The following is a 55,754-nucleotide window of genomic DNA, read 5'->3' as shown; positions in this document are numbered from 1 at the left end:
TGCGCTATATCGGCTCGCTGCCGATCGAACCCGGGCCGATCGGCCTTGGCTCCACGGTAAAGACACCGACCCTGGTGCTCACCGGTGCAGCGGACGTAGTGGTCCCGGCCTGGGCCTGGCCAAGGCTGTGGCAGGGCGGGCTGATCAAGGCCGTGCCGGGCTGGAGCGCAACCGCCCATAACGCCACCCATTTCAGCCCGGTCAGAAGCGTCAGGGAAGATGAGTTTGCCGGTATTACCACGGCCTGGATCTTATATATCGGCAAGAATGACCCGGCCGCCAAAGAATACTTTGTCGGTGAAGATTACAAACTGGCCCGAGATCCGCAGTTCATTCGCCTGCTATTCAACCCGCTGCGGGTCCAGCGCAATGAAGTAGCCGATAGCCTTCAATAGCACTGTGCTTTCTCCGGTAAAACGGATACAGCCCAGGGAGTGTGCGAAGCCTGTTTTCTGGCCCATTCAATAGTGCATTTCGCCAGCGCAAAGTTAAGGCGCCGGCGAAATGTACCGGGCGTTTCTTGAACTCGGGTGTTTTATTCATGAAATATTCTTCCTGCGTTACCTGGCAATGCGTTATTGCCGAACTGGCAAGGTAGGGCAGTGGCGGGTAGTTGTACGCTTCATGAACCAACTGCAATGGCAATGTCACTGCATTGTTATTTGCGCCCAATACCTTGGGGGCAGCGTTATATATCGCGCTGCAACCATAAGGACTCAATAACCCATGCCCAGTCTTACACGCAGGAAGCTCTTGCAAGCGGCCGCCATCGGTACTTTCTTTTCCTCATTGCCGGCATCCATCCGCCAGGCCCTGGCGATACCGGCGAACAACCGGACCGGGACCATCAAGGACGTCGAGCACGTGGTGATCCTGATGCAGGAAAACCGTTCGTTCGACCACTACTTCGGCACCTTTCCCGGGGTACGCGGCTTCAGTGACCGCTTCACCATCCCCCAGACCGGTCAACGGGAAGTGTGGGAGCAACAGGGCAAGGGCCGGCTGGTGATGCCTTATCACCTGGACAGCAGCAAGGGCAACGCCCAGCGCGTCAGCGGCACCCCGCATTCCTGGGCGGACGCCCACTCGGCCTGGGGCGAGGGGCGTATCAGCGCCTGGCCGACCTATAAGACCAATACCTCCATGGGCTACTACCGCGAGCAGGAACTGCCTTTCCAGTTCGCCCTGGCCAACACCTTCACCCTGTGTGACGCCTACCACTGTTCGGTGCACGCCGGCACCAACCCCAACCGGCTGTTCCTCTGGACTGGCAGCAATGGCGCGAGCGCAGCCAAGGTGGCGGCGGTGGTCAACGAATGGGACGGCCCGGGGCCGGTGAATGTCGGCTACAGCTGGAAGACCTACCCCGAGCGCCTGGAAGAGCAGGGCGTGAGCTGGAAGGTGTACCAGCACCTGCCGGACAACTTCGGCGACAACCCGCTGGCGGGGTTCCGGCAGTACCGGGCCGCCAGCGTGCAGGTCGGCAACCCGGCCCAGCCGCCGAAGGATTTCAATGCCTTCGTGCCCTACAGCGACGGGCTCAACGCCGTGGCGCCGCTGTACAAGGGCAATGGCAACACCCTGCCGGCCAGCAGCGGCAGCAACCTGGAGACCATCATTGGCGGGTTTCGCAACGACGTGCAGGCCGGCAAGCTGCCCCAGGTCAGCTGGATTGTCGCGCCGGCAGCCTATTCCGAGCATCCCGGGCCTTCGAGCCCGGTGCAGGGCGGCTGGTTCACCCAGGAAATTCTCCTGGCCTTGACCAGCAACCCCGAGGTCTGGAGCAAGACGGTACTGCTGGTGACCTACGATGAAAACGACGGCTTCTTCGACCATATGCCGTCGCCCTCGGCGCCTTCGCGGCGCAAGGACGGCAGCTTTGCCGGCAAGTCCACCCTGGGTTTCGACAGCGAACTGTTCACCCACCCGGCCCCGGCGGGCTCGACCCAGCAACCCTTGCCCGATGGCGGCGTATACGGGCCGGGGCCGCGGGTGCCGATGCTGGTGCTGTCGCCCTGGAGCCGTGGTGGCTGGGTCAACTCGCAAGTGTTCGACCATACCTCGGTGCTGCAATTTCTCGAGAAACGCTTTGGCGTGCGAGAGCCGAACATCAGCGCCTGGCGGCGGGCAGTCTGCGGCGACCTGACCTCGGCGTTCAACTTTGCCGACCCCAACCATGAAACCCTTCCCGCGCTGCAGACCACTACCCGCCAGGCCGCCGACAGCCTGCGCCAGCGCCAGGAGAAACTGCTGCCGGTACCGCTGCCCTCGGCCGGCCAGCAACTGGCGCCGCAGCAGCAGCGCCTGGCCCGGCCTTCCCGGGCCTTGCCCTATCGGCTGCATGTGGACAGCCAGGCCGATCCCAAGGCTCGCACCTTGTCGCTGAGCCTGCAGAACACTGGGGAGCAAGGGGCGGTATTGCATGTCTACGATGGCCTGCACCTGAGCGAGATTCCCCGCCGCTATACCGTGGAAGCCGGCAAGGCCCTGCAGGACAGCTGGCCGGTGGTGGAGCGCTATCAGCTCTGGGTCCTGGGCCCCAACGGGTTTCACCGCAGTTTCCACGGCGACCTGAAAACCCTGCAGCCCGAACTGCTGGTGACCACCAGCAACAGCCAGTTGCAACTGACCCTGAGCAATCCGGGGGAACACGGGGTGGTCATCAGTATCGATCGCTGCCCCTACACCCAGCAGGGCCCATGGACCTTGGCGGTACCGGCCCGGGGCGAGGTGCGCCAGGTGTTTGCCTGCGAGGGTAGTGGCGGCTGGTACGACCTGACGCTGCGCAGCGACGGCGGCTGGCTGCGCCGGATCGCCGGGCGCCTGGAAACCGGAGCACACAGCATCAGCGACCCCTTGATGGGCCGGGCATGAAGACCTTGGCAAAAACGGGGGCGCTTTCGAAGTGAAACCGGAAGCCGGGCTGGATAACGACAAGAGCAACTAATACCCGGAAGGTAGAAGTTGTAGAGGAGGGCAGGATAGATAGGGTGCTTAGTTGTTTGCTTTAAATAACGGATCACCCCTTCGGGTGATCCGTTAACAGCATCGCTTACTTGGGCATGGCCCAGGACTGCAAGGTATAACCGTCCTGGCTCAGTTCGGCGCGGGCCTGTTTGAGCAGGTCTTCCAGCTGGGCTGGATCGGAGTAGGCACTGCTGGGAATCTGGGTGTGGCCAATACGGGTGCTGGTGCGGTCGATGACGGTCAGGCTGAGTTCGCCATTACCGTCCTGTGGAGCCCAGGCCACGCATTGAAAAGGCTGGAATGCGCGGTCGGCGATCAAAAGTGCTTCGTTGATACGGAGCGGGGCGTTCATGGGGTCTTCTCTCTGTGTGCCCAATCAAATGATGTGCCGTCGGTTGGGCTTACCGTTCGGCTGGTCATTTGTACTGATGCACCGAGGTAGCACTCGGGTCACACTGAAAAACAAGTTTTTACAACTTTCGTGCATAGGCCTTGTGGCCGGGCCCTTAGTTGCGGGGGCTGGATAAAACAACTGCGACAATCAGTCGCTCGTGAACAGCTTGGAGTCCCACGTTAGTTCCTTTGGTAATCAGCGCTATAAGCAATTGATACATTCCACCGTCAAATTCTTGCTAATGTTACAGCCAGGTTTTCCAAATCACTGTTTCTAATAACTTTTCCATACCCTGGCGCCAAGGAACAGTCATGCTCGAAGCCCCTGTGCAGCGCCGTTTGCTGGTGGTCGATCCCTGTGACGATTGCCATCGCCTGTTACCCGGTTTGCGCACCATTGGCTGGGATGTCGACAGCTGTGACCTGGAGTCCGCTCGCGAACGTTCCTGCGATGTCGGCCTGCTGCGCCTGCAGCCTTTTCACCTGGAGCGCCCGGAGGCGGTCAAGGACCTGATCAGCCGCAGCGGCACCGAGTGGATCGCAGTATTGAGCCAGGAAGTGCTGCGCCTGCAGAAGGTCGGGGATTTCGTCTGCGAGTGGTTTTTCGACTTCCACACCCTGCCGTTCGACGTGTCGCGGGTCCAGGTGACCCTCGGCCGGGCGTTCGGCATGGCGCGCCTGCGGGGCCAGGGCTCGATCCATGTGGACCAGCCCGAGCATGAGTTGTTGGGCGATAGCCGGCCGATCCGCGACTTGCGCAAGCTGCTGGGCAAGCTGGCGCCCACCGAGTCGCCCGTGCTGATCCGAGGCGAAAGCGGCACCGGCAAGGAGCTGGTGGCGCGTACCCTGCATCGTCAGTCCCAGCGCCACGACAAGCCCTTTGTCGCCATCAATTGCGGGGCGATTCCCGAACACCTGATCCAGTCCGAACTGTTCGGGCACGAGAAGGGCGCCTTTACCGGCGCCCATCAACGCAAGGTCGGGCGCATCGAGGCGGCCCATGGCGGCACCTTGTTTCTTGACGAGATCGGCGACCTGCCGCTGGAGCTGCAGGCCAATCTGCTGCGCTTCCTGCAGGAAAAGCACATCGAACGGGTAGGGGGCAGCCAGCCGATTCCGGTGGATGTTCGGGTTCTGGCGGCCACCCACGTCGACCTGGAAGCGGCCATTACCAGCGGGCGCTTCCGTGAGGACCTCTACTACCGCCTGAATGTGCTGCAAGTGATCACCGCGCCGTTGCGCGAGCGCCATGGCGACCTGGGCATGCTGGCCAGCCATTTTGCCCACTTCTATAGCCAGGAAACCGGGCGCCGGCCCCGCAGTTTCAGCGAGGATGCCCTGGTGGCCATGGGCAAGCATGATTGGCCGGGCAATGTCCGCGAACTGGCCAACCGGGTGCGGCGCGGCCTGGTGCTGGCCGAGGGGCGGCAGATCCAGGCCAGCGACCTGGGCCTGCTCAGCCTGCAGGCCCAAGACCTGCCCATGGGCACCCTCGAAGACTACAAGCACCGCGCCGAGCGCCAGGCCCTGTGCGACGTGTTGAACCGGCACAGCGACAACCTCAGCGTGGCGGCGCGGGTCCTGGGGATCTCGCGCCCGACCTTCTACCGTTTGCTGCACAAGCACCAGATCCGCTAGGGCGGGGAGAAACGCCAAGGCCCGCTGCGATTGGGGAATCGCAGCGGGCCTTGGCGTTTTTGCCGGTGGGTCAGAAGTAGTAGGGGAATTTCAGGCTGAAGGTGAAGGCCGGAGCATCCTCGGTCATGCCGATGGACAGGTTGGGTACGATGGTCAGGTTGTCGGAGGCGGCAATCGTCATGCCGACGTTGAAGTAGCCGGCGTTGGCATCGCTGGAGACCACCGACTGCCAGTCGCCACCGTCCTGCTTGAGCTTGCTTTTACGCTGCACCAGGTCGGAAACCGAGAAGGACATACTCATCTTCTCGTTGAGCGCAAAGGCGACACCGGCGCCGATCTGGAAGCTGTCGCCCAGGCGCACCTTGCCGGGGGTCTTGCTGCCCACTGTCGAGCTGATGTCATCGAAGGACTCTTCCAGGTTGTGGGTATAGGCCAGAGTCCCGAACAGCACGGCCGGATCGAAGGTCTTGACCAGGGAGATCCCGGGGGTGACCGACCAGACGCCGTTACCGGTGGGCAGGCTTTCAGGCACGTAGAGGTTGTTGTTGGCAGAGGACTGCACCAGCTTGATGCCGAATGGGTCCTTGCCGGTAGGGGCTTTGACGCGCAAGGTTGCCACCGCGTCGGGCCAGAACTCGGACTCGTCGAGGAACTTGTAGGCCACCCCGAAGTTCACGTCACCCAGGGTCGGGTCGCGGGTGACCGACTCTTCGGTGGTCTGGGTGCCTGAGCCGCCGCCACCGCCGGATTGGAAGGTGGATTCGCGATAGACCACGGGTGCGTTGATATCGAATTGCCAGCGATTGTTGAGGTTGTAGCGCGCGGTCAGGTCGAGGGTCCAGGTATCGGACTTGATCCGGTCCAGGTTGATGTTGCCGAGAAAGATCGAATCCAGCGCCAGGAAGCCGTTGACTGTCAGTTGGCGGGCATCGTAGCGGGCATAGGTCAAGCCGGTCTCGACGCTGAACTTGCCGCCGCCAAAGAAACCACTGGCCTCGTCGTAGAGGTTGCTGACGCTTTGTGCCGGTTCCGAATCATCCTTGAGGGACTGGCCATAGGAAGCGCCTCCTGCAGCGCCTCCGGAAGCGGCACCGGCCCCAGTACCGGCGACCTGTTGATTGCCCTTCAGGTCAGCAGGTGATTTGGCCAGGCGCTTGGGGGGCGGAGCCGCCGGTTGATCCTCCACTTGGCGAACCCGTTGTTCCAGCACCGCGAGGGCCTTCTGCTGTACTTCGTAACGTTGCTTGAGTTCCAGAAGCTCTCGTTTCAGGGTCTCTACATCGGCGTCCGGCGCCGCTTGTACCAGCGCCGCCGGGAATAGAGTGCTTAAACAGACTATTGCGCGCAGTGAAACCGATCGATACATGAAATAAACCGTCCCTTGTGAACCCCAATGGTCGAGAATCAGCGTAGTTCAAGATCAGAATTTGCGTAGAGCGTTGAGCGTACTCAAATTACAGTCCAAAGCACCGGTGCTGGGACCGTTGTTCCTGAGCACCACATTGAGCTGTGTCATGTTGTTCACCAGGTTGCTGTTACCCATCAACTGGGTGTTCTGCAGCAAATTGCCCTGGGCCACTTGCTGCAAGGCACTGCCCTGGTTGCCACTGGCCTGAATGGCCATCTGGATACCACCGTTGAGGGCCGACACCGCCACACTGCCGGCGGCGTTGCTGCCGGTGATGGTCTGGCCGCTGATCAATGCCTGCCCCACGCCGGCCGCCAGTGCCGGCGCCTGATTGGCTTCTGTGACATTGATATTGATGTTGTTGTAGGCCGAGTTGCCGTCGCCGGCGGCCCTTACGCTCTGGGTTACGCCCTGGCCGCTGGCCAGCCCTGCGCCGCCGATCACGTTGCCGGTCCCGGGCGGGGGCGTAGTGCCGTTGCCGGTCTGGGTGATGGTGGAGACGTAGAATTCCGGTTTGATGGTGGCTTGCTGGATCTGCAGCGAGGTGGTCGCACCGATCAGGTCACCGCTGGCGTTGCGCCAGGTACTGCTCATGACAATGCCGAAGCTGATAATCCGCCCCGGCATCACGTAACGGCCCCGTAACTGCGATAACTCCTGATCCTGGATGAGTTCGGGCTTGAAACCAGCATGGGCTGGAAGAGCTGCTGCCAGGCAGGCGGCTGCCAGCCAGTATGAAGTCTTCATCTGCTTGCTGCTCCCGGAGCGTCCTGCCCCTTTATGGTGTTTGCGCTTCTAGAAGAAGTCGCTCTGGATGAAACCGAAGTCCATCAAGTCCGCGTCCCTGACCGGGTAGAAGTTATCGAGCTTGTTCTTCGCGGTCAGTGGGGCTGGCGGGTCGAGCAAGGCGTTGGCCTTGTCGTAGCCAGGGCCGATGATGGCGAACACGATACCGTTCCAGCCTTTGACGAAGTCATCATGGGTGTAGCGCTTGTGGCCCAGCACCGGATCACCGATATAGACCCAGCCTTTCTGCGCCCGCTGCATTACCACGAAGTGCTTGTAGCCGCGAATCTCCATCAGTACCACCACCGGGATGGTCACCGCCTCGAGCTTGTCTGGCGGAATCCGGTAGCCCCGGGCGCGCATGCCGATGCTTTCCACGTAGCGCTTCATGTCGAGCATGGAGAACCCCTGGGTACGCACCAGGTTCTGGTCCGAGTTCACCAGCATGCCCTTGATGACGTGCTCTTCATCGACATCGAGCCAGTAGGCCTGGCGCAGAATGGTCGCCAGCGCGGCAGCGCCGCAGCTGAAGTCGGTTTTCTGCTCGACGATGTCGCTGAACTTGCGCTCGCGCACGCTCTGCACCTGTTTGAAGATCAGGTTGCCACCGGGCAGGCCGGCCACCGCCATCTGTGCGGCCTGGACGGGGGCGCAGAGGCACAGCAGGAGAGAGAGGATCGCAGTACGCATGATCGTTACGCCTTGGTCGGACTGTGGAAAAGCCCCGTTTCCGGGGCTTTCGTTACGATCGCGATTACATGCAGGCTTTGCAGCCAGCGGCGATGGACAGCGAGTTGCTTTGTTGGTTGCCCACACCGGCCGAGACGTTGGCGCCGCCGTTGCCGGAGAAGCCGTTCATCGAGTTGGTCATGCTGGCGTTGTTGACCACTGGGTTTTTCCAGCCGTCTTTGGTCAGCACTTGCTGGGTCCAGTAGCCAGCCAGTTCGATAGTGCCTTGTTCTTTGAAGGTGAGTTTCTGATCGTCGTTGCCGTGGCCTTTGTTGTCGCCATAGCCATGGCCGCTGCCATGATCGTCGCCACCTTCGATTTTGCCGCTGCCGGTGCCTTTGTAGGTGCCAGAGGCTACGAAGCCGCCAGTGAGGGTGTCTTTTTTGTAGGCCTGGACACCTTTGTTGTCTACGACCAGGTTGGTCGATTGCTGGTTGGCCGAAGCAGCGGCAGTGGCTACGCGGCCACCGGAAACGGCAATGGCCAGGTTGTTTTTCTGTTGGTTGAAGTCGCCGGCGGTCACGTTGATGCCGATGTTGCCGGAACCGTTGTTGCCGGAGTTGTTGAGCACGGCGTTGTTCTGAGTCGAGGAGTTTTTCACGTAGTTGTTGTTGTTGACCTGGGTGGCGCTGGAAGCGGCCACGGCACTGCCGAAGATGAAGCTTTCGTCAGCGGTTGCCAGGGCAGCGGCATTGTCTTGTTGGTTGCCGTCGCCGGCGGCGACGTTGGCACCCATGTTGCCGTTGGAGTTGTTCAGGGAGTTGTCGGCCTTGGCGTTGTTGTTGGTGCCCTGGTTTTTCACTACGTTGGTGTTGCTGTTCTGCACGTCGATGACTGCGGCACCGGCTCCAGCGGTGATTTGCAGCAGAGTGCTGAGGTCCGGACCTTGATCGTGATCGCCATGGCCGTTGCCATGACCGCCGTTGTTACCATGATCGTTACCACCTGCCTGAGCAGCCATTGCCATGACGGCGGCCAGTGCGAAAACCAGTGGTTTGAGAGCCATTGTAGGTTTCATGGTGTTTCTCCGGTGCTTATTAGTTGGTTAAGTGTTGGTACTTTCTAATTGCACTACGAGGGGTCAATCTGCGACCCGGATGCTCAGGGTGTTAGCCATTCGGTTCCCCACCCCGGCACTCTGGTTCACCTGAATCACTCCACGGCTGCCGGTGAAGGCCTGGTCGCTGGTAACGACCTGGCGGCTGCCTTGTTGAGTGCCAGTTGCTCCTGAGTCTGGTAACAGCGCCACGTTCTGTTGCGACAGGGCGCTGTCGTCAATGCTTTGCGGATTGGCACTGATGCTGATCCGCAGGGCATTGGCCATCTGGTTGTTGGCCCCGGCCGACTGGTTCACGCCCAGTGCGCCGTTGCCGTTGCTGAAAGAGTTACCGCCGATGGTGCTGCTGGCGTTGACCGCGCGGCTGGCGGCGGTGGTGATCTTCTGGGTCACGCTGGTGGTTGCCGTGGCGTTGGTGCCGATGGCAATGGCCCGTACGTTGGTCTGTTGCTGCTGGTCGCCGGCGGCCTGGTTGACGTTGAAGTTGCCGGTATAGCCTGCGCCGGAGTTCTGGATGTTCGAGGTAGCGGTGACTGGGCTGGCCGAGTCGGCCATGGCCCCGGTGCAGGTCAGCAAGGCGAGGAACAGCAGGGAGCGACTCATGTTATTGCCCTCCAATGTTGCTCAAGGGAGCCATGCCGGAGCTGATGCTGCGGTTGATCGAGTTGGAGATGCTGGCGCCCGCACCGCCGCCATGGCCGGCGGACATGCCGGGCAGGCCGTTGTTGTTGGTCAGTACATTCATGCCGGGTACACCGGCGCTGCCGGACAGCACCGTGCCGCGGACCAGCGCTCCGGTCTTGATTCCGGCAAAGTCGCCATCGCTCATTTCATTACTGGTCATCTGATTGACCAGGACCGACGGGTTGGTGTTGACCTCGACGGGGTTGGGGTCTTTTTGCAAAGGTGCGCGGCCGATGGGCTGCGCCTGGACGGTGCGCTGGATAATGATTTCGCCATTCCCCGCAGCCATCACCGGAAGGCTGTACACCGCGCTGACGGCGCAGCCGATCAGCAGTAGGCGGGTGAAACTTTTATTCAGCGTCCCCACGGCGGTATTCCTTCTTCTCAGTGCTGGCCCTAGCCGGCGTTGCGAGGAAGAGAGCAGAAGCCGTGCCGCTTTTTGTTTCCTTTTAAGATTCAACGGCTTGCGAACGCTGCGGGGCGTCGGCTTTCGGGACTGTTTCAGGGATGAGACACCTACCCCCGACGGCCATTGGCCATAACCGGGGCAACGCTCTGGAACAGGGGTTGCTGCGGGGGTGTATCAGGGGCTTAACAGTTTGCCCGGCCGTGGGCGCCACCGCGGAAAATGGCGGCCTGATGGCCAGGCAGGTGTTTCAGGGATGGACACTTGTGGTCCTGCGGCACTGCACCTATCACGCTTGCAGCAGTTGCCGGACCTGCTCGAAGGCCTGTTGCCGGCGGGCTTGCCAGTCGCCGCCAATGATGCGGTACGGCTGGCGGTGTTGCTCCAGCCAATGGCGGGTAGCCTCGAAGAAGGCCAGGCGTTCTGCCAGTTGTGGCTGGCAGCGCTGGCCATCGTCGCTCCAGGCCACATCTTCCGGCGACAGCAGCAGGTGCAGGTCGTAGTGGCGGGCCAGCAGTTGGGGTTCCAGCCACGGCGGGCAGTCGCCGAACAGGGTCTGGCTCCAGAGTTGGTTGCTTAACAGGTGGGTATCGAGAATCAGCAGTCCAGGTTGCTCGGCGCGGGCCTGATCTTCCCAGGCGAGCTGGCCCCGGGCGATCTCGGGAATGTCCGCCAGGCAGGTGTCGCGGCCCTGCTGCTCGATGAAGTGGCGCACGTATTCGCCCACCTGGATGCCACCGAAGTGGGCTTGCAGCTCGCTCGCCAGCCAGCTCTTGCCGCTGGATTCGGGGCCGGTCAGTACCAGGACCTTCACGACTGCAGGGCCGGGTCGGCGCGCCAGGCTCGCCAGCCCTGGACGGCCAGCAGGGTGAACAGGGCATACAGCGCCGCCGTCAGGTAGAGCTCCTTGTAGACGAACAGCCCGACGAAAATCACGTCCACGGCAATCCACAGCGGCCAGCATTGCACGCGCTTCTGCGCCATCCACCACTGCGCCACCAGGCTGAAGGCGGTCAAGGCGGCGTCCAGCCAGGGCTGCGCGGCGTCGGTCCAGTGGGCCATGGCAGCCCCCAGCAGCAGGCTGCCCATTGCGCCCAGGGCCAGCCCCTGTAGCAGTCCGCTGGACTGCAACTGGCTGACCGGCCGCCCCTGGTGCTGTTCGCCGCCCCGGGTCCACTGCCACCAGCCATAGAGCTGCAGCACCGCGTAGACCACCTGCAGGAGCATGTCGGAATAGAGCTTGACCTCGTAGAAGATCCAGCTGTACAGCAGCACCATGACCAGGCCGATGGGCCAGCACCAGGGGTTCTGTTTGACCGTCAGCCAGACGGCGATCACGCCGAGGGCGGCGGCAAACAGTTCAAGCCCGGACATGGCGGTTCCTTGGGGAAATGGAGGAGGGGGGCGATTGTACCCAGAGTCGGCCCCGGGCGTCAGTCCGGGGCCTTGGGTTCAGCGAGGGGTCAGACGCGGAACTGGCGCAACAGGCCGTTGAGTTGCTCCGACAGCTCCTTGAGGTGGCGGCTGGCGGCGCTGGAGTGCTGGGCCGCCAGGGCCGTGCCCTGGGACAGGCCGGCTGCCTGGCCGACGTTGTGGTTGATGTCTTCCACCACATGGGCCTGTTCCAGGGTGGCGCTGGCAATCGTCGCGTTCAGGCCGTTGAGGTTGCGCAGTGCCTGGCCGATGGCGTTGAGGCTGGCGCCGGCCAGCCCGGCCTGCTCGATGGTCAGTTGCGAGGCCCGGCTGCTATCGCCGATGACCTTGACCGCCGCTTCGGAGTGGTTTTGCAGGCGCTCGATCATGCCCTGGATTTCCGCGGTGGACTGCTGGGTACGCTGGGCCAGCAGGCGCACTTCGTCGGCCACCACGGCAAAGCCGCGCCCTTGCTCCCCAGCCCGGGCCGCCTCGATGGCAGCGTTCAGGGCCAGCAGGTTGGTCTGTTCGGCAATCGAACGGATCACCTCCAGCACCGTGCCGATCTGGGTGCTTTCCGCCGCCAGGGTGCGGATCACTTCCACCGCCTGGTCGATGGTCACCGAAAGCTGGTCGATCTGCTGCAAGCTGCCGTCGATGTTGACCTGGCCCTGCTGGGCCTGGGCCTCGGCCTCGCGCACCTCGGTGGCGGCGTGCTCGGCGTTGCGCGCCACATCCTGGACTGCGCTGGTGACCTGGCTGATGGCGGCCGCCACCTGTTCCATCTGCTGGGATTGCTGCTGGCTGCGCTCCTGGGCGTCGTTGGCGTTGCTACCCAGTTCGCTGGAGGACTGTTCCAGGGCTGCGGCGCTGGATTGCAGCTGCATCACCACACCGCGCAACTTGGCGGTAAAGCCGTTGAAGTGCCGGGCCAGTTCGGTGACCTCGTCCTGGCCGTGGGTGTCGAGGCTGCGGGTCAGGTCGCTTTCGCCGCTGGCGATGTTGGCCATGGCGTGCACCGTTTCGCGCAGCGGGCTGACAATGCTGCGCACGATCAGCACCACCAGGGCGGCCATCAGCAGGGCAATCACCAGGCCGATGGAGGAGGCGCGCAGTACCTGGGCGTAGAACTCGTCCTGCAGGTCGTCGATATAGACTCCGGAGCCGATGATCCAGCCCCAGGGCTGGAACAGCTGGATGTAGGAGGTCTTCTGGACCGGTTGTTCGGCGCCGGGCTTGGGCCAGCGGTAGTCCACCATGCCGCCGCCCTTGGCCTTGGCCAGGGTCACCATCTCGTTGAACACCTCGAAACCGTCCGGGTCCTTGACCGCGGCCAGGTTCTGCCCGTCGAGCTTGGGGTTGGCCGGGTGCATGATCATCACCGGCGTCAGGTCGTTGATCCAGAAGTAGTCATTCTGGTTGTAGCGCAGCCCGCGAATCACCTGCAGCGCCTGCTTCTGCGCCTGGTCGCGGGTCAGGCTGCCGGCGGCTTCCAGGCCCTGGTAGTAATTCAGTACGCCGGCGGCGGTCTGCACCACGTGCTGGGTCTTCTGCGCCTTGGCCAGGTACAGGTCCCCATGAATCTGCTTGAGCATCATCACGCCCAGGGTCACCAGGGTCAGCACCGCCACGATCAGGATCAGCCACAGGCGCTGACTGATGGACATCTTGCGTAAGCTATTCATCATCCGGTCACTCCAGATTCTTGTTCTTGTCATAAAAGGCCCGGAGCATCCAAGCACGCTGGTCTTCCAACGCCAACCCTACGGAAGTCCAATAACATCGCGGCGTGTTTTGCGCCTGTCTGTTAGGATTTCGGCGCCTTTGCCGAAAACCTGAACCTTTCTGAACTTTTCACATAATTTTCATGGGCTTGTGTTGATCTTACGAGCGCCGATTTCTCGGCTACGCTCGACGCAGCAAATGCTTTGACCAATTAAAAAGAGGCATGCCACGAGCATCGCCTCATGGGGGAATTGATGGATCTTTGGACCGCCGCACAGGCATTGATACTCGGGATTGTCGAAGGCCTGACCGAGTTTTTACCCATCAGCAGCACCGGGCACCAGATCATTGTGGCCGACTTGCTCGACTTTGGCGGCGAGCGGGCGATGGCCTTCAACATCATTATCCAGTTGGGGGCGATCCTTGCGGTTGTCTGGGAATTTCGCCGCAAGATCCTCGATGTGGTGATCGGCCTGCCGACCCAGCCCAAGGCCCAGCGCTTCACGATCAACCTGTTGATCGCCTTCCTGCCGGCGGTGGTGCTGGGGGTGATCTTCGCCGACCTGATCCATGCCTACCTGTTCAACCCCATTACCGTGGCCACGGCCCTGGTGGTCGGCGGCCTGATCATGCTGTGGGCCGAGCGCCGGCAGCACCAGGTGCATGCCGAGACAGTGGACGACATCACCTGGAAGGACGCGCTCAAGGTCGGCTGCGCCCAGTGCCTGGCGATGATCCCGGGCACCTCGCGCTCGGGCTCCACCATCATCGGCGGCCTGCTGTTCGGCCTGTCGCGCAAGACCGCCACCGAGTTTTCGTTCTTCCTGGCCATGCCCACCATGGTCGGCGCCGCGGTGTATTCAGGCTACAAGTACCGCCATCTGTTCCAGCCCGATGACTTCCCGGTGTTCGCCATCGGTTTCGTCACCGCCTTTGTCTTCGCCATGATCGCGGTCAAGGGCCTGCTGAAGTTCATCGCCAGCCACAGCTACGCGGCCTTCGCCTGGTATCGCATTGCCTTCGGCCTGTTGATCCTGGCGACCTGGCAGTTCGGCTGGGTCGACTGGACGGCGGCCAAGCCATGAGTACGGCCCGGCGCCCGGCGCCCTCGGCCAGTGCTGCGCGGCTCCAGCACCCCAGGGCCAAGCTGCTGGCGTTCGTACTGCTGTGCGGGTTGCCGCTGTTCGGTTCGCTGTCGCTGTGGTGGAAGGGGATTTCGCTCATTCCCCTGATTGCCTATGGCGCGCTCAGCCTGCTGGCCTTCCTGGTCTACTGGCACGACAAGCGCCGGGCCCAGGCCGAGGGCCGGCGCACCCCGGAGAACGTCCTGCATGCCCTGGAACTGGCCGGTGGCTGGCCCGGGGCCTTGCTGGCCCAGCAGCTGTTGCGCCACAAGACCCGCAAGGTCTCCTACCAGTTGGTGTTCTGGCTGATCGTGGCCTTGCACCAGGTGTTCTGGATCGACCGGCTGTTTCTGGAAAGCAGCCTGCTGAGCCTGTTCTAGAGCAGCAAACCCACCTGAACCCGCTTGGGCAGCTTGCTCACTACCAACTGGTGAGAGCGCTGCAGCAGCGCCTCGAGCTCCGAGGCGCCCAGGGGGTAGGGGGTGTTCATGATGATCCAGTGCGCCCGGGCCAGGTAGGGCGCCGGCGCAATGCCCGGGCGGTCGACATGGCCGAGAAACAGCTCCTGATCGACCTTGAAGGCCAGCGAGTCGCCCCGCAGGTGCTGCACGGCAAACATCTTGTTGCCGGCAATCGAGAACACCCGCACACCGCCCCACTTGTAGTCTTCCCGCGCACCCGGCAGGCCCAGGCAGAATTGCGCCACTTGCTCTTCATTCAAGGTTCGAGCTTTCACAGCAGTCGTTCTCCGCAGCGTTCGAAGGATTCACTCAGGTGCTCGATCCAGGCGCGCACGGCCGGCATCACACCCCGGCGGTGAGGATACACGGCCTGCAGCCAGCCGCCGGGCAATGACCATTGCGGCAGCATCTGCACCAACTGGCCGCTGGCCAGTTCCTCCTCGCAATACAGCATGGGCAGCACGGTACAGCCCTGGCCGGCGAGGGCACAGGCACGGCGCACGATGAAGTCGTCGATGCCCAGGCGTGCCTCCAGGGCCAGGTCGCAGGCCTGGCCTTGCTGGTCCAGCAGGCGCAGGTGCACCAGGCGGTCGGCCTCCAGGGCGCCGAGAATCGGCACGCGCCGCAGGTCTTCCGGATGCTCCACCGGGTACTGCCGGAGGAAGTCTGGGGTCGCCACGATCGCCGTCTGGGCCCGGCGCAGGCGCCGGGTCACCAGCAGCGGGTCTTCGTCGCCCAGCTCACGCACTCGCAGGGCGACGTCCACACCCTCGTTGATCAGGTCGACACGGCGGTTGAGCAGGAGCATTTCCAGCTGCACCTGGGGGTACTTCTCCAGAAAGCTGCTGACCAGCGGTGTCAGCAGTTCGTGGGCCAGGCCCACCGGGCTCGACACCCGCAGGCGCCCCCGGGGTTCGCTGGCCATGCTGGCCACGGCTTCGTCGGCCATCTCCGCTTCCAGCAGCATGGCCTGGCAGTGACGCAGGTAACGCTCGCCCACGGCAGTCAGGCTCAGTTGCCGGGTGGTGCGTTGCAGCAGCCGGGCGTTGAGGCGTTCTTCAAGCTCGGCGATACGCCGTGACAGCCGCGATTTGGGAATGCCCAGCAGGCGTCCGGCGGCGGCGAAGCCACCGGCTTCCACCACCTTGGCGAAGTAATAGAGGTCGTTGAGGTCTTGCATGATGATTTTTCGCTCGATTGTCCTGCTGATGGGACGAACTATCGCATTTATGCCGGCTAATCAGCTATTGGTTTCATCTGTAGGATTGCCCACATCCGATCGCCCAGTGGCGGTCCTCACTTGGAGATCCCAGATGAAACTCTTGCATATCGATTCCAGCATTCTTGGTGACAACTCGGCCTCCCGTCAGCTCAGCCACAGCGTGGTCGAGGCCTGGAAAGCCGCTCATCCGGCCACCGTGGTGACCTACCGCGACCTGGCCAATGACGCCATCAGCCACTTCTCCGCCGCCACCCTGGTGGCTGCCGGAACCGCCGCGGAGCTGCGTGACGCCGCGCAGAAGCATGAGGCCCTGCTCAGCGCTCAGGCCCTGGCCGAATTCAAGGCTGCCGATACCGTGGTAGTCGCCGCGCCGATGTACAACTTCACCATTCCCACCCAACTCAAGGCCTGGATCGACCGCATCGCCGTGGCTGGCGAGACCTTTCGCTACACCGAAGCCGGCCCGCAAGGCCTGTGCGGCGGCAAGAAAGTGATTGTGGTCTCCACTTCCGGCGGCCTGCACGTGGGCCAGGCCACTGGGGTGGCTCACGAGGACTACCTGAAAGTGCTGTTCGGCTTCTTCGGCATCACCGATGTCGAATTCGTTCGCGCCCATGGCCTGGCCTACGGCGAGGAAGTACGCAGCAAAGCCATGAGCGACGCCCAGGCGCAGATCAGCCAGCAACTCTTCGCTGCCGCGTAAGGCTTGTGTAAAGAGCCTTTGCTGCACGGCAAGGGCCACTAAACTCTGTATTCTGCTCACCGCATGAAGTGGGCAGGGTGCGGAGTTTTTTTATTGTGGTGTTCAGGGTTTCTGGCCCGGGTTATGCAAGACACGGAGCAAGGCTCCCGGCTTGTGCATCCCTGGCTACGGCGTGGTACAGCTGCAAGGCCTTGGCGGCAAGGGATGGCAGGGGAGAACGGCTTTCTCGATCCGGCGGCAAAGGTGGGCGTGCGATGAAACGTCTTTGTGCAATGTTACTGATCTGCCTGCTCAGCAGCCTGTTTTCGGTGCAGGCCGCCCCTGGGCCGCATCCGCACTGGAGCGTGGGCTTTCACGAGATGAGTTTTCTCGACCCCCTGGACCGGCAACCGATGCGCGCCATCGCCTTCTACCCATCCACCGGTATCGAGCACGGCAGCCAGCTTGAGGGCTATCAGATCGCGGCTTCGCGGGATGCCAAGATCGCCATCGGCCGCTTCCCGATGCTGATGCTGTCCCACGGTAACACCGGCACCCCTCTGGCCCTGCATGACCTGGCCACCTCTCTGGCACGCAAGGGCTTTGTCGTGGTGGCGGTGATTCACCCCGGCGACAACTCCAAGGACCACAGCCGTCTGGGTACCCTGAGCAATCTGTACGGACGGCCGATCCAGATTTCCGAAGCCATCACCGCAACCCTCGGCGACCCGATGCTGTCGCCCTTCGTCAATGCCGACCAGGTGGGGGTGATCGGCTATTCCGCCGGTGGCGAGACTGCGTTGATTCTCTCCGGCGCCACGCCGGACCTGGACCGCTTGCGGCGCTACTGCCAGGAGCGCCCCAATGACCGGGATGCCTGCAACACCCAGGGCGAACTGATCGTCGACCGCGACGACCTGCAACCGGTGGCCGACCCCCGGGTGCATGCCTTGATGCTGCTGGCCCCCCTGAGCCTCAAGTTCGGCCGCCAGACCCTGGCCGGGGTGCATGTGCCGGTGCTGCTCTACAGTGGTGATGGCGACCAGTTGGTGGCGCTGGACAAGAACGCCGCGGCCCTGGCGCGCAAACTGCCGGTGGCCCCGGACTTCAAGCTGCTGGCCGGCGCCGGGCATTTCGTGTTCATGGCGCCTTGTTCCGCACAGCAGATGGCCGCGATGCCGGCGCTGTGCACCGATGCCGACGGCGTCGACCGTGAAGACATCCACCGCAACCTGATTCTCGAAGCCGGCAACTTCTTCGCCCATACCCTGGGCCGGCCAAGCCGGGCCGGGATGCAGACCGCCGATCAATGACTCAGGCGCCGGCCCGGCGCTTGAGCATCAGGGTCAGGCCCAGGCCGGTCAGCGAGAGCAGGGCGGCGCAGAAGAAAATCCACGAATACCCCAGGTTCAACGCCACCGCGCCCATCAACGGCCCGGCGATGGCCAGTGCCAGGTCGAAAAACACCGCATAGGCGCTCAAGCCTGCGCCACGGCTGCTGTTGGGCACTTGCTTGATGGCCTCCACTCCCAGGGCCGGGTACACCAGCGACAGGCCGAAGCCGGTCAACCCGGCCCCCACCAGGGCCCAGCCGGTGGAGGGCGCCAGCCACAGCAGGGCCAGGCCCAGGGTTTCGACGCACATGCAGGCGATGGCCGAACGAAAGCCGCCGAAACGGCTGATGCAGGAGATGAACAGCAGCCGCGAAAATATAAAGCACACGCCGAACACCGTCAGGCAATAGGCCGCGCCGGTCCAGCCGCGGCTAAGGTAGAACAAGGTGATGAAGGTGGTCAGGGTGCCGTAGCCGATGGAGGCCAGGCTCAGGCTGGCGCCAAAGGGCGCAATGCGCCCGAACACGGCCCAGAACGGCAGGCGCTCGCCGCGAATCACCGGCACCGAAGGCTTGTTGCGGATCAGCAGCAACGCCAGGATCGCCAGGATCGACAAGGCGATGCCGAGGCTGACGAAACCGTATTGCTGGACCATCACCACCCCCAACGGTGCACCAATGGCGATAGCGCCGTAGGAGGCAATGCCATTCCAGGAGATAGACCGCGCGGTGTGCTCCGCGCCGACCTGGCCCATGCACCAACTGATGGTGCCGACCCCGATCAGGCCCTGGGCCACCCCCAGCAGCAGGCGCCCGCCCAGCAGCACGGCGAGGCTCAGCAGCGGCCAATGGACGAGCAGCACCGAAACCAGGGTCAGCACCCCGCTGAGCAGAATCCCCAGCAAGCCGTAGATGATCGAACGCTTGGTGCCCACGGTGTCCGACATGCGCCCGGCCATGGGCCGGCTGAGCAGGGTGGCCAGGTATTGCGCGCCAATGGTCAGCCCGGCGACCACCGCGCTGAAGCCCAGCTGTTCGTGGACATAACCTGGCAACACCGCGATCGGCAGGCCGATGCAAAGGAAGGCGATAAAGGTATAGAAGACGATGGAGACGATCTGCAGGGTGATCGCCATGGAGCTTTGAGCGGGCGTTTGTGGCTCGGGCATGAAGGCTCGTTCGCGGGCGGCGGTTAGAGGCCTGCATCATCGCGTGCCGTGAACATAAAAGAAAGCAGGCTAACTATCTATTCCCCGCACCCGGTAGGCGCTGGCAGGAGCGGTGCAAGTCTTGCTGGTCTCTTCGCCGGCAAGCCGGCTCCTACAGAGGCCTGTGGGTTCGTGCAGGAACTGGCTTGCCAGCGAAGGCGCCCGCTGGGCGATGCAAGGCTGGCGGGCCTTTTCGTCGGCAAGCCGGCTCCTGCGAGCGAGGGGGCATACAAAAAAGCCCCGTCACACTGGACGGGGCTTTTTTGTTGTCGCTTACCGCTTGCCGCTGTCTTTAGAACATCACGCCCTGGCTGCGCAGGTAGTCGTCGTAGGTGCCGCTGAAGTCGGTCACGCCGCTTGGGCTCAACTCGATGATGCGGGTGGCCAGGGACGATACGAACTCACGGTCGTGGCTGACGAAGATCAGGGTGCCCGGGTAGTTTTCCAGGGCCAGGTTCAGCGCCTCGATGGATTCCATGTCCAGGTGGTTGGTCGGTTCGTCCATCACCAGCACGTTGGGCTTTTGCAGGATCAGCTTGCCGAACAGCATGCGGCCTTGCTCACCACCGGAAATCACCTTCACCGACTTGAGGATCTCGTCGTTGGAGAACAGCATCCGGCCCAGGGTGCCGCGGATCATCTGTTCGCCCTGGGTCCACTGGCCCATCCAGTCGAACAGGCTGACGTCGTCTTCGAAGTCATGGGCGTGGTCCTGGGCGTAGTAGCCCAGCTCCGCGCTTTCGGTCCACTTCACTGTGCCGGCGTCCGGGGTCAGCTCGCCCACCAGGGTGCGCAGCAGAGTGGTCTTGCCGATGCCGTTGGGGCCGATGATCGCTACGCGCTCGCCGGCCTCGACGGTGAAGCTGAAGTTCTGGAACAGGGTCTTGCCGTCGAAACCCTTGGACATGCGCTCCAGGGTCACCGCCTGGCGGTGCAGTTTCTTGGTCTGTTCGAAGCGGATGAACGGGCTGACGCGGCTCGACGGCTTGACTTCGGCCAGCTGGATCTTGTCGATCTGCTTGGCCCGGGACGTGGCCTGCTTGGCTTTCGAGGCGTTGGCCGAGAAGCGGCTGACGAAGGTCTGCAGTTCGGCGATCTGCGCTTTCTTCTTGGCGTTGTCCGACAGCAGCTGCTCGCGGGACTGGGTCGCGGCTATCATGTATTCGTCGTAGTTGCCCGGGAACAGGCGCAGCTCGCCGTAGTCCAGGTCGGCCATGTGGGTGCAGACACTGTTGAGGAAGTGCCGGTCGTGGGAAATGATGATCATGGTGCTGTTACGCGCCGTGAGGATGTTTTCCAGCCAGCGGATGGTGTTGATGTCCAGGTGGTTGGTCGGTTCATCCAGCAGCAGCACTTCCGGATCGGAGAACAGCGCCTGGGCCAGCAGAACTCGCAGTTTCCAGCCTGGCGCGACTTCGGTCATCGGGCCGAAATGCTGTTCCAGGGGAATGCCCAGGCCCAGCAGCAGCTCACCGGCGCGGGACTCGGCGGTGTAGCCGTCCATCTCGGCGAATTCGGTTTCCAGCTCGGCCACGGCCATGCCGTCTTCTTCGGTCATTTCCGGCAGCGAGTAGATGCGATCGCGCTCGGCCTTGACCTTCCACAGCTCCTCGTGGCCCATGATCACGGTGTCGATCACGGTGAATTCTTCGTAGGCGAACTGGTCCTGGCGCAGCTTGCCCAGGCGCACGTTCGGTTCCAGCATGACCTGGCCGCCGGACGGCTCGAGGTCGCCACCGAGGATTTTCATGAAGGTCGACTTGCCGCAACCGTTGGCGCCGATCAGACCGTAGCGGTTGCCGCCGTTGAACTTGACCGAAACGTTCTCGAACAGCGGCTTGGCGCCGAACTGCATGGTGATGTTAGCTGTGGAGATCAATTACTTACCTACCAATGTTTTAGCGCCGACCTTAAATCCACAGGGCGCGATCTGGAGCCTTCCAGGTCGGACCGGTATGGGTGTGGAACTGAGCCAGCGGGCGTACGTCGAGCGCAACATTCCGGCCAAGAGGCCAGGTTGCTGAGCGAAGAGTGCGGGGTGCATGTTGAAATTTGTGCGCATTGTCGCATATGTAAACGAGCAGTTGTATGACACAGGGGCAGGGATTTTAGCGTGGGCAGACGATGCTCAACCCCTGCCGGGCATGGCAGCCGCTTCCAGCAGGTCGTTCAGGAAGTGCTGCAATTGCGCCGCTGCCGCGGCCGGCGCGGCCTGGAGCAGGCAATGGGGCGCCTCGATCTCCACCAGCCGGGCGTCGCTGCGCAGCTGCCGGACCAGGGCCGAAGCCGATGGGGGCACCAAGCGATCCTGGCGGGCTCGCAGGTACAGCAGCGGCACCCGGCTGGCAGCCAGGGCCTGGCGCACATCCACGGCGAGCACCGCCTGCAACCGGGCCTGCAGTACCTGCGGCGCCACCTGGGCGATCGCCGCCGCCAGTGCCTGACGCAGTGCCGGGGTGGAAAAGCCGCCCAGCAGCAGGGCATCCATGGGCCAGAACGGCAGGCGCTGCACCGGCAGAACCTTGAGCAGGGGCTGCAAAGGCGCAAGGCGCGGGCGCGGATTGCGTACAAAGCTGCTGCACAGCACCAGGCCCATCAGCCCTTCGGGATTGCGGGCGGCCACACTCACCGCCACCGGGCCGGAAAAGGACTCGCCCAACAGGATGAATCGCCGGTTCGTCGGCAGTTGCGCCGTCACCCGCTCCACCAGGGCCGGGTAGCCCAGGGGCTGATCGCCGGGATAATGCAAGACCTGTACCGGCCAATGCTGGTCCAGGGCCTGGAGCAGCGGTTCGAACAGGGTGCCGGTGCCATCCATGCCCGGCAGCAGCACCAGGGTTGGAGGGAGATTGGGGTCGATCAAGTCGGGAATCCTTGCCGAAGAGGAGAGGGCAGCGGCGCGCAGGATACCTCGACAAGGCCCGGCAACACAGTCGCTTGCGGGTCGCTACCGGCACCGAGCGGCTTTTGTTGAGCTCAATCAACAGCCGGCGCAATACCCGCATCTTTCAACGAAAGGAGCGCAGCTTTTAACAAATATGAGTTAACCATTGGTTACAAACTGTGGCTAAAATGCCAGCCGACGGCCAGATGCCGAGGGTCGAACCTGCGACGAAGAGCGTCGCCGGTTACGCTTTTTTCAACTCAGACGCTGCAATTTGCCTTTGGCCTTCCGGGCTTTCAGAGGCGCAGCATGTTCTCTTCTGACGTGTGACGATTTCCGTGAAACTCATCATTGCCGCTGTATACGTTTTATCCATTGCGTACGTACACCTGCGGGGGCGCGTGCGCCATAAACTGGGCCGCCAGCTCAGCGATCACTCGACCTTCCTGGCGCCCATCAACTGCTTCCTCTATCTGTTCTCCAAGTACCCCAACCGGCCGTACCTGGACCCGGCCGACTTCCCGGAGATGAACAAGCTGCAGGAACACTGGGAAGAGATCCGTGCCGAAGGCCAGAGCCTGCTGCAGGCCGGCGAGATCAAGCGCTCGGACCAGTACAACGATGTGGGTTTCAACTCCTTCTTCAAGACCGGCTGGAAACGCTTCTACCTGAAGTGGTACGGCGACAGCCACCCTTCGGCGATGAAGCTGTGCCCACGCACCACCGAGCTGGTGCAGAGCATCGGTTCAATCAAGGCTGCGATGTTCGCCGAGCTGCCGCCAGGTTCGCGCCTGGTTCGTCACCGCGACCCTTATGCCGGTTCCTATCGCTACCACCTGGGTCTTTCCACGCCGAACAACGAAGGCTGCTTCATCGAGGTCGACGGTGAGCGTTATCACTGGCGCGACGGCGAAGCGGTGATGTTCGACGAGACCTACATCCACTACGCGGAAAACACCACCGAGCAGAACCGCATCATTCTGTTCTGCGATGTCGAGCGGCCGATGAAGTACCGCTGGGCCGCCGCGTTCAATGGCTGGTTCAGCCGTACCGTGATGTCCGCCGCCGGCGCGCCCAACGATGCCGGTGACAAGACTGGTGGCCTGAACCGTGCCTTCAACAAGCTGTACAAGATCCGCCTGCGGGGCAAAGAACTGAAAAAGCGCAACCGCACGCGCTACTACCTGGAAAAGTGGGCGATCTTCGCTGCACTGCTGTTGCTGTTCATCTACATCTGACGTTGCACCCCCGCGGTGTAGGAGCGGGCTTGCCGGCGAACGCATCCTCGAGCCAGAGGCATGGCCAAAGGGCCCGTTCGCAGGCCAGCCAGCGCTTGCAGATGAAGGCACGGTGGATACCGGGTGTTACATGTTCTGAAGGATTATTTAGTTAACAAAGCCGAACCCTGGGCGTAGCGTGGAATCGAATTCGATACCTTGTCGCTCCTCAGGAGGCTTTTCATGAACGGTCTGGCTCGCGGGTTTGCCGCACTCATCGCGCTGGTCTGGACCAGCGGCGCCGCCTGGGCTGGCGCCCCTGAAGCACCTCCCACCCATCAACTCCCCCTGCAATTGGCGCAGAACCTGCCCAGCAGCGGCAACAACGACCCCTACAGCAACCCCATCCGTCGCGCCAACCCCAACAGCATGCAAGGCACCCAGCCCAGCAGCCCGCCCGTGCGCGGCCCCAGCACCGCTCCGACCGGTCGCCCGCCAACCCTTGAGAACGGTGGCACCGGCAATGGCTACCCGCGTGGCGCGGTGCAACGACCCAACCCTGATCCCCGGGTGCAAAGCCCCCGCGACAGCGATCCCGGCAACCGGCGCTGAAGCACTGTCCTGCCACCCTGGCGGCAGGTGCGAAACCTGCTACCGAGGATTTTCTCGATCGACAAAAGGAAGCGAGCATGTTGCGTAAAACCCTTATCGCCACCTTGTGCTCCAGCGTCTTGCTGGGCAGTGCCGTGCCCGCCATGGCCGCCACACCCCAGGCTTTTCCCAGTGAGCAGGGCACGCTGAGCCTGACTCCGGTGGCCGCCGGCCTTGACCATCCCTGGGCCCTGGCATTCCTGCCGGACCGCCAGGGCATTCTGGTGACCGAGCGCCCGGGCAACCTGCGGCTGGTCGGCGCGGACGGCAAGCTTTCGGCGCCCCTGAGCGGGGTACCCAAGGTCTGGGCCAAGGGCCAGGGCGGCTTGCTGGATGTGGCGCTGTCGCCGGACTTCAAGCAGGACCGCATGGTGTATCTGTCCTATGCCGAAGGTGGCGGCGAGGGCGGGACTGCCGGCACCGCCGTGGGCCGTGGCCGTTTGAGCGATGACCTGAGCGGGCTCAAGGATTTCCAGGTGATCTTCCGGCAGGAACCCAAGCTGTCCACGGGCAATCACTTCGGGTCGCGGCTGGTGTTCGACCGCGACGGCTACCTGTTCGTGACCCTGGGTGAAAACAACGACCGGCCCACCGCCCAGGACCTGGACAAGCTCCAGGGCAAGATCGTGCGCCTGTACCCGGATGGTCGGGTGCCGGATGACAACCCTTTCGTCGGCCAGGCCGGGGTGCGCCCGGAGATCTGGAGCTACGGCCACCGCAACCCCCAGGGGGCGGCGCTCAACCCCTGGAGCGGCACCCTCTGGGAGAACGAACACGGGCCCAAGGGTGGCGACGAGATCAATATCATCGAGCGCGGCAAGAACTACGGCTGGCCTCTGGCGACCCACGGCATCAACTATTCCGGCCAGCCGATCCCCGAGGCCGTGGGCCAGACCGCGCCCGGCACCGTGGCGCCGCACCATGTGTGGGAGAAGTCCCCCGGCATCAGCGGCATGGCCTTCTATGACAGCGACCGCTTCAAGCCCTGGCAGCACAACGTGTTCATTGGCGCCCTGGCCAGCCAGGAGCTGATCCGGCTGCAGTTCAACGGTGATCGGGTCGAGCACGAGGAACGCCTGCTGGGCGGGCTCAAGGCGCGTATTCGTGATGTGCGCCAGGGCCCGGACGGCTACCTCTACATCCTCACCGACGAGGACCAGGGCACGCTGTACAAAGTCGGCCTGCAATAGCCCCGGGCTTCCTTGCAGGCGCCGACAGGGGCCGCGCAAGGCTTGTGGGCCTCTTCGCCGGCAAGCCGGCTCCTACGGGGGGCGGCTGCGAGGCGTATCTGGCTGCTGTAGGAGCTGGCTTGCCAGCGAAGGCGCTGGCAGGGGGCGCGCAAGGCTGCGGGCCTTTTCGCCGGCAAGCCGGCTCCTACGGGTGGGCTCGCGCGGGGAAGAGGATCACCGCGGCGCGCAGTTTGCTGCTGCCGAAGCTGCACATCTTGGCGAACTCGCCGTGACTCACCGGCAGGTGCTGGCAGTCCAGGGGCTGGCGGTGCTGGCTGTGGTCGACATCCGGGTCGTGGAGGTAGACGAAGTCCTGGTCGCAGTCGGTGACTATCACCCAGTGCGGCGCCTTGGAGCGGGTCAGGCGATAGCTGCTGATCAGCACCAGGGGCTGGCCGCCTTCACGCAACAGGCCGGGCAGGTCCAGCGGCCCGCCGAGCACCTGCTGCACTTCGCTGGCATCCAGTTCCTTGCAGAACTCATCGTGGACCAGGCGCATGACGTCCTTTTTATGTTCGTCGCGCACGCCGTTGAGAAACAGCGGCCCGCTGCTGTTGACCTGCAAGCGCACGGCAAAACCGCGGCGCCAGGCCGCCAGGGCCAGGCCCTGGGGGCTGCAGCCACCATGGCCCGAGGTCATGAAGACGGTGGTGGCTTCACGCCAGATCTGCAGTTCCTCCCGACGCTCCAGGGGCCGTGAAGGTTGCAGGGCGCCCATGGCCATCAGCAGGCAGGCGGGGCCGCAGGTGAAGTCGGTGGTCTGTTGGTAGTAGGGCACGCGGATGCTGCGGGTCTCGCGGTGCTGGAGGATGCGTTTTTCCAGGCGCAGGGCGTCGGCGTGGTCCTGGTAATAGTCGGGGACCAGGGCGAAGCGCCGGTAGCCGTTGCGCTCGTACAAGGCGATGGCCGCAGGGTTGTCGGTGCGTACCTCCAGGCGCAGGTAGGCGCAGTCATGGGCCAGGGCACAGGCCTCCATGCGTTGCAGCAGGCGCTTGCCCAGCCCCAGGCCCCGGGCGCTTTCGGCGATGGCCAGGGAATACAGGCGCGCCAGGGAGGTGCCGCGATGAAACAGCACCAGGGCATACCCGAGCACCTGCGCCTGCTGTTCGGCCACCAGCAGCTGCCCATGGGCGCGGCTGATCATCCACTGGAAGCTGCGCGGGGTCAGCCGGTCGCTGGTGAAACATTGCTCTTCCAGCGCCACCAGCGCCGGCAAGTCCTCGAGGGTTGCAGTGCGAAAGACAAGATCCATATGACCGCCGTAAAAGTTGCGTAATGAAACGAGACTTCAAAAAAAGTTCGTGCTTAATAGAAAGGGTCAGGTTCTTCAGCGAGAGCGAACTTTATGTCAGCGGTACAAGGTCATTGGCGAGAAGTATCCGGGCAAAGTTTGCCGGCGACAATCACTTCCTCAACTAATATTGCCCGGCTGGACAAAACCTCAAGCCAGGTAATCATTATTGTCGAACGCAAGGAAGACTGGGCCTCGTACTTTCCCAGCGACGACATCCTCACGGCCCAGGAGTACCTCGAACACAGCCGCGAAAGCGCGCCCGGCAAGCGCGTCCAGGTGATCAACCTGTGCCGCAGCTACAAGTACCTGGGGCATGGCTACTATTGCTCGCTATTGGCTGAAGCCCGCGGCCACCGGGTGATTCCCTCGGTGCGCACCATCAGCGAACTGACCCGCAAGGCGCTTTACGGGTTGGCCCTGGACGATCTCGACAAGAGCCTGGAAAAGGCCCTGAGCAATCATCTTTACCGCGATACCGAAGGCTTTACGCTGACCCTTTACTTCGGTCGAACTCATATAGAGCCCTTGCAGGAATTGGCTCGGCAATTGTTTGAACTCTTCCCTTGTCCGATCCTGTTAGTTGATTTCAAGCGAACTAACAGTTGGCACATCGAAGGCGTAAAGTCGGGGGCGTTGCATAAGTTGCGCGAAGATCAGGAAGATCAGTTCGCCAACTCCCTGGACAGTTTCAGCCGCAAGGTCTGGCGGGTTCCGCGCTCCCGGCAAGTGGCCCGTTATGACTTGGCCATTCTCCATGATCCCCAGGAACTGCTGCCGCCTTCCAACCCTCGGGCGCTGGAGAGTTTCATTCGCGTGGGCAAGGGCCTGGGCATCGATGTGGAACTGATCGAGAAGAAGGACTATTCGCGGCTGGCCGAATATGACGCGCTGCTGATCCGCGAGACCACCAGCGTCGACAACCACACCTACCGTTTTGCCAAGAAGGCCGAGAGCGAAGGGCTGGTGGTGATGGACGACCCGGCGTCGATCCTGCGCTGCACCAACAAGGTCTACCTCAGCGACCTGCTCAAGGGCCATCAACTGGGCATGCCCGCCACCGAGATTCTCTACAAGGAGCGACCGCAGGATTTCGAACGCGTCGGCGAGCGCCTGGGTTTTCCCCTGGTGCTGAAGATCCCCGACGGCTGTTTTTCCCGCGGAGTGATCAAGGTCGAGAGCCAGCAGGCCTTGATGGAAGCCACCGCCGAGCTGTTCGAACACTCGGTACTGCTGCTGGCCCAGGAGTTCTTCTACACCGAGTACGACTGGCGCATCGGCGTGCTCAATCGCAAACCGATCTTTGCCTGCCAGTACTTCATGTCCAAGGGCCATTGGCAGATCTACAACCACAAGGCCAAGGGCCAGGACATCAACGGCGAGTGCCGCACCCTGGCGATCCACGAAGCGCCCCGGGCGGTGGTGGATCTGGCGGTGAAGACCGCCAACCTGATCGGCGACGGCCTGTACGGCGTCGATCTCAAGCAGTCCGGCGACAAGGTGGTGGTGATCGAGGTCAACGACAACCCCAACCTCGACGCCGGCATCGAGGATGCCTACCTGCAGGACGATCTCTATGCCCTGGTGCTGGAGGAGTTTGTCCGCCGCCTGGAGCTCAAGCGGCGCGGCCAGGCCTGGTAGGGGCCTTCATTGCGGTTGCAGGGTCAGCACCTCGAAGCCGTCCCGGGTCACCGCCACCGTGTGTTCCCACTGGGCCGAGAGGCCGTTGTCGCGGGTGACCACGGTCCAGCCATCCTTGAGCCCGCGGACCCGGGCGCTGCCCTGGTTGAGCATCGGCTCGATGGTGAAGACCATGCCCTCGCGCAGCTCCAGGCCGGTACCGGGGCGACCGAAGTGGAGGATTTGCGGCTCTTCGTGCATCTGCCGGCCGATGCCATGGCCGCAGTATTCACGGACCACGCTGTAGCCCTTGGCTTCGGCATGGGCCTGGATGGCATGGCCGATATCGCCCAGCCGGGCGCCGGGGCGCACCACCTTGATCGCCGCCCACATGGCCTCGAAGGTGGTGTCCACCAGGCGCCGGGCCTTGGGCCCGACAGTGCCGATCAGGTACATCTTGCTGGAGTCGGCGATGTAGCCGTTCTTCTCCAGGGTGATGTCGATATTGATGATGTCACCGTCCTTGAGCACGGCCTTGGGGTGGGGCATGCCGTGGCACACCACCTCGTTGATCGAGGTGTTGATGCAGTAGGGGTAGTTGTACTGGCCCTTGCTGGCCGGGCGCGCCTTGAGTTCATGGCGGATCAGGTGTTCCACCGCGGCGTCCAGCTCCAGGGTGGACAGGCCGGGGGCGACAAAACCGTCGAGATAGGTGAACACCTGGGCCAGCAGCCGCCCGGCTTCGCGCATCAGCGCCAGTTGTTCCGGGGTCTTGATCAGGGCCTGGGTCATGCGCGCCCCCTGAGCAGGTCGGGTTTGTTCAGCAACAGCTTGTTGATCAGGTCGTTGTAGGCCAGGTGAGGGTTGAGTTCGGCCAGCAGGCCGATCTTCATCCAGAACTCGGCCTGGGCATTGATCGAGCGGTCCATGGCGGCGCTGGCCACGCGGATCTGCTCGTGCAGTTCATCGGAGATCTTGACGATGCCCATGGGGGCCTCCCTTGAGGAAATATACGAATCATATATGTTTCGCATATTTGGCTTCAAGCCACGGTGCCCAATGGCAGACGTCGCCGTTCAAGGAGGCCGGGAAAAAAGCGTTGACCGGAGCCTGCTGGCGCGAGTAATTTCCAGCCCATGACTTTCCCTGCATATCGTTCCCAGCCAAGCATTATTACCGCCATTCCTTATTGGCGGGCTTGCTGACGACTGCACCCAACCCGCCCTGGAGGCGGGTTTTTTCTCTCTGTCTCCCGGGCTTCGTACACAGCCAGGAGATCCACCATGAGTCGCCCCAGCCGTTCTGCCACCCCCCAGCCCAGTGCCGACATGGCGTTGCTGGAGCGCTATGTGAAGATGATTCTTGCGGCGCCGGTCTACGACCTGGCGATCCGTACGCCGTTGCAGGCGGCGCCGGCGCTGTCCGAGCGGCTGGGCAATCAGATCCTGCTCAAGCGCGAAGACCTGCAACCGACCTTTTCCTTCAAGATCCGTGGCGCCTACAACCGCCTGGCGCACCTCACCCCGGAGCAGAAGCTGCGCGGAGTGGTCACCGCGTCCGCCGGCAATCATGCCCAGGGCGTGGCGCTGGCGGCGCGGGAACTGGGGATCAAGGCAAGCATCGTGATGCCCGCCAGCACCCCGGAACTCAAGGTGCTGGGGGTGCGCAGCCGCGGCGCCGAGGCGATCCTGCATGGCCAGAGCTTTCCCTTCGCCCTGGAGCATGCCCTGGATCTGGCCCAACGCACCGGCAGTACCTTTGTTTCACCCTTTGATGATCCCCATGTGATTGCCGGGCAAGGCACCGTGGCCATGGAGATCCTGCGCCAGCAGCAGGGCGAACTGGACGCGATCTTCGTTCCGGTCGGCGGTGGCGGGCTGATCGCCGGGATCGCCGCCTATGTCAAATACCTACGGCCACAGATCCGCATCGTTGGTGTCGAGTCCGAACAATCCAACTGTCTGCAACAGGCCCTGGCGGCAGGGCAGCGGGTGGTGCTGCCTGAAGTGGGAACCTTTGCCGACGGTGTCGCGGTGGCACAGATCGGTGAGCATGGTTTCCAGATCTGCCGGCATCACGTGGATCAAGTGATCAGCGTCAGCAATGACCAGCTGTGTGCGGCGATCAAGGACATCTACGACGATACCCGCTCCATCACCGAGCCCTCGGGCGCCCTGGCGGTGGCGGGCATCAAGGAATACGTGGCGCAAAGCGGCGTCCGCGGCCAGACCCTGGTGGCGATCGACTCGGGCGCCAACATCAACTTTGACAGCTTGCGCCACGTCGCCGAACGCGCCGCCCTGAGCAACGCCGCCTTGTAGGAACAGACCTGCCAGCGAGGGCGTCCTGCACAGCGATGCAAACCTTTCGGGCCCATTCGCCGGCAAGCCGGCTCCTACGGGGGCATGCACGGTGTACCTGCCTGCTGCAGGAGCTGGCTTGCCAGCGAAGGCGTCCTACGCAGCGATGCAAACCTCAAGGGCCATTCGCCGGCAAGCCGGCTCCTACGGGGGGCGTGCACGGTGTACCTGCCTGTTGTAGGAGCTGGCTTGCCAGCGAAGGCGCCCTGCGCGGCGATGCAAACCTTTCGGGCCTCTTCGCCGGCAAGCCGGCTCCTACGGGGGCGTGCACGGTGTACCTGCCTGCTGTAGGAGCTGGCTTGCCAGCGAAGGCGCCCTGCGCAGCGACAAGCTTCACCGGCAAGCCGGCTCCTACGACAGCAGAGGGCGCATGAAGCTGCGTTCGTAGCTGAGGATGAAGCGCTTTTGCACCACCGCCGCTACCAGGGCCACGCTTTCCGGGTCACTGAGGGCGCTCTGGCGGTAGGCTTCGTAGTCCGCCAGGGAAGGAAAGCTGAACAGGCAGTAGGCGATGTTGCTGGCACCTTCGGAGGGCAGGAAATAGCCGTGGTGGGTGCCGCCCAGCCGCTTCACCACCGCGATCCAGGCCTTGGAGTAGGCTTCGAACTCGGCCAGTTGGTAGGGGTCGATCACGTATTTGACATGGCAGGTAATCAAGGGAGGCACTCCGGCTGGGGGGATGGCTTATTCCTGGCGGGCGTTTTCTGTCTTGTCCGCGGCGCTCCACAGGCGGTAGCGCACTTCCACGTCCTTGGGCGCGTAGATCACGATCGGCAGCTTGCTGTTGTAGCGCAAGACGAAGCCGTCACCGGTCACCGGGACGAAATCCTCGCGGGTCTTGCCGTCGGGGCAGGCCATCCGCGTACTTATCGGGCCGCTGACCTGGTCCAGGCGGTAGTAGGGATAACCCCAGCCTTCGAGGTTCTTCTCTAGCAGTTTGCCGCCCAGGCGCTGCAGGTTGCAGTCCACGGTGAGGGTCTTGCCGGCGAGGATCTCGACCTTGTAGCGGTCTTCGTGCTGTTGCTTGGGCAGGTGGATGACCTGGCGGGTGAAGCCGTCTTCGGCCTTGGGGTAGGGTGCGGTGTCTTCGAGCTTGGCGGCAAAGGCCTGGGCGCAGAGAGCCGAAAGCAGGGTGACGCTGGCAAGGGGGAGCAGACGCATGAAGCCTCCTGGCTGATTGAAAGCGCGATACACCCGTTTGAGTGGGCGCCTTGGGGAAAGTCCGGCCCGGGCATTCTGACCGGCGCCCGAGGCGCAATGCAAACGTCCTGGGTAGCAGGGCATTTTGCAAGGCCAACTGCCTGCTTTCTTGCACTTTGCACGGCTGCTCGTGCGCCGCGTGCCGATTTCGCAGGGCCCTGTGGCGCTGCCGGCCAGGCACGTTTCCTGCTGCCTTATCAATCAGGCCCGCGATTGAGCAAAACCTTGAAACAAGACCAGTTGCACGCAAATGGAGGGATAGGCCGGCGGCCGGTATGGGCTGGCAGCCAACCAAGCGAAAAAACCCGGTGCTCAGAGCGAAATCGAATTTAGCAGCCTCGGGAAAGCGGCTTAGTCTGTAGCTTGGCTCCGTCTGCAAGGATCAAGACCGGGCCCGGATCACTACCGAACACGGACGTCATTGTTGTCAGGTTGTTTGCCTATTGATTGGCCGTCTCGAACAAAGGAGAGAGTCGCCATGTTTCTATCTGCCCTTGAACTGCGAAATATCATTGAAAGCAGCTTTCTGCCCAAACGCTGCCAATGCACCCTAAGCCCCGACCTGTCGATGACCGTGAAGGTCTTCGGCGACCATCAAACCGACCGGGTCGACCTGGTGGTTACCGGCATCGACGCCTCGCAGCTCAACGGCTGTCGGGAAATCAACGAGCTGATTGCCGAATTGCGCTACGACCTGGCGCACAACCCTCGCCAGGTTGCCCCTCTGCGGCGTGCATTCTAGGCGCCTTCGGGAGTAGGGAATTCAACAGGGGGGCCGCCAGGCCGCCGCGAAACCCGGCTTGCCGATCGGCACCGGGCGTGATGAGGGGCCGCAGCGCGGCCCCGTGTGAGCGTGTTGCACAGCCTCAATTATCGGTGGTGCACGCATCCGACATCTTTCTGTAGGTGATTTCCTCGGGCTTGCCCTGGTTGTCGATGAACTTCATGTCGGCGGTGATCACTTTGCACTCCTGGGTCGCAGGTTCGGTCATCGAGATCACTTTGCCCACATGCAGCGGCATTCCATAGTGGTAGGGCACGGCGGTGGTGCTGTCTGCCTGGGCCAGGCCACTGAGGGCACTCAACAGCAGGGCGGTGGCAGTCAAACCGATACGCAGGTTCATGGCAATTCTCCGATGCAGGCTACGTCAGTTCCGCGCCAATCAGGCGTTAGAACTTGCCGCGCAGCGCTTCAGATTGTTCTGAACTAGCGCGGTCAATGACACTTTTAGCCTGACGGATTAATTGCCGATTAAATTGCATAGGGAGCTAATGTTTTTTACAGCTCGCTGTAGGCAATGCGTTGATACCCGGGCAATGCCTGTTGCAGCAGTTGCTCCAGAGACTGCTGCGCCGGCAGGTAATCGTCACCGAAATCACCCTCGGCCAGCTGGGTCGGGTGGGCCACCACTTCAATCACGCCGGGCGGGCGAAAACCTTCCAGCAGGTCCCTGGGCGTGCACACGCTCTGGGCCCCGGCCCCGCACAACCAGCGGATACGCAGGTTGAGCGCGCTCTTGAACAACCGCTTGATTGGCCCGATGTTGCCCCCCACATTGCGCGCCAGGCGCACCGGCACCCCTTGCTGCGCGGCGAAGCGAGCGACGATGGCTGCCACCGGCCACAGGTTGTGCACGTGCTGGTGGGAGTCGATATGGCTGGGCCGCACGCCCTGATCGACACAGCGCTGCCACTGGGCCTGCAACTCCTCTCGCACTGCCTCGGCCGCCGCGGCCGGCAGGCGCAGGGCCGAGCGCCGCAGGTTCAGGTCGAACTGCCCCTGAGGGTCACAGAACAACGGCTGGTGGCGCATCGCCGGGCTCAGTGGCGCGCCGTAGGTGAGGTTGAAATGCAGGCCGATGCGTCCCAGCAAACCGTGCTGCTGGGTCAGTTCACAGGCGTCGTTGAACGCCGGCATGTTGGCCATCAGGGTCGCCGAGCTGATCACCCCTCGCTTGAAGGCGCGCAGGGTCAGCTGGTTGTAGTCCAGGTCGAGACCGAAGTCGTCGGCATTGACGATGACCCGGTGGGCCCGGGCGGCAGTCAGGGGGCGGTTCATGGGCGGGATCCTTGTACGGTGTTGGCCTGGCGCCGTTCGCGCCAGGCCTTGAGGCGCGGCTTGAGCCACTGCCAGATGCGTTCGGCGGTACCGGCCAGCAGCGCTCGCGGGCGCCAGGAATAGAAGCTCCAGCGCTGGTGTTCCACCAGGCCGCTCATGCGTTCATGCAACTGATGGCTGGAGCGGCTGAGGCTGACCCGCGAGGCATCGACCCACTGCCAGCCTTCGTCCAGCCCCCAGCGGATCCACTCATCCAGCAGCAGCCGGCCGCTACCCAGGTTCTTGTATTGCGCCAGGAAGGCGATGTTGTAGTCGTACAGGCGGCCGCGCTCCAGCAGGCCGAGGCGATAGCTGATGCAACGGCCCTGGTGTTCCAGCATCACCACCCGCACACAACCTTCGGCGGCCAGGCCGCGCAGGGCGCTGGCCATCCATTGCCAGCGCAGCTCCCCGGAGAAGATCCCCAGCCCGTCTGCGCCTTTCCAACTGGCCTGTTCCACCTCGCGGAGCATCTCCAGCACCCCGTCCATGCCGCCGGCCTGGGGCGCCATGCGGATCACCCGAGCGTCGATTTCCGCGCAGCGTTTCTTCGCCCGGCGCAGCTCGTAGCGCAAGGTGCCGGTGGCTTCCTCGCGGTCGCTGTCGACAATCAGGTGTTCCGGCGCCCGGCAGCTCAGGGCCTGTTCGCTGTACCAGCTGGCCCGGCGCCAGGGCGCCAGCAGGCCCTCGGCGTCCACCAGTTCATGAAGTTGCAGCAAGTCATGGGGCAGTTGCCGGCGGATCTGCTCCAGCACCTCGGGCATGGCGCCTTGCGCCGGGTCCGCGACCAGCAGCGCCAGGCGGTCGCTCAGCGGATGCCCCAGGTGGCGTACCACCTGCAGGCGCAGGCCGGCCCGGGTTTCGCGGCCCAGGGTCAGCGGCAGGCAGAGCACCAGGCGCTGGCCGTGCCAGCCCAGGAGGATCTGCAAGTGCCGGTGATCCAGGGCCCGTTCCGCCCCCTGCAGCCAGCTCAAGCGATTGAACGGCGTGGCCTGTGGCACTTGCTGGCGCAGTTGCTCATAGGCCGCCACGGGAAAGTCCTGGGTGCAGAGGCTGGCGCACCATTGCCAACGCAGGCTCACGAACGTTCCTTGTCGATAGGGCTGGAACCGCTGGGCTGCTGTGCCAGGCGCCCGCGGCGCAGGTGGTGCAGGCGTGTCTGGTGGTAGGGCCGGCGGCGGTGGAAGTGCAGGCAGCGCAACAGGCAGTAGACATGCAGGGATTCACCCACTTCCTGGAACCCCAGGCGCATGTGCATCTTCAGCGCCGGCTCGTTGCGCACGTTGACCAGGGCCCGGGTGGCCTTGAAGCCGCGCTCGCGGTATTCGTCCCAAAGCAGCTTCTGCGCCAGGATCACCACCCCCGAGCCGCGATATGGCACCGCGCACTCTCCGGCGAACTGATACAGGCAGCCCGGCGGGATGCGCATCCAGCAGCGGTACAACTGGTCGTCGTAGTAATCGCGCTCACTGATCCACACCATCATCATCACGTTGCCGTCTTCATCCAGGTGTGCGCTGCCGCGGCTGCCTTTGTCCAGCAGGCCGCGAATGGCCGGCAGTTGTGCCTTGAAGTACTTGTCGAAGGCCGGCAGCAGCTCGCGGGTGATGGGCACCTGGGGCCAGCGGCCGGGGTTGATGGGGCAGGGCACCGGCAAGGCCAGGGAGCGTTCCAGGGTCAGCAGTTCCCAGTGGTAATAGAAGAAGCGTTCACGCAGCACCCGCAGGCTGCCACGCAGGCCCTTGCGGCGGATTCTGGCCAACAGGCCGGTCAAGCGACTCATAGGGTTTTCCAGGTCAAGGCAAACAGGGTTTCACCGGGCACCTGCAACTGGGCCCGGCCATTGCTGCACTGCACGGCGGCGGAGCGGCTGTGCCCGTCGGCGCCGAGCAGTTCCAGGCTCGGGCCGGCCTGGCAGATCTGCTCGGCGCCGTCCAGGTCGATGGTTTGTGCGCGCGGGGTCTTGGTCACGCCCAGCAGGCTGTGGCGCGGGCCATCGCGCAGTGCCAGGGCATCCACCTCGAAGGCCGGGTTGTCCAGCGCCTGGACCTGCCCCAGCCAGTGCCGCTGGATGAATTGCTGGGCCACGGCCACCGGCTTCAGGCTGAAGCGCTGGGCGTCGTGCTGGGCCAGCATGCCCTTGGGGTACTCGGGCTCATCGGCGGCCTGGAACCAGTTGAGCATGTCCAGCAGGCCGTCCTGGGAGGCATTGGCCACCACCGACATCCACCACAGGGCGGCGTAGTGAGTGTCCTGCTGATAGGGGCTCAGGTCCGGGCCGCTGGAGATATTGGTCTGGCTCAGCAACAGCGCCTTGCGCGGCCGGCCCAGGTCATCCAGGCCCACCAGGTCGGCGGCGGCGCGCACGCTGGCGCGGTAGCGGCGGGTGGCCAGCAGGTCGCGGACCATCCACTCGTGCCAGGCCATGGCGTCGATATCGGCGCCGTGGGCCTCCAGCAACTGGCGCGCCCAGTCGATGCCGCGGCGCTGCCCGGCACCGATGCGAAACGGCCCGTCCAGCAGCCGCGAACTGACCGGCATGGCAATGCGCACACCTGCGGCCCGGGCCTCGGGGTTGGCCTTGACGTGCTCCAGCATGCGCCCGAAGTAGCTGGCGAACACGGCGTAGCTGGGGTAGTTGAGGTTGGGTTCGTCGGCGAACGCCAGGTAGTGCAGGCCCTGGTTGCCCAGGCGCACGCTGTCCGCCAGCCAGGCGTCGAGGCCGGCGAAGCTCTGGCTGTCGGCTGCCAGCACCGCCCGGCGCCCGGTGCCCGCCAGCAGGGTGATGTCGCGGTCGATCTTGAACGTTTCGCGGTACAGCCGGCGAAAGCCCAGCTCGCGCTGGGGTTCCTGCTGGATCACATCGACGAAGCTGTAGAAGTTGGCCGCCCGCGGCCCCAGGGCCCGCAGCAGTTCAAAGGTCGACTGCGGCGGCTGGGCATAGGGCAGGGCGATCCCCAGGTGCGGGCTCGGGCCGCGCATCTGCGGCTTGAGGTTCAGCTCGACCCGGCCCGGTGTCCATTGCAGCGGGTGCAACTGGCGCAGGTCCTGGGCGAACAGGTTGGCGGTGCCGTCGAGCCAGAACGCCACCTTGCCCGAGCCGCCCAGGGACAGGCGCCAGACCTCGTCCTGCTGGGCCACCGGCAGTTGGATCTGGTCGAACTGACCGTACTGCGGGTGCTCCACCAGCTTCAGGCGCAGCAACTGGTGGTCACTCAGGCGCGTGGCCTGGAGCACGCTGACCCCACCGTAATACTTGCCCGCCAGTACCGCCTGCTCTCCGGCGGCCACGCGAAAATACAGCTCCACGCCACTGGGCACGTCGGCGCTGAAATGCACCTTGGCCGGTTCGAACTGGGCCAGGGTGGCGCTGTCGTGGCTGACCTTGAAGTTGCGAAAGCTGTAGCCCGGTACCTGCAGCCGGTAGTCGCCCTGGGCCGCGGGCAGTTGGACTTCCCGCTGGCCGTAGGGTTGGTCGGCGCGAATCTCCAGCTGTTGCAGCAACTGGCCGTCCGGGCGCAGCAGGTACAGCTGCTCCTGGTTGGCGTCGCTCTGCCAGGCCGGGCTCCAGCGCAGGTGCAGGGTGTCGCCGGCCTCGGCTTGCAGGTACAGGCTGCCGTCGCGGATATCGCCCCATTGCAGGGGCGCGGCGTGCAGGGCAGTGGCCGCCGAGATCAGCATCAGGGCGAGCAGGGAACAGGGTTTCATTGAAGCCTTTCCTTAGGGCGCAATAACTGGCGCACGTAGACGATGTCTCCAGGTAACAGGATCAGGGTGCGGTACCAGGCCACACCGCTGAGGTGGCAATACAGGCCGAGCATGGCCAGGCTCACCGCGAGGTAGGCGATGGACGAGGCCAGGCCGGCGCCGACGATGCCCAGCGACGGGATCAGCAGCGCATTGAGCGCCAGGTTCAACAGGGCGCCACCGGCCAGCAGCAGCGACAGCGTGCCGGGGCGCTGCTTGCCCAAGAGGTCCAGGCGCAGGATGCTCGCGTAGCACAGGCCGAACAGCCCGGGCAGCAAGGCCAGCAGGGCACCGTAGGCCGGGGCGTAGTCGGTGCCGAACAGGGTGACAATCAACCACTGGCCGATCAGCGCCATGCACAGGCAGGCGCCGAGCATCACCGTGGCGGTCAGGCGCAGGGCCAGGGCGGTCAGTTGCTCGATGCCCGACCCCTGTTGCAGCAGGCGCTTCATCAGTGGCGTGGTCACCGCCTCGGGAATGATCAGCAGCAGCTCGGCGGCGGCGCTGGCCATGGCGTACCAGCCCAGGGCCGCGGGGTCGAGCAGGGCACCGATGAACAGGTAGTCCGAACGCAGCATCAATTGTTGCGACAGCACCCCGGGGTGGCTCTGGGCGCTGTAGCGCAGCAGCTTGCCCTGTTCCCCGGCCTGCCAGCGCAGGCCCAGGTCGTGGAAGCGTCGCAACCAGCACCAGCCAACCACCACCACCAGCAAGGTGCCCCCCAGCCAGCTGACCAGGGCCGCCGACAGCGGCTGGTCGCGCCAGATCCACCACAGGCCGACGAACAGCAGCAGCGGCACCAGGGATTCCAGCAGGCGCAGGGCATTGAAGGCTTCGACCCGGCCATCGGCGTTGTGCAGGGTCAGCAGGCCGCTCTTGAGCACGGTGATGGGCACCGCCAGCAACAACAGCCAGGCCAGGTCCCCCAGTTGCAGGCTCAGTTCCCACTGGCTGCCCAGGGTGTTCATCAATGCCAGCCCGGCCAGGGTCAGCAGGCTGGCCAGCAGGCAGCCGTAGACCAGCACCTGGGTCAGTAGCAGGCCCATGGGCCGCTGGCGCGCGGCTTCATAGCCGACCGCGGTGTTCAGCCCGCCACTGGTCAGGGCGGCAATCAGGTCCGGCAGGGTGCTGAGCAGGGCGAACAGGCCGCGATCCGCCGGGCCCAGCAAGCGAGCCAGCAGCACGTTGCGCAGCAGCCGCAGGCCGATCATCGCCAGGCGCGTGCCCATGCTCAGGGCCAGGTGCCAGAGGTAGCCGCCGCGCTTCATGCCCGGGCTCCCTGCAGCAGGCGCCAGGCCAGCAAGCCGGGGCGGGCGGCGCTGGCGTGGCTGACGTCGATGCGTGGCAAGGCCAGGAGCGGGTTGCCACTGGCCTCGATCAGCCCGGGGCGGGTGCCCAGGGCGTAGCGATAACCCAGCCCGGCGACGGCGGCGCGCACCTGGGCATTGTGGTCGCCATTGGGGTAGCAATAGACCCCCAGCGGCGCCTGGCAATGGTTCTGCAACGCCTGATGGGAGCGTTGCAGATCCGCTTTCAGCGCGGCCTCGTCAAGGCCGGTGAGAATGGCATGGCTGGCGCCGTGGGGCCCGAAGCGCACCAGCGCCGAACGCTCCAGGCGCTGCACTTGGGCCCAGTCCAGGCTGTGGGGGCCGTGCTCGTTGGGGCAACTGTCGGCCAGGGCCTGGAGGGTGGGCCCGGGCAGGGGCTTCAAGCGTTGCAGGTAGCGCCCCAGGAGCCGGCTGCGGGCGTCGCTGTCACCCGGCTGCAACAGTTCGGCCGCAGGTGCCAGTTGCAGCGCCTGCAACTGTTCCAGCAGCGGCCGGGCCGCGGCGCTTGCGGGCCGCAGCCAGAGCGTTTCGCCGATGGACTCCCACCAGAAGCCCTGGGCGCTGCCGATGAAGTCGGTGGAGAGGAAGATGCTCGCCGGCACCTCGTAGCGCTCCAGCAGCGGGTAGGCCACCTCGGCGTTGTCGCGCCAGCCGTCATCGAAGGTCAGGGCCAGGCGCGGCCGGTCACCGCCGGGGTATTGCAGCAGGTGATTGAGCGGCACACAGTCGAAATGCCGCCGCAGCCAGCGCAGCAGGTGCTCGAACTGGCGCTGGCCGACGCACAGTGGCGCCCGGTGCGGCCGGCGGGCGGCCTGCTCGTCGGCCAGCACCCGGTGCAGCATCAGCACCACCCCGGCTTCGCTGAGGCGGGCGCGGCCAACGCTGTGCAAGTAGGCGTTGCCCAGCAGGCGCTTGAGGTTGAGTTTGAGGTTCATGTCAGCGGTTCTGTTGTGGGTTCCACAGGGCATAGCGCTGCCCGCGGAGAAATTGCCAGAGGCCCATGCTCATGCCGGCCATTGTCACCAGTACGAAACCGGCCAGGCGAAACACCTTGGGCAGGCGCCCGCGGCGGTCCAGCAGGCCCATGATCCCGGCGCCGTAACCCAGCACCTGGGCCAGCAGGGCCAGGCTGTAGAAGGCGCCGGCATTCCACAGCAGCAGGCTGCTGACCAGCAGTGGCAGCAACAGCACCGGGGCCAGGCGGCGGATCAGCTTGTGGCTGATCAGGGCGATGGCGTAGGCGCCGTGGCGCAGTGGGTTCATCAGCTCGCGGCGCTGGGCCAGGCTCTGCAGGCCGCCGACGGTGACCCGCAGGCGCCGCCGGTACTGCTTGCCGGCTTCGTCCACGCCCTGGTCCAGCACCTGGGCCTCCTCGACATAGACGATCCGCTTGCCGGCCACCGGGGCGCAGGTGCTGATGAAGAAGTCATCGTTGACCTCGGCCGGAATCCGCTGGAACAGTTCGCGGCGCAGGGCCAGCAGCGCGCCGTCGGCGGAGACCATGCAGCCGGTGCGGTTTTCCGCCTGGCGCAACCAGGCCTCGTAGTGCCGGTACAGGCTGTCTCCCAGGCTCAGGTTGTGCCCGGGGTCGGGGATGATCATGTGCCCGCCACAGGCCCCCACCTGCGGGTCGGCCAAGGGCGCCAGCAGCTTGCCCAGGGTGTCGTGGGACCACTGGTTATCGGCGTCGGTGAACACCAGGATATCGTTGCGCGCCAGTTCCACCGCGGCGTTCAGTGCCCCGGCCTTGCCCACCCGAGGCAGGTCCAGGACCACGATCCGTGAGTCGCGCACGCCCAGGGCCGTGGCCACGGTGTCGTCGCTGGAACCGTCGCTGGCGAGGATGATCTGCAAGTCGGTGGCCGGGTAGTCCTGCTGCAACAGGGTGCGCAGCTTGTGCTCGATGTGCGGGCCTTCGTTGTGCGCGGCGATGATCACGCTGACCGACAGCGGCGCGCCTTCCTGCACCGGCCGCGGCCTGACGAACAGGCTGAGCAGGGCCAGCAGCAGGGGGTAGCCGACCCAGGCATAGAAAGGCAGTAGCAGGCACAGCCAGAAAAGTATTTTAGCCACGGTCAGGTCTCTCGGCAGAACGGTTGAACAGGGCCTGCACCAGGGCCAGGGCGCCCAGGTGCAGGCGCACCCAGTGCAGCAGCCAGAGTTGCAGGACGAACAGCGGGTCGCGTTGGCGCAGGCCCTGGCGCACGGCCAGGGCCAGGGGCGCCAGCGCCCCCAGCAGCAGGCACAGGCCCGCGGCGCCGGGCAGGCCCGCGAGCAGGCACAGCAACGCCACGAGGCTGAGCAGGGCGCAGGCCAGGCACAACAGGGGAAAGCGCAACAGGCGCAGGCTGAAGCCGCTGCCTTTGAGCAATTGCACGTGGCTGCCCTGGCGCCAGCGTTCCTTGCCGGCCCATTCGGCCCAGCTGGCCTCGTAGCCCCAATGCAGCACCTGGGGCTGGGGCAGGCTCAACTGGCGGGCGCCGGCAGCGTGCAGGCGCAGGCCGAAATCCTTGTCCTCGCCGGTGCGCAACTGCTCGTTGAAGCCGCCGACCCGTTCGAACCAGGCCCGCTGCAGGCACAGGTTGGGGGTGGGCATCCACGGCAGTAGCCGGGGTTGCGGATCGCCGGCCAGGCTGCGGCGCTGCCAGGCCCGGGCGAACCAGGGGGCGCTGGCGGGTGCCGCGCAGTCCAGGGCGAAGACCTCGGCACGCCGCTCGGCCTGGGCCTGCTGCCAGAGCTGCAGCCAATTGCCGGGCACTTCGATGTCGGCGTCGAGGAACGCCAGGCTATCGCCGGTGGCCACCGCCGCACCGCGGTTACGCAGGGCGCCGATGCCGATGCCCGGGCACAGCAGCACCCGCGCGCCCAGCTCCCGGGCCCGTTGCGGCCCCTGATCGGTGGAGCCGTTGTCCACCACTATCAGTTCGCAGTCCAGGGTCGCCGCCCGGGCGGCGCGCAGCACGCTGTCCAGGGTGCGGGTGATGTGACGCGCCTCGTTGTACATGGGCACGATCACGCTGATCCTTTGCATCTTTGCCTCCCTTGGCCAGATTGCGTTGTTGTCGTGGGCGCCGGGTGAGGGCGCGGTGTTGCTGTTCTGTCGGTGCTGCTCCTGGGGGCCAGAAGGCCCTTCGGGCCTTGTCGCAGCCCGGGGCAGTGGCTACACGCGGCGTTGTCAGGCCGGGGCCGGGCGCGGCACGGGAGCGTCTTCGGCCTGCAGGCGCAGGACGCTGGACAGGGCGAGGAAGATCCACAGGTACTTGTGGTTCGGCGCGCTGAGAAACAGCAGGAACACCGCCATGGCCAACAGGCTCAGGCCCAGGTGGGTGGCGATATCGGCCTGTTCGCGCTGGCCCCGGGCAAGAAAGCCCTGGCGCGCCCGTTCGAAGTTGCGCAGGCCCATCAGCATCAGCGCCACGAAGCTCAGGCCGCCGGGAATGCCCAGCTCGCTGAACAGCTCCAGGTAGGTGTTGTGGGCCCGGCGGAACAGGTCCGGCTCGTTCATGTTTTCCGAGAAGCTGCTGGCAAAGCCGGTCTGCGCGTAGTGGATCGGGAAGGTCCCCAGGCCCGAGCCCAGCAGCGGGTTCTGGCGGATCATCTGGCCGCCCACCACGAGGTAGGAGGTGCGCCGGCCCAGGGAGGTGTCCGCCGAGTGCGCGCCGGACTTGAGCATGCTCAGGGACTGGATCCGCGCCACGTACTCCGCCGGCAGCACGGCAATGCCCAGGGGAATGACGATGGCCACGGCGAACATGGCGAAGCCCAGGTGCTTGGGCCGCAGCCCCTTGAGCCGGTCGCGGTAGTGCCAGACGCCGATGGCAATGGTGAACAGCACCACCAGCAGGCCCGAGCGCGAGTCGGTCTTGGTCATCCCGGCCATCAGGGTCAGGCTGATGCCGACCCAGAACAGCCGCACCGGCCAATGGGGCGAACGCAGGGCGAGGAAGATCGCCGGCGGCACCGCCATGGCGATCAGCAGGGCGAAGTAGTTGGCATCCTGCAACAGGCCGATGGCCCGGCCGCCCACCTGGTACTTGGCCGATACCAGGGCGATCACACAGGTGATGGCCACGCTCACCGCCAGCAGGCGGCAGAGCATCAGCAGGTTGACTTCCCGGGCAATCAGCAGGGTGACGAAGAACAGCACCAGGCCCACTGCCAGCTCCCGCAGGCTGTCCAGGGACACCAGCAGGTTCTCGCTGTACAGCATGCTCAGCAGCAGGCACAGCAGGAATGGCCCCAGGGCCCGCCACAGATTGCTGCGCAGGCGGGTGTCGGGGATCTGCCGCAGCAACAGCTTGAATAGCATGATCAGGATCAGCGAGGCGCCCAGCAGCTTGGCCCCGGAGAACGCGCTGTCCTTGAACAGGCCTTCGAAGGGCACCAGGGCGCAGATCCCCAGCAGGCCCCAGCCCGGGCGCCGGTACAGCAGCGCCAGGCCGAACAGCCCGACCACCACCAGCGGCGCAAGAAACGGCCAGGGGCTGGCCAGCAGCAACAGTGCGGCCAGGCCCAGCAGCAAACCCAGGAACGGAGCGGCGATCATACTCGGGAGCTCTCTCTGGCGACGCGGTACAGCTCATCCCAGCGGCGAGCCAGGGTGGGCAAGTGATAGTGCTTGCGCTGGGTGACCTGGGCGGCCTTGGCCAGCTCCCCGGCCAGTATCGGGTCGTCCAGCAACTGGCCGATGCAGCGCCCCAGCCCGGCACTGTCCAGGGGCTTGGCCAGCAGGCCGTTGTGCCGGTGCTGCAGCACATCGGGAATCCCGCCCACGGCAAAGGCCACCACCGGGGTGCCGGCCTGCATGGCTTCGAGCAGGATCATCGGTGTGCCTTCGGTGCGTGAACTCAGTACCAGCACATTCAGGCGCTTGAGCCAGGGCTGCATGTCGTTCTGATAGCCCGGCAGCAGGATGCGCGTGGCCAACCCGGCTTCGTTGATGCGCTCGCGCAGGGCCTGGTTCTGTTCACCATCGCCCAGCAGCACGGCCTTGAGCGCAGGGCGCTGCTGGCACAGGTCGATCAGCGCATCGAGAAACAGGTCCGGGCCTTTTTCCGCGCTCAGGCGCCCGACGAAACCCACCAAGGGTTCCATTTCGTCGCGGCGTACTTCGGGCTCGCGCAGCGGCGGCCCGTCCAGGCTCGCCGGCAGTTCCAGGGCCGGCTCCGGCAGGCCGTTGGGGATCACCCGCAGCTTGCCCTCGGCGACCCCCGCCTCCAGGTGCAGCAGGGCAATGCTCTGGGCCACGCAGGCTACCCGGCGCACCCGGCGGCTGCGGCACAGGCGCAGGCTGAGCCAGGTGTAGAACTTCTGTTTCAGGCTGCGCGGGGTGAAGCCGTGCTGGGTCATGACCAGGGGCAGGCGCAGGCGCCGGGCGCAGACCCAGGCAAACACCTGGGCCTTGAAGTTGTGTGCGTTGAGCAGCCCCGGCTGTTGCCGCAGGTGCGCCAGCAGTTCCTGCAGGCAGTGGCAGTTGTGGCTCGCCACGCCGGCCTCGGCGAAACGCTGCAGCAACGTGTCGGGGGCATTGATGAACACCACCCGATGCTGCCCCGGGGTGCCCAGGCAATGATCCAGCAGCATGCGCTCGGCACCGTAGAAACCGCCGCTGTGGATCAGGTGCACGATAGGCTGCGCGGCCATGCTCAGGTCGCTCACTGTTTGGCCCAATGCCAGGCCCAGCGCCAGGTCCAGCGCGGGTACGGGTTGACCTGGGGCTGCTCGACCGCGTTGAGCACCATCAGCACCGGCAGGCCGAGGTGATCACTGACCTGGGCCGGGTGCTTGAAGCGATGGTCGAAGAACTCGTAGACATAGCCCAGGGCAATGGCCAGCAGCAGGCCGGTGAGCAGGCCCAGGGGAATGATCAGCATCGGCTTGGGGAACGCCGCTTCGCTGGGTTCGTAAGGCTGGCTCAGGACCCGCGCGTTGGACAGCTCGCCACTGATCAGGCGCTCGCCACGGCTCTCTTCGTAGCGCTGGGTGTAGGTGAAGAAGGCTTTGTGCAAGGCATCGATTTCAGTGTCCAGCTGGCGCAGTTTGCTCAGGACCTCTTGCAGGTCGCGCACCCGCGCCTTGTAGTCGTTGATCCGCGCGGTCTTCTGGGCGATCACCGACTGGGTGATCTGCAAGTCGCTGCTGCGCTCGCGCACGCGGTTTTCCACCACCTTGAGGAACTGCGCCCGGGCCCGCACGATCTGCTCGCGCTGCTGCTGCATGGGCACGCTGTCGGCGCGGTAGGTGTCGGCGGTGGTGCCGTACTGGCTCACCAGGTTGGTCAGCTGTTCGCCCAGTTGCTTGATCTCGCGGTCTTCGTAGGCAACGTTGTCCACGGTGTTGGCGAAGGCGAAGGGGAAGGTGTAGTCGGTGAGGCCGGCCTTGCGCGCGGCAGCCAGGTTCTTCTGCAGGTAATCCAGGCGGCGCTGGTTCTCCAGGGCCTGGTCGCGGTAGCCGTTGAGCGATTGCTCTTCGGTGTTGATGGCGTTCAGGCGGAAGGTGATCTCTTCCTTGGGATCGGAGGCGTGGGCCGCTTCCAGCAGGGCCTGGCGCTTGCCTTCCAGGTCATCCAGGCGCGACTGGTACTGGGCCTTCTTCTGTTCGTAGAAGGCTTCGGGCAGTTCGTTGGATTGCAGGTCCTGGCGGTTCTTCAGGTAGTTGGCCAGCAGGCGCTCGACAAAGCGCGTGCCTTCGGCGGCGTTGGGGCTGGCGTAGACGATGGAGATCACGTTGGAGCCGGGCAGGGTGCCGATCTTCAGGTCCTTGACCGCCTGGTCGGTGAAGGCATCCAGGCTGGTATCGCGCACCGGGTCCACGGCCAGGCCGAAGAAACCGCGTACCGGGTTGATCACATGGTTGCGCAGGGGGTCGATCAGGCCATTGCGGATCGGCTTGACGATCAGCCGGGTCAACAGGCCCTCGCTGCCGCCGAACTGGCCCTCGCGGCGCAACTGGTCGATGGTGTCGCGGATCAGCGTGGGTGAACGCAGGATGTTGCTCTCGGTCTCCATGTCCGCCAGCGACGGTGGGATGAACTTGTCGGAGTCCGGGGCGAGCACGGTGTTGGCGTCGGTCTGCGAGAGTTTCTTGGACTGCACGATGACTTCGGCAGTGATCTCGAAGCTCTGCTTGAGCACCAGGGGCAGCAGCAGGGCGATCACCGCGAAACCCAGGAACACCCGTTTGATCAGGCGCCGATTGACAAAGAACACGAGCAGGAACTCGTGCAGGTAGTTTTCGATCTTGGTCATCAAGAGGGAACTCAGTTGTTGTTCGTTTCTTTGTTGTCGACGCGGTAGCCGAAGCTGAACCCGACACCCTGGAACATGATCACGTCCGCCAGCTGCTTGCTCAGGGCGCCGGCCTTGGCCAGGCGGGTCTTGGGCACATAGAGCATGTCGTCGGGCTGCAGGTAGGCGAATTGCAGGGCCTTGCCGTCCAGCGCCGCGTCGGCGTCGTAGACCCGGGCTTCGACCTGGTTGCCCTTGCGCCGCATGATCACCACCGAATCCAGGCGTGCAGTGGGGCCGGCCCCCTTGGCCAGGGTCAGGGCCTCAAGCACCGAGATCGGCCGGCGGATCGGGTAGGCTCCGGGCTGGCCGACTTCGCCCATGACGAACACCTCGTTGGAGGCGGTGGTCTTGAGCAGCACATCGACGCTCACCGAGCCCACCTCCTTGGCATAGCGCTGGTTGACCAGGGTCTGCAGCTCGCTGAGGCTCTTGCCCTGCAACGACAGGCTGCCCAGCAGCGGGAAACTGGCGCGGCCGTCGGAGCCCACGACGATCTCGCGGCTAAGCCCGGTGGCCGGGTTGGTCAGGCTGGTGCGCAGGTTGTCCAGCTGGGCCATGGCGTGGGAGATCGAAAAGTTGATCTGCGGCTTCTTCAGCACCTTGGCGTATTGGGTTTCCAGGACCTGGCGCGCCTGTTCGGCGGAGAGCCCGGCGACCTGGATATTGCCCACGTAGGGCATGTCGATGCTGCCGTCGGGCAGCACCAGTTTGCTGCCGCCCAGTTCCGGAGCGGTGAGGAAGGTCACATCCACCTGGTCGCCAGGCTGCACGAGGTAGCGCTGCTGGCTGGTGGTGCCGATATGGAAGATCACGTCCAGCACGTCCTGGGGCCGCAGCACCTGCTCGATGGGCACCACCTCGGTGAGCTGTGCCTGGTCGGCCGGGGCGCTGAGGATCTGCACCGGCATCTGCTGCGGCTCGCGATTGACGCAGCCGCCCAGGGCCAGCAGCAGTGACAGGCTCAGCAGGGAAAGTCTTGGCTTGTTCATGGTTACACGGTCCTTGTGCCGGTCAGAGACGGTCATAAACCCACTTGGGCATGTAGTACTTGCGGGCGTTGAACACGCTGCCGATCAACTTGGCCTCGGCCTGGATCAGGCGCTGGGCGGCGGCCTGGGCCACTTCCCAGCGGGTTTCCTCGCTGCGCACCACCAGCACCACGCCGTCGACCTGGGTGGCCAGGGTGAGGATGTCGCCGCTGCTGTAGACCGGGTCGCCGTCGATGATCACGAAGCGGTATTCCTCGGCCAGGGCCTGCAGCAGTTCGCGCAGCAGTTCCGGGGTCAGGCGCTCGCTGTACTGCTGGCGGCGGCCCAGGGGCAGGAAGTCGAAATTCACCGCGTCGCTGCTCTCGATGCACGAGGCCAGGGGCGGCGGGGTTTCGGCCAGTGCCAGGTCGAGGAAGCCGGGCCGCTCATCCAGGGCCAGGCGCCGGGTCAGGCTGCTGTCCGAGAGGCTGGTGTCCACCACCAGCACCCGGCCGCGGCTGGTGCGCGCCAGTTCGTTGGCCATGCTCAGGCTGCTGCTGGTGACGCCGCTGTTGCGGTTGGCCGCGGTCAGCAGGATGACCCGCAGTTCCTGGTCGAGTACGGTCACCGCCAGGTTGCTTTCGCTGGGGCTCTGGATCTTCAGACTGGCAAAGGTTGCTGCCGCCATTTCAACTTGCTCCGTGGCCATTGAGGACCTTGAAAGGGGTTTTGATCAGGATCTTCAGGTCGAGCCAGGGGCTCTGCTGGAAGATGTAGGTCATGTCGAGGGTCACGCGGCCGTCGAAATCCACGTCGCTGCGCCCGGATACCTGCCACAGGCCGGTGATCCCCGGGTAGATGCTCAGGCGGCCGAGGTGGTGTTCCTTGTAGGTCTGGGCATGGAACGAGGTGGGGCGCGGGCCGACGATGCGCATCTGGCCGAGCACCACGTTGATCAGGTTGGGCAGCTCGTCGAGGCTGGTACGGCGCAGGAAACCGCCGATTCCAGTGATCCGCGGGTCGCGGTCGATCTTGAAATCCACCGAGTCGGCGCCGTGCTTGTTCAGGTGGCGCACCGAATCCTTCAGGGCCTCGGCGTTGACCACCATGGTGCGGAACTTGTACATGCCGAAGCGCCGGCCGCGAAAACCGGTGCGCAACTGCACGAAGAACACCGGGCCGGGGCTGGTGAGCTTGATCAGCAAGGCCACGACCAGCAGCACCGGCGACAGCAGCACCAGCAGCACCGCGGCCAAAAGCGCCGAGGTCAGGCGCTTGCTGCGCGACAGGGTCCAGGGCCGCCCGCCGTCGCGGCCGGTGATCCAGCCGTGCTGTTGCAGGTCGATGGCGGCCTGGACCTTGCGCCGGAACGGGTCGTTGCGCCGGTCGATGTGCAGCGGGGCGGGCACCTCGGTTGTGGGCGCTGAGAGAGGTCTATCCATATCCACCGGGAATACTTCCATTGCAGGGGTTGGGTAAAAACGTTCGGCTGTCGCGGCTCAGGACGCCGCGCCCGGGTAGTAGCTCAGGTACCACTGGACGAACTCGCGCAGGCCTTCCTCCAGGGGCACCTGGGGGCCGAAACCGGTGAGGTTTTCCAGGGCGCTGACATCCGCGCAGGTGTTGAGCACATCGCCGGGCTGCAGCGGCAGGTATTCCACCTGGGCCTTGTGGCCGAGGAGTTTTTCCAGGGTCGCCACGTAGTCCTTGAGCTCCACCGGGCGCTGGCCGCCGATGTTGAACAGGCGCCAGGGCGCCATGCTGGTGGACGGGTCCGGCTGTTCCCGGTCCCACAGCGGATCGCGCACTGGCGGCTTGCCCAGCAGGCGCACCAGGGATTCGACGATGTCGTCGATGTAGGTGAAGTCGCGCTGGTGCATGCCGTAGTTGAACAGTTTCAGCGGCCGGCCCTGGCTGATGGCGTCGGCGAACAGGATCGGCGACATGTCCGGTCGGCCCCAGGGGCCGTACACCGTGAAGAAGCGCAGGCCGGTGGCGGGCACGCCGAACAGGTGGCTGTAGCTATGGGCCATCAGCTCGTTGGCTTTCTTGCTGGCCGCATACAGCGACAGCGGGTGGTCGACGTTGTCACTGACCTTGTACGGGGTCTGCTGGTTGGCCCCGTACACCGAACTGGACGAGGCGTAGATCAGGTGTTGCACCGGGTAGCGCCGGCACATCTCCAGCAGGTTGAGGAAACCGCTGAGGTTGCTGTCCAGGTAGGCCTTGGGGTTTTCCAGGGAATAGCGCACCCCGGCCTGGGCGGCGAGGTTGATCACCACCTGGGGCCGTACTTCGGCGAACAGCCGTTCCAGGCCCTCGCTGTCGGCCAGGTCCAGGCGCTGCAGGGGAAAGTGCCCTACCTGGCGTTCCACCCAGCGCACCCGGTCGCGCTTGAGCTGGGGGTCGTAGTAGTCGTTGAAATTATCCAGCCCGGTGACCTGGTGCCCATCCTTGAGCAAACGCAGTGCGGTATGGGCGCCGATGAATCCGGCGGCCCCGGTGATCAGGATATTCATGCGCGCAATGCCTCCGGTACACGGTAGGGCAGGCCGATGCTCAGGTAATGCAGGCCGGCATCCGCTGCCTGTTGCGGGTTGTAGAGGTTGCGGCCGTCGACCACCAGGCGATCCCTGAGGGTCTCGCGCAGCAGCGTGAAGTCCACCACGCGAAAGGCCTTCCATTCGGTGCAGATCACCAGCGCGTCGGCGCCTTGCAGGGTGTCGTCACGGGTGGCGCACAGTTGCAGGTCATCGCGGTAGCCGTACAGGCGCCGGCATTCGGTCATGGCTTCCGGGTCGTAGGCCTGGACCTTGGCCCCGACCTCCCACAGTGCCTGCATCAGGTAGCGGCTGGTGGCTTCGCGCATGTCGTCGGTGTTGGGCTTGAAGGCCAGGCCCCAGAGCGCGATGACCTTGCCCTGCAGGTTGTCCCCCAGGTGCGCCTTGAGCTTGCGAAACAGCACATGGCGCTGCTGCTCATTGACGTCGCGCACGGTCTTGAGCATGTGCGGTTCCAGCCCGTGGCTTTCTGCGGTGTGGATCAGCGCCCGCAGGTCCTTGGGGAAGCACGAGCCGCCGAAGCCGGCGCCGGGGTAGATGAAGTGGTAGCCAATGCGCGGGTCGGCACCGATGCCCTTGCGCACGGCATTGATGTCCACCCCCAGGCGTTCCGCCAGGTTGGCCATCTCGTTCATGAAGCTGATGCGGGTGGCGAGCATCGCGTTGGCCGCGTACTTGACCAGCTCGGCGCTGCGGTTGTCCATGAACATCAGGCGGTCATGGTTGTGGTTGAAGGGCGCGTATAGCTCGCTCAACTGCTGGCGGGGCAGGTCGTCGGCGCAACCGACGATGATCCGGTCCGGGCGCATGCAGTCGGCCACGGCCGAGCCTTCCTTGAGGAACTCCGGGTTGGAGACCACGTGCACCCGCAGTTCGGATTTGCCCAGGTCTGCCAGTTGTTCGGCGACGGTCTCGATCACCAGATCGGCGGTGCCCACCGGCACCGTGGATTTGATCACCAGGGTCTTGTCGCTGAACATCAGGCAGGCAATGTTGCGCGCCACCGCCAGGACATGGTCGAGGTCGGCGGAGCCGTCTTCGTTGGAGGGAGTGCCGACCGCGATGAAAATCACCTTGCCGTGGCCCACTGCATCGCTGGCCTGGGTGGTGAAGTGCAATCGGCCGGCCTTTTGATTCTCTTCGATCAGGGTCGCCAGGCCCGGCTCGTGAATCGGCGGAATAGAACGTTGCAGCTGGGCGATCTTGTGGCTGTCGATATCGACACAGACCACGTTATGCCCGACATCGGCCAGGGCAACTGCTTGCACCAGGCCAACATAGCCAGTACCAAAAACGCTGACTTCCAAGGGAACGACCTCGTCCATGATGAGGGTTGGGGTGAGGGTGGTTCTCACCTTCTGAAAAGGCGTATGGCACATTGCCGCTATCACGCTCTTTTTTTGACACTACCATAACGTAGAGACGTTTAATTGACGTTTTTCCGTGTTACATAAATGACAGCTGTGTTTTGTTTATTTTTCGATGAATAAAATAATGTTTAAAAACAATTAGTTAAGCGTCTTCATGATGGTCATCATGGAAAGCGTCAAATAGTTGGTTTTTGTTAATAAATGACTGAAAAAACCGACGAACGGTAGTGCGGTGAGACGAAAAGCTAATGCCTTTTTGACATTACCTGCTACGGCATCCTGGGTTCCGAAGGTGAAGCTGAGCAGTCGGACAGTTTTTTTGACGCTTTTCTGCAGCTTGAAAACTGTTGAAATTGATCGGTTTTTTCAAAGATATGGCTGGCAAGGCGGGACGGGTAGCGCCGGTTATGACCAGGCGGGCGTCAGACTAAAGTCGGGTTGGGAGGGTAGGGGCTATCTGCCATCATTGCCGGTCTTCATTGATTCAATCAATTCAGCTGGCGATCACAGATTCGCTGGATGAATTTCACCTGGGTCTTTTTCTTTACCTCGCGTCACTGATTTGCTGCTGGAGCCTGTTCATGCGTCCCCCTTTCCCCTTACTCAATCCGTGCCCATTGCTGGGCCTCGGCGCTGCCGTGCTGTGCGCGGGTTTTGCCCCTCTGGCCAATGCGGCGGGTTTTTTCGAAGACAGCAGCGCCAAGCTGGAATCGCGCACGATCTACTTCAACCGGGACTTTCGCGACGGCCACACCAGCACCGACCAGGGCGCATCCAAGCGTGAAGAATCGGCCCAGGGCTTTATTCTCAACCTGCAATCGGGCTACACCGAGGGCACCGTGGGTTTCGGCCTGGACGCCCTGGGCATGCTGGGGATCAAGCTCGACTCCAGCCCCGACCGCAGCAACAGCGGCCTGCTGCCCTCCAGCGGTCACGACCCGCGGGGCTCGGCGGACCAGTACGCCAAGCTGGGGTTGACCGCCAAGGTCCGGGTCTCGCAGACGGTATTCAAGTACGGCGCCCAGTTGCCGGACCTGCCACTGCTCAAGTACAACGACGGGCGCCTGCTGCCCACCATGTTCAACGGCGCGGTGCTGACTTCCCGGGAGGTCAAGGACCTGACCCTGACCGCGGCCCGCTTGAACCGCTACACCGCGCGGGACTCCAGCGATGCCCAGGATATCCGCGTGCACTGCAAGAACAAGCGCTACGCCTGCAACACCACGGCGGATCACTTCGACACCTATGGGGTGGACTACAAGTTCAACGATCGCCTGACCGGCCAGTACCACTACGCCGAGCTGGAAGACATCTACCGTCAGCATTTTGTCGGCCTGCTGGCCAACCAGCCCTTGGGGCCCGGCGTGCTCAAAGGCGACCTGCGCCTGCTCAAGAGTGCCGACACCGGCGCCGAGCGCGCCGGCGGCATCGACAACCGCGCCCTGAGCACCATGCTCGGCTACAGCGTGGCCGGGCACGTGTTCAGTGCCGGCTGGCAGCGCATGTACGGCGACAACTCCATGCCTTACCTGGATGGCAGCAACCCGTACCTGGTGAACTATGTGCAGGTCAACGACTTCGCTGCGATCCAGGAGCGTTCCTGGCAACTGCGCTATGACTATGACTTCAAGGCCATTGGCCTCAACGGCTTGAGCTTCCTGACCCGCTACGTCAGCGGCGACCACATCAAGGTCCCGGGCAGCCTGCGCGAAGGCCGCGAATGGGAGCGCGACAGCGAGCTCAAGTACGTGGTGCAGAGCGGCACCTTCAAGGACGTGAGCCTGCGCCTGCGCAACGCCACCTACCGCAGCAACTACCAGAAGATCGCCCGCGACATGGACGAAACCCGCCTGATCGTCAGCTACAACTTCTCGCTGCTCTGACCGACGACTCTGGTAGAAGCTGGCTGGCCAGCGAAGGCGGTCGCCGCAATTGCGCAAGGCTTGCGGGCCTCTTCGCCGGCAAGCCGGCGGCTACGGGAGTTGATGCCGGTACGGCAGGTCCGGGCCGGTGCGGGTGCAGGTCTGGGCCGCGGCGTTGACGGCGAAACGCAGCAGGGCGTCGGTCTGTTCGCGATCGAGCTGTTCAAGGCCCTGGGGGGAATCCAGGCCCTGTTCGGTCAGCCAGGTGATCAGCGCGGCCTGGAAGGTATCTCCGGCGCCCACGGTGTCGGCAACCTCCACCCGGGGCGCGTCCACCGACCAGCTGCCATGCCCACGGCTGAACACCGTCGCGCCCTGGCTGCCACGGGTCAGGAACACCAGCCGGGCATTGCCTTGCAGCCAACCCCGGATCAGCATTTCGGGCGCCTGCCCGGGGTAGAGCTGGGCCAGGTCTTCGTCGCTGACCTTGATCAGGTCGGCATGGCCGGCCAGTTCGGCGATGCGCTGGCGCCACAGCTGGATATCCGGCTGCGGGTTGAGCCGTACGTTGGGGTCCAGGCTGATCAGCCGCTGCCCCCGCTCACGGCGCACCAGGGCCAGCAAGGTATCGGCAATCGGCTGCACCACCAGGGCAAACGAGCCGATATGCAGCCCGCGCACCTGTGCGTCGAGCTGCGGCAGGTGCTCTTCTTGCAACTGGCGATCGGCACAGCCCTCGCCGCGAAAGCTGTAGTGGGGCGAGCCATCGGCGCCCACGGCCACCATGGCCAGGGTGGTGGGGGCGTCGAATTCCCGCAGGTAGCGGGTATCCACGCCTTCGTTTTCCAGCACCCGCCGCAGGCGCTGGCCCAGGTAGTCCCGGGACAGCCCGGCCAGCAGGGCGACATCGACGCCCAGGCGGCGCAGGCCCACTGCCACGTTGAACGGCGAGCCCCCGGCGATCGCCTGGAACGCCACTTTACTGGCCGGGGCCCCGGCCTCATCCGCGCTGAAAAAGTCGAACAGCGCTTCGCCACACACCAGATACATAGTCATTCGCTCTTCAAAGGCTTGCCAGTTGCTGTCGATAGCGCTGGTACACCGGTTCGTAGGCCGCCACGTGTTCGGCCCGGGGCTGGGTTTCGCTGCCCGGGTCGAGGCGCACGCAGCGCTCGCAGAGTTGTTGCAGGTCCAGGTCCGGATCATCCAGCCGGCCATGGCACCAGGCTGCCTGGATCGCCGCGCCCAATGCGGCGGCTTCGGCCTCGCGGGGGCAGATCACCGGGGCATGCATGATATCGGCGACCATCTGCCGCCACAGCAGACTTTTCGCACCGCCGCCGATCAGCCGGATGCTCTGGCTGTGCAGGCCCGCTGCGCGCAACAGGTCGAGGCCGTAGCGCAAACCGAAGGTGGTGCCTTCCACCACCGCGCGGCACAGGTTGGCCGGGGTCAGGTTGTCCAGGGTCATGCCGTGCAGGCTGCCCTGGGCCTGGGGCAGGGCGGGCACTCGCTCGCCGTTGAAGAACGGCAGCAGGCACAGCCCCTCGGCCCCGATGGGGGCCTGCTCCAGGCGCTGGTTGAAAGCGGCAAGGTCCAGGCCCAGCAGTTCGCGCACCAGGGTGGTGGCGTTGGTCAGGTTCATGGTGCAGATCAGCGGCAGCCAGCCACCGCTGGACGAACAGAAGGTCGCCACCGAAGGCTCGGGGCTGATCAGCGGGCGCTCGGCGTAGGCATACACGGTGCCGGAGGAGCCCAGGCTCATGGTGATGATTCCGGGCTGGATATTGCCGGTGCCGATGGCCCCCAGCATGTTGTCGCCACCGCCGCTGGCCACCCAGGCATCCGCGCTGATCCCCAGTTGCCGGGCGACCGGCGCAAGGATCCGGCCCACAGGCTGGTGCGCTTCGAGCAACGGCGGCAAGGCCCGCTCCAGGCGCCCGCTGGGGTCGATATGGGCCAGCAGGGCGCGGTCCCAGTCGCGCCTGCGCACATCGAAATAGCCGCTGCCCGAGGCATCGCCGTACTCGCTGCAGCAGCGCCCGGTCAGCCAGAAATTGAGGTAGTCGTGGGGCAGCAGGATATGCGCAATGCGCTGGAACAGTTCCGGGTGCTGCTCCCGGGTCCAGAGTAGTTTTGACACCGTGTAGCCCGGGGCAATGGCCAGCCCCAGGCGTTCCAGTGAGCCCTGGGTGCCCCCCAGCCAGTCCAGCAGGCGCTGGTTTTCGGCGCTGCTTTGGGTATCGCACCACAGCTTGGCTGGGCGCAGCACCTGGCCCTGGTCATCCAGCAGCACCAGACCGTGCTGCTGGCCGCAAACCCCGACACCGAGCACCTGCCGGCCATCCACCCCGGCCGCCTGCAAGGCCTGCCGGGTGGCGCTGGTGCAGGCTTGCAGCCACTGCGCGGGATCCTGTTCGCGGCAGCCATTGGCGCCGCTGATCAGGCTGTGGGGCGCAGCGCCCCGGCCCAGGACGGTGCCGCTCCGGCTGTCGAGGATCAGCGCCTTGGTGCCCTGGGTGCCGCAGTCGAGGCCGAGAAAAAGCGCGGGTTGAGTCATCGTCGCTCCTGGTGTGGGTGATTATTGTCGAGCTGTAGCCGCTGCCGAGCCTGAGGCGAGGCTGCGCGAAGGCCCGCAGGTCCTTGCCTGGCGATCTGCAGCCGAACCTGCAGCGTCCTTGTAATCGCCGCATCTTCTTCGACGCAGTACCGCCCAGGCCGTTCGCAGCCTGCGGCAGCGGCTACACGGGCCTGGCCAACAATCGCTCCAGCGTCTTGCTCACGCCATGTTCGCGCAAGCTGTTGAAGCAGCGCTCGAAAGCATCGACAAACGCGCTGGAATG

At 64.3% G+C, this 55,754-nt stretch carries 54 protein-coding genes and 1 pseudogene (2 of these 55 only partly in view); 14 read left to right on the top strand and 41 right to left on the bottom strand.

Going from position 1 to position 55,754, the window contains the following annotated elements:
- Together AC1RMG_RS05855 and AC1RMG_RS05850 are read left to right on the top strand one after the other, a co-directional pair.
- A protein-coding gene (locus tag AC1RMG_RS05855; protein WP_011061414.1) for a poly(ethylene terephthalate) hydrolase family protein crosses the window boundary here: on the top strand, window positions 1-395 show its 3' end. The gene continues 616 nt to the left of window position 1, outside the view; only the last 395 of its 1,011 coding nucleotides appear in the window; its start codon lies beyond the left edge, outside the window; the stop codon is at window positions 393-395.
- 331 nt (window positions 396-726) lie between these two features.
- Complete coding sequence (locus AC1RMG_RS05850; RefSeq protein WP_011061413.1) at window positions 727-2,874, top strand: phosphocholine-specific phospholipase C; 2,148 nt, start codon at window positions 727-729, stop codon at window positions 2,872-2,874.
- A gap of 178 nt (window positions 2,875-3,052) precedes the next feature.
- Here AC1RMG_RS05850 and AC1RMG_RS05845 read toward each other — a convergent pair whose 3' ends face one another.
- Window positions 3,053-3,319 carry a DUF1652 domain-containing protein gene (locus tag AC1RMG_RS05845; protein ID WP_015635695.1) on the bottom strand — a complete coding sequence of 89 codons (267 nt, stop codon included), beginning with the start codon at window positions 3,317-3,319 and terminating at the stop codon, window positions 3,053-3,055.
- Window positions 3,320-3,672: 353 nt separating this feature from the next.
- On the opposite strand from AC1RMG_RS05845, the gene AC1RMG_RS05840 reads away from it, so the two are divergent.
- The gene (locus AC1RMG_RS05840; RefSeq protein ID WP_053151755.1) at window positions 3,673-4,998 is read left to right on the top strand and encodes a sigma-54 dependent transcriptional regulator; all 1,326 of its coding nucleotides are present in this window, start codon (window positions 3,673-3,675) and stop codon (window positions 4,996-4,998) included.
- 70 nt (window positions 4,999-5,068) lie between these two features.
- Here the strand turns inward: AC1RMG_RS05840 and fapF are convergent, their stop codons facing one another.
- From fapF to AC1RMG_RS05790, 10 genes and pseudogenes are all read right to left on the bottom strand, one after another.
- A complete protein-coding gene (fapF, locus tag AC1RMG_RS05835; protein WP_011061410.1) occupies window positions 5,069-6,364 on the bottom strand; it encodes a fibril amyloid transporter FapF in 1,296 nt (431 codons plus the stop codon).
- A gap of 54 nt (window positions 6,365-6,418) precedes the next feature.
- A complete protein-coding gene (fapE, locus tag AC1RMG_RS05830) occupies window positions 6,419-7,153 on the bottom strand; it encodes a fibril amyloid subunit FapE (RefSeq protein WP_072450274.1) in 735 nt (244 codons plus the stop codon).
- 48 nt (window positions 7,154-7,201) lie between these two features.
- A complete protein-coding gene (fapD, locus tag AC1RMG_RS05825) occupies window positions 7,202-7,882 on the bottom strand; it encodes a fibril amyloid maturation endopeptidase FapD (RefSeq protein ID WP_041118296.1) in 681 nt (226 codons plus the stop codon).
- 64 nt (window positions 7,883-7,946) lie between these two features.
- Window positions 7,947-8,939 carry an amyloid-like fimbrin subunit FapC gene (fapC, locus tag AC1RMG_RS05820; protein WP_041118295.1) on the bottom strand — a complete coding sequence of 331 codons (993 nt, stop codon included), beginning with the start codon at window positions 8,937-8,939 and terminating at the stop codon, window positions 7,947-7,949.
- Between the two features lie 63 nt (window positions 8,940-9,002).
- On the bottom strand, window positions 9,003-9,581 hold the full coding sequence (gene fapB / locus AC1RMG_RS05815; protein ID WP_053151751.1) for a fibril amyloid subunit FapB: 579 nt from the start codon (window positions 9,579-9,581) through the stop codon (window positions 9,003-9,005).
- Window position 9,582: 1 nt separating this feature from the next.
- Window positions 9,583-10,029 (bottom strand): functional amyloid chaperone FapA, encoded by a 447-nt coding sequence (fapA, locus tag AC1RMG_RS05810; RefSeq protein ID WP_011061405.1) that lies wholly within the window; start codon window positions 10,027-10,029, stop codon window positions 9,583-9,585.
- Between the two features lie 328 nt (window positions 10,030-10,357).
- On the bottom strand, window positions 10,358-10,882 hold the full coding sequence (locus AC1RMG_RS05805; RefSeq protein ID WP_194237623.1) for an AAA family ATPase: 525 nt from the start codon (window positions 10,880-10,882) through the stop codon (window positions 10,358-10,360).
- A complete protein-coding gene (gene pnuC / locus AC1RMG_RS05800; RefSeq protein WP_011061403.1) occupies window positions 10,879-11,442 on the bottom strand; it encodes a nicotinamide riboside transporter PnuC in 564 nt (187 codons plus the stop codon). The genes AC1RMG_RS05805 and pnuC overlap by 4 nt, the downstream gene beginning before the upstream one ends.
- 89 nt (window positions 11,443-11,531) lie before the next feature.
- On the bottom strand, window positions 11,532-12,266 hold the full coding sequence (locus AC1RMG_RS05795; RefSeq protein ID WP_370059502.1) for a methyl-accepting chemotaxis protein: 735 nt from the start codon (window positions 12,264-12,266) through the stop codon (window positions 11,532-11,534).
- A gap of 123 nt (window positions 12,267-12,389) precedes the next feature.
- Window positions 12,390-13,076, bottom strand: a pseudogene (locus AC1RMG_RS05790) (cache domain-containing protein); the annotation flags it as partial.
- A 384-nt stretch (window positions 13,077-13,460) separates the two neighbouring features.
- On the opposite strand from AC1RMG_RS05790, the gene AC1RMG_RS05785 reads away from it, so the two are divergent.
- Window positions 13,461-14,291 carry an undecaprenyl-diphosphate phosphatase gene (locus AC1RMG_RS05785; protein ID WP_011061401.1) on the top strand — a complete coding sequence of 277 codons (831 nt, stop codon included), beginning with the start codon at window positions 13,461-13,463 and terminating at the stop codon, window positions 14,289-14,291.
- Window positions 14,288-14,710 (top strand): DUF1294 domain-containing protein, encoded by a 423-nt coding sequence (locus AC1RMG_RS05780; protein WP_015635690.1) that lies wholly within the window; start codon window positions 14,288-14,290, stop codon window positions 14,708-14,710. The genes AC1RMG_RS05785 and AC1RMG_RS05780 overlap by 4 nt, the downstream gene beginning before the upstream one ends.
- Here AC1RMG_RS05780 and AC1RMG_RS05775 read toward each other — a convergent pair.
- On the bottom strand, window positions 14,707-15,051 hold the full coding sequence (locus AC1RMG_RS05775) for an MmcQ/YjbR family DNA-binding protein (RefSeq protein ID WP_169891849.1): 345 nt from the start codon (window positions 15,049-15,051) through the stop codon (window positions 14,707-14,709). The two genes, AC1RMG_RS05780 and AC1RMG_RS05775, sit on opposite strands and share 4 nt — an antisense overlap.
- 11 nt (window positions 15,052-15,062) lie before the next feature.
- Window positions 15,063-15,971 carry a LysR substrate-binding domain-containing protein gene (locus AC1RMG_RS05770; protein WP_011061398.1) on the bottom strand — a complete coding sequence of 303 codons (909 nt, stop codon included), beginning with the start codon at window positions 15,969-15,971 and terminating at the stop codon, window positions 15,063-15,065.
- Window positions 15,972-16,104: 133 nt separating this feature from the next.
- Here AC1RMG_RS05770 and AC1RMG_RS05765 point away from each other — a divergent pair, with 133 nt between their 5' ends.
- Window positions 16,105-16,716 (top strand): FMN-dependent NADH-azoreductase, encoded by a 612-nt coding sequence (locus AC1RMG_RS05765; protein WP_053151749.1) that lies wholly within the window; start codon window positions 16,105-16,107, stop codon window positions 16,714-16,716.
- A 254-nt stretch (window positions 16,717-16,970) separates the two neighbouring features.
- Complete coding sequence (locus AC1RMG_RS05760; RefSeq protein ID WP_236203739.1) at window positions 16,971-18,008, top strand: alpha/beta hydrolase family protein; 1,038 nt, start codon at window positions 16,971-16,973, stop codon at window positions 18,006-18,008.
- Between the two features lies 1 nt (window position 18,009).
- On the opposite strand, the gene AC1RMG_RS05755 is transcribed toward AC1RMG_RS05760, so the two are convergent.
- The 3 genes from AC1RMG_RS05755 to AC1RMG_RS05745 all read right to left on the bottom strand — a co-directional run bounded on the left by AC1RMG_RS05755 (window position 18,010) and on the right by AC1RMG_RS05745 (window position 22,099).
- Window positions 18,010-19,197, bottom strand: a complete 1,188-nt coding sequence (locus AC1RMG_RS05755) for an MFS transporter (RefSeq protein ID WP_493168652.1) — start codon at window positions 19,195-19,197, stop codon at window positions 18,010-18,012.
- A gap of 331 nt (window positions 19,198-19,528) precedes the next feature.
- Entirely contained in the window at window positions 19,529-21,115 is a 1,587-nt protein-coding gene (locus tag AC1RMG_RS05750; RefSeq protein WP_011061394.1) for an ABC-F family ATPase, read from the bottom strand.
- Between the two features lie 249 nt (window positions 21,116-21,364).
- Window positions 21,365-22,099, bottom strand: a complete 735-nt coding sequence (locus AC1RMG_RS05745) for an alpha/beta fold hydrolase (protein ID WP_093403302.1) — start codon at window positions 22,097-22,099, stop codon at window positions 21,365-21,367.
- 359 nt (window positions 22,100-22,458) lie between these two features.
- On the opposite strand from AC1RMG_RS05745, the gene lpxO reads away from it, so the two are divergent.
- The 3 genes from lpxO (at window position 22,459) to AC1RMG_RS05730 (ending at window position 25,178) form a co-directional block, all read left to right on the top strand.
- Window positions 22,459-23,358: a lipid A hydroxylase LpxO gene (gene lpxO, locus AC1RMG_RS05740; RefSeq protein WP_011061392.1), complete on the top strand. Its 900-nt coding sequence runs from the start codon at window positions 22,459-22,461 to the stop codon at window positions 23,356-23,358.
- A gap of 222 nt (window positions 23,359-23,580) precedes the next feature.
- On the top strand, window positions 23,581-23,949 hold the full coding sequence (locus AC1RMG_RS05735; protein WP_493168650.1) for a hypothetical protein: 369 nt from the start codon (window positions 23,581-23,583) through the stop codon (window positions 23,947-23,949).
- Between the two features lie 77 nt (window positions 23,950-24,026).
- The gene (locus tag AC1RMG_RS05730) at window positions 24,027-25,178 is read left to right on the top strand and encodes a PQQ-dependent sugar dehydrogenase (RefSeq protein WP_072450284.1); all 1,152 of its coding nucleotides are present in this window, start codon (window positions 24,027-24,029) and stop codon (window positions 25,176-25,178) included.
- 184 nt (window positions 25,179-25,362) lie between these two features.
- On the opposite strand, the gene AC1RMG_RS05725 is transcribed toward AC1RMG_RS05730, so the two are convergent.
- A complete protein-coding gene (locus AC1RMG_RS05725; protein ID WP_015635683.1) occupies window positions 25,363-26,469 on the bottom strand; it encodes a GNAT family N-acetyltransferase/peptidase C39 family protein in 1,107 nt (368 codons plus the stop codon).
- Window positions 26,470-26,562: 93 nt separating this feature from the next.
- On the opposite strand from AC1RMG_RS05725, the gene AC1RMG_RS05720 reads away from it, so the two are divergent.
- The gene (locus tag AC1RMG_RS05720) at window positions 26,563-28,149 is read left to right on the top strand and encodes a RimK family alpha-L-glutamate ligase (protein ID WP_015635682.1); all 1,587 of its coding nucleotides are present in this window, start codon (window positions 26,563-26,565) and stop codon (window positions 28,147-28,149) included.
- Window positions 28,150-28,155: 6 nt separating this feature from the next.
- Here AC1RMG_RS05720 and map read toward each other — a convergent pair whose 3' ends face one another.
- Both map and AC1RMG_RS05710 read right to left on the bottom strand, forming a co-directional pair.
- A complete protein-coding gene (map, locus tag AC1RMG_RS05715; protein ID WP_011061387.1) occupies window positions 28,156-28,920 on the bottom strand; it encodes a type I methionyl aminopeptidase in 765 nt (254 codons plus the stop codon).
- Window positions 28,917-29,117 carry a ParD-like family protein gene (locus tag AC1RMG_RS05710; protein WP_011061386.1) on the bottom strand — a complete coding sequence of 67 codons (201 nt, stop codon included), beginning with the start codon at window positions 29,115-29,117 and terminating at the stop codon, window positions 28,917-28,919. The genes map and AC1RMG_RS05710 overlap by 4 nt, the downstream gene beginning before the upstream one ends.
- Window positions 29,118-29,411: 294 nt before the next feature.
- Here AC1RMG_RS05710 and ilvA point away from each other — a divergent pair, with 294 nt between their 5' ends.
- A complete protein-coding gene (ilvA, locus tag AC1RMG_RS05705) occupies window positions 29,412-30,449 on the top strand; it encodes a threonine ammonia-lyase, biosynthetic (protein WP_262214372.1) in 1,038 nt (345 codons plus the stop codon).
- Between the two features lie 390 nt (window positions 30,450-30,839).
- Here ilvA and AC1RMG_RS05700 read toward each other — a convergent pair whose 3' ends face one another.
- A complete protein-coding gene (locus tag AC1RMG_RS05700; RefSeq protein ID WP_077934157.1) occupies window positions 30,840-31,145 on the bottom strand; it encodes an NIPSNAP family protein in 306 nt (101 codons plus the stop codon).
- A 27-nt stretch (window positions 31,146-31,172) separates the two neighbouring features.
- Complete coding sequence (eco, locus tag AC1RMG_RS05695) at window positions 31,173-31,649, bottom strand: serine protease inhibitor ecotin (RefSeq protein ID WP_015635680.1); 477 nt, start codon at window positions 31,647-31,649, stop codon at window positions 31,173-31,175.
- A gap of 517 nt (window positions 31,650-32,166) precedes the next feature.
- Here eco and AC1RMG_RS05690 point away from each other — a divergent pair.
- A complete protein-coding gene (locus AC1RMG_RS05690; RefSeq protein ID WP_011061382.1) occupies window positions 32,167-32,430 on the top strand; it encodes a DUF1652 domain-containing protein in 264 nt (87 codons plus the stop codon).
- Between the two features lie 124 nt (window positions 32,431-32,554).
- Here AC1RMG_RS05690 and AC1RMG_RS05685 read toward each other — a convergent pair whose 3' ends face one another.
- The 17 genes from AC1RMG_RS05685 to AC1RMG_RS05605 form a co-directional block, all read right to left on the bottom strand.
- Complete coding sequence (locus AC1RMG_RS05685; protein WP_011061381.1) at window positions 32,555-32,812, bottom strand: DUF2790 domain-containing protein; 258 nt, start codon at window positions 32,810-32,812, stop codon at window positions 32,555-32,557.
- Between the two features lie 155 nt (window positions 32,813-32,967).
- Entirely contained in the window at window positions 32,968-33,747 is a 780-nt protein-coding gene (locus AC1RMG_RS05680) for a carbohydrate deacetylase (protein WP_493168646.1), read from the bottom strand.
- The gene (locus tag AC1RMG_RS05675; RefSeq protein ID WP_493168644.1) at window positions 33,744-34,868 is read right to left on the bottom strand and encodes a GNAT family N-acetyltransferase; all 1,125 of its coding nucleotides are present in this window, start codon (window positions 34,866-34,868) and stop codon (window positions 33,744-33,746) included. The genes AC1RMG_RS05680 and AC1RMG_RS05675 overlap by 4 nt, the downstream gene beginning before the upstream one ends.
- Window positions 34,865-35,569 (bottom strand): GNAT family N-acetyltransferase, encoded by a 705-nt coding sequence (locus tag AC1RMG_RS05670; protein WP_011061378.1) that lies wholly within the window; start codon window positions 35,567-35,569, stop codon window positions 34,865-34,867. The genes AC1RMG_RS05675 and AC1RMG_RS05670 overlap by 4 nt, the downstream gene beginning before the upstream one ends.
- Window positions 35,566-37,494 carry a hypothetical protein gene (locus AC1RMG_RS05665; protein ID WP_493168642.1) on the bottom strand — a complete coding sequence of 643 codons (1,929 nt, stop codon included), beginning with the start codon at window positions 37,492-37,494 and terminating at the stop codon, window positions 35,566-35,568. The genes AC1RMG_RS05670 and AC1RMG_RS05665 overlap by 4 nt, the downstream gene beginning before the upstream one ends.
- The gene (locus tag AC1RMG_RS05660; RefSeq protein ID WP_053151725.1) at window positions 37,491-38,801 is read right to left on the bottom strand and encodes a lipopolysaccharide biosynthesis protein; all 1,311 of its coding nucleotides are present in this window, start codon (window positions 38,799-38,801) and stop codon (window positions 37,491-37,493) included. Before AC1RMG_RS05660 ends, AC1RMG_RS05665 begins: the two co-directional genes overlap by 4 nt.
- On the bottom strand, window positions 38,798-39,796 hold the full coding sequence (locus tag AC1RMG_RS05655) for a polysaccharide deacetylase family protein (RefSeq protein WP_373940210.1): 999 nt from the start codon (window positions 39,794-39,796) through the stop codon (window positions 38,798-38,800). The genes AC1RMG_RS05660 and AC1RMG_RS05655 overlap by 4 nt, the downstream gene beginning before the upstream one ends.
- Window position 39,797: 1 nt before the next feature.
- Window positions 39,798-40,934, bottom strand: a complete 1,137-nt coding sequence (locus AC1RMG_RS05650; RefSeq protein ID WP_125063363.1) for a glycosyltransferase — start codon at window positions 40,932-40,934, stop codon at window positions 39,798-39,800.
- On the bottom strand, window positions 40,927-41,892 hold the full coding sequence (locus tag AC1RMG_RS05645; protein ID WP_123430743.1) for a glycosyltransferase family 2 protein: 966 nt from the start codon (window positions 41,890-41,892) through the stop codon (window positions 40,927-40,929). Before AC1RMG_RS05645 ends, AC1RMG_RS05650 begins: the two co-directional genes overlap by 8 nt.
- Before the next feature lie 144 nt (window positions 41,893-42,036).
- Window positions 42,037-43,407, bottom strand: coding sequence for an O-antigen ligase family protein (locus AC1RMG_RS05640; protein ID WP_015635672.1), 1,371 nt, complete (start codon window positions 43,405-43,407; stop codon window positions 42,037-42,039).
- Window positions 43,404-44,504, bottom strand: coding sequence for a glycosyltransferase family 4 protein (locus tag AC1RMG_RS05635; protein ID WP_493168638.1), 1,101 nt, complete (start codon window positions 44,502-44,504; stop codon window positions 43,404-43,406). Before AC1RMG_RS05635 ends, AC1RMG_RS05640 begins: the two co-directional genes overlap by 4 nt.
- An 11-nt stretch (window positions 44,505-44,515) precedes the next feature.
- Window positions 44,516-46,108 (bottom strand): GumC family protein, encoded by a 1,593-nt coding sequence (locus tag AC1RMG_RS05630; protein ID WP_041118261.1) that lies wholly within the window; start codon window positions 46,106-46,108, stop codon window positions 44,516-44,518.
- An 11-nt stretch (window positions 46,109-46,119) separates the two neighbouring features.
- Window positions 46,120-47,139: a polysaccharide biosynthesis/export family protein gene (locus tag AC1RMG_RS05625; RefSeq protein WP_011061369.1), complete on the bottom strand. Its 1,020-nt coding sequence runs from the start codon at window positions 47,137-47,139 to the stop codon at window positions 46,120-46,122.
- Window positions 47,140-47,161: 22 nt separating this feature from the next.
- Window positions 47,162-47,806, bottom strand: coding sequence for a CpsD/CapB family tyrosine-protein kinase (locus tag AC1RMG_RS05620; protein WP_011061368.1), 645 nt, complete (start codon window positions 47,804-47,806; stop codon window positions 47,162-47,164).
- 1 nt (window position 47,807) lies between these two features.
- Window positions 47,808-48,560 carry a sugar transferase gene (locus tag AC1RMG_RS05615; protein ID WP_077934151.1) on the bottom strand — a complete coding sequence of 251 codons (753 nt, stop codon included), beginning with the start codon at window positions 48,558-48,560 and terminating at the stop codon, window positions 47,808-47,810.
- A gap of 57 nt (window positions 48,561-48,617) precedes the next feature.
- Entirely contained in the window at window positions 48,618-49,637 is a 1,020-nt protein-coding gene (locus tag AC1RMG_RS05610) for an NAD-dependent epimerase (protein ID WP_011061366.1), read from the bottom strand.
- The gene (locus tag AC1RMG_RS05605) at window positions 49,634-50,986 is read right to left on the bottom strand and encodes a UDP-glucose dehydrogenase family protein (RefSeq protein ID WP_026020068.1); all 1,353 of its coding nucleotides are present in this window, start codon (window positions 50,984-50,986) and stop codon (window positions 49,634-49,636) included. The genes AC1RMG_RS05610 and AC1RMG_RS05605 overlap by 4 nt, the downstream gene beginning before the upstream one ends.
- 644 nt (window positions 50,987-51,630) lie before the next feature.
- Here AC1RMG_RS05605 and AC1RMG_RS05600 point away from each other — a divergent pair.
- Entirely contained in the window at window positions 51,631-52,932 is a 1,302-nt protein-coding gene (locus AC1RMG_RS05600; RefSeq protein ID WP_053158615.1) for an OprD family porin, read from the top strand.
- A gap of 90 nt (window positions 52,933-53,022) precedes the next feature.
- Here AC1RMG_RS05600 and AC1RMG_RS05595 read toward each other — a convergent pair whose 3' ends face one another.
- The 3 genes from AC1RMG_RS05595 to AC1RMG_RS05585 all read right to left on the bottom strand — a co-directional run.
- Entirely contained in the window at window positions 53,023-53,961 is a 939-nt protein-coding gene (locus AC1RMG_RS05595; protein WP_041752264.1) for a carbohydrate kinase family protein, read from the bottom strand.
- A gap of 13 nt (window positions 53,962-53,974) precedes the next feature.
- Window positions 53,975-55,471, bottom strand: coding sequence for a xylulokinase (xylB, locus tag AC1RMG_RS05590; protein WP_015635664.1), 1,497 nt, complete (start codon window positions 55,469-55,471; stop codon window positions 53,975-53,977).
- A 181-nt stretch (window positions 55,472-55,652) separates the two neighbouring features.
- Window positions 55,653-55,754, bottom strand: partial view of a mannitol dehydrogenase family protein gene (locus AC1RMG_RS05585; protein ID WP_019093973.1) — the end only. Its footprint extends 1,380 nt past the window's final position; 102 of the gene's 1,482 nt are visible here — the last part of the coding sequence; its start codon lies beyond the right edge, outside the window; its stop codon occupies window positions 55,653-55,655.

The organism is Pseudomonas sp. GW822-FHT04H02, assembly GCF_058800645.1.
The sequence above is the reverse complement of the archived record's forward strand: the minus strand, read 5'-3'. Positions and strand labels throughout refer to the sequence as shown.

Bases quoted from the DNA above. Each gene is read 5' to 3' on its own strand.
- AC1RMG_RS05780 (WP_015635690.1), top strand. From the start codon at position 14,288: ATGAGTACGGCCCGGCGCCCGGCGCCCTCGGCCAGTGCTGCGCGGCTC.
- AC1RMG_RS05680 (WP_493168646.1), bottom strand. From the start codon at position 33,747: ATGAACCGCCCCCTGACTGCCGCCCGGGCCCACCGGGTCATCGTCAAT.
- AC1RMG_RS05635 (WP_493168638.1), bottom strand. From the start codon at position 44,504: ATGGCCGCGCAGCCTATCGTGCACCTGATCCACAGCGGCGGTTTCTAC.
- xylB (WP_015635664.1), bottom strand. From the start codon at position 55,471: ATGACTCAACCCGCGCTTTTTCTCGGCCTCGACTGCGGCACCCAGGGC.
- AC1RMG_RS05755 (WP_493168652.1), bottom strand. From the start codon at position 19,197: ATGCCCGAGCCACAAACGCCCGCTCAAAGCTCCATGGCGATCACCCTG.
- AC1RMG_RS05725 (WP_015635683.1), bottom strand. From the start codon at position 26,469: ATGGATCTTGTCTTTCGCACTGCAACCCTCGAGGACTTGCCGGCGCTG.
- AC1RMG_RS05655 (WP_373940210.1), bottom strand. From the start codon at position 39,796: ATGAACCTCAAACTCAACCTCAAGCGCCTGCTGGGCAACGCCTACTTG.
- AC1RMG_RS05665 (WP_493168642.1), bottom strand. From the start codon at position 37,494: ATGAAACCCTGTTCCCTGCTCGCCCTGATGCTGATCTCGGCGGCCACT.
- AC1RMG_RS05720 (WP_015635682.1), top strand. From the start codon at position 26,563: ATGTCAGCGGTACAAGGTCATTGGCGAGAAGTATCCGGGCAAAGTTTG.
- AC1RMG_RS05610 (WP_011061366.1), bottom strand. From the start codon at position 49,637: ATGAATATCCTGATCACCGGGGCCGCCGGATTCATCGGCGCCCATACC.
- AC1RMG_RS05795 (WP_370059502.1), bottom strand. From the start codon at position 12,266: ATGGAACAGGTGGCGGCCGCCATCAGCCAGGTCACCAGCGCAGTCCAG.
- fapF (WP_011061410.1), bottom strand. From the start codon at position 6,364: ATGTATCGATCGGTTTCACTGCGCGCAATAGTCTGTTTAAGCACTCTA.
- AC1RMG_RS05850 (WP_011061413.1), top strand. From the start codon at position 727: ATGCCCAGTCTTACACGCAGGAAGCTCTTGCAAGCGGCCGCCATCGGT.
- fapB (WP_053151751.1), bottom strand. From the start codon at position 9,581: ATGAGTCGCTCCCTGCTGTTCCTCGCCTTGCTGACCTGCACCGGGGCC.
- AC1RMG_RS05770 (WP_011061398.1), bottom strand. From the start codon at position 15,971: ATGCAAGACCTCAACGACCTCTATTACTTCGCCAAGGTGGTGGAAGCC.
- AC1RMG_RS05630 (WP_041118261.1), bottom strand. From the start codon at position 46,108: ATGACCAAGATCGAAAACTACCTGCACGAGTTCCTGCTCGTGTTCTTT.
- AC1RMG_RS05685 (WP_011061381.1), bottom strand. From the start codon at position 32,812: ATGAACCTGCGTATCGGTTTGACTGCCACCGCCCTGCTGTTGAGTGCC.
- AC1RMG_RS05595 (WP_041752264.1), bottom strand. From the start codon at position 53,961: ATGTATCTGGTGTGTGGCGAAGCGCTGTTCGACTTTTTCAGCGCGGAT.
- AC1RMG_RS05760 (WP_236203739.1), top strand. From the start codon at position 16,971: ATGAAACGTCTTTGTGCAATGTTACTGATCTGCCTGCTCAGCAGCCTG.
- AC1RMG_RS05620 (WP_011061368.1), bottom strand. From the start codon at position 47,806: ATGGCGGCAGCAACCTTTGCCAGTCTGAAGATCCAGAGCCCCAGCGAA.
- AC1RMG_RS05660 (WP_053151725.1), bottom strand. From the start codon at position 38,801: ATGAAGCGCGGCGGCTACCTCTGGCACCTGGCCCTGAGCATGGGCACG.
- fapC (WP_041118295.1), bottom strand. From the start codon at position 8,939: ATGAAACCTACAATGGCTCTCAAACCACTGGTTTTCGCACTGGCCGCC.
- AC1RMG_RS05670 (WP_011061378.1), bottom strand. From the start codon at position 35,569: ATGAGTCGCTTGACCGGCCTGTTGGCCAGAATCCGCCGCAAGGGCCTG.
- pnuC (WP_011061403.1), bottom strand. From the start codon at position 11,442: ATGTCCGGGCTTGAACTGTTTGCCGCCGCCCTCGGCGTGATCGCCGTC.
- AC1RMG_RS05730 (WP_072450284.1), top strand. From the start codon at position 24,027: ATGTTGCGTAAAACCCTTATCGCCACCTTGTGCTCCAGCGTCTTGCTG.
- eco (WP_015635680.1), bottom strand. From the start codon at position 31,649: ATGCGTCTGCTCCCCCTTGCCAGCGTCACCCTGCTTTCGGCTCTCTGC.
- fapD (WP_041118296.1), bottom strand. From the start codon at position 7,882: ATGCGTACTGCGATCCTCTCTCTCCTGCTGTGCCTCTGCGCCCCCGTC.
- AC1RMG_RS05625 (WP_011061369.1), bottom strand. From the start codon at position 47,139: ATGAACAAGCCAAGACTTTCCCTGCTGAGCCTGTCACTGCTGCTGGCC.
- AC1RMG_RS05765 (WP_053151749.1), top strand. From the start codon at position 16,105: ATGAAACTCTTGCATATCGATTCCAGCATTCTTGGTGACAACTCGGCC.
- AC1RMG_RS05840 (WP_053151755.1), top strand. From the start codon at position 3,673: ATGCTCGAAGCCCCTGTGCAGCGCCGTTTGCTGGTGGTCGATCCCTGT.
- AC1RMG_RS05785 (WP_011061401.1), top strand. From the start codon at position 13,461: ATGGATCTTTGGACCGCCGCACAGGCATTGATACTCGGGATTGTCGAA.
- AC1RMG_RS05615 (WP_077934151.1), bottom strand. From the start codon at position 48,560: ATGGATAGACCTCTCTCAGCGCCCACAACCGAGGTGCCCGCCCCGCTG.
- AC1RMG_RS05645 (WP_123430743.1), bottom strand. From the start codon at position 41,892: ATGCAAAGGATCAGCGTGATCGTGCCCATGTACAACGAGGCGCGTCAC.
- AC1RMG_RS05845 (WP_015635695.1), bottom strand. From the start codon at position 3,319: ATGAACGCCCCGCTCCGTATCAACGAAGCACTTTTGATCGCCGACCGC.
- ilvA (WP_262214372.1), top strand. From the start codon at position 29,412: ATGAGTCGCCCCAGCCGTTCTGCCACCCCCCAGCCCAGTGCCGACATG.
- fapE (WP_072450274.1), bottom strand. From the start codon at position 7,153: ATGAAGACTTCATACTGGCTGGCAGCCGCCTGCCTGGCAGCAGCTCTT.
- AC1RMG_RS05735 (WP_493168650.1), top strand. From the start codon at position 23,581: ATGAACGGTCTGGCTCGCGGGTTTGCCGCACTCATCGCGCTGGTCTGG.
- AC1RMG_RS05690 (WP_011061382.1), top strand. From the start codon at position 32,167: ATGTTTCTATCTGCCCTTGAACTGCGAAATATCATTGAAAGCAGCTTT.
- AC1RMG_RS05640 (WP_015635672.1), bottom strand. From the start codon at position 43,407: ATGATCGCCGCTCCGTTCCTGGGTTTGCTGCTGGGCCTGGCCGCACTG.
- AC1RMG_RS05710 (WP_011061386.1), bottom strand. From the start codon at position 29,117: ATGGGCATCGTCAAGATCTCCGATGAACTGCACGAGCAGATCCGCGTG.
- AC1RMG_RS05600 (WP_053158615.1), top strand. From the start codon at position 51,631: ATGCGTCCCCCTTTCCCCTTACTCAATCCGTGCCCATTGCTGGGCCTC.
- map (WP_011061387.1), bottom strand. From the start codon at position 28,920: ATGACCCAGGCCCTGATCAAGACCCCGGAACAACTGGCGCTGATGCGC.